This is a genomic window from Novosphingobium sp. 9U (assembly GCF_902506425.1).
In the GTDB taxonomy this organism is placed as follows: domain Bacteria; phylum Pseudomonadota; class Alphaproteobacteria; order Sphingomonadales; family Sphingomonadaceae; genus Novosphingobium.
Map to the genome: position 1 here is coordinate 2,068,062 of NZ_LR732469.1, position 54,418 is coordinate 2,122,479.

Below are 54,418 nucleotides of genomic sequence, written 5' to 3' on the forward strand. Positions count from 1 at the left end.
GGGTGATGCCGCCGACCACCACGATGGCCAGCACCAGCGCGGCGACAATGAGCAACCAGCGAACCATAGGGAGGATATCGTCGCTGGTGCCGATGATCGGCTTTGCAGGGGGTAGTCTCATGAGGGCCGTCCCTGCGCTTGGGGGCGCCGCAGTGCAAGGGGCTGCAATCTTGCAAAAACATCGCGCCGCGCAGGAACACAATTTCATCCGCCGGGTTGCAACATGTTACAACGTCACATATCTGGATCTCCATGCCCCGCGCCCTTTCCTCGATTCGCGACCGCTTGGACAGCGCCGGCGTCCTGCTCTCCGGGCTGTGCGCGGTGCATTGCATCCTGGGCGTCGTGCTCGTCGGCGTGCTGGGCCTGGGCGGCCAGGTGCTGCTGGCGCCGGAGATCCACCGCATCGGGCTGGGATTTGCCGTCGTGATCGGCTTCGTGTCGCTCGGCTTCGGCGTGCGGCGGCATGGCCGGATCGAGCCGCTGGTGCTCGGCGCCGCTGGCTTGTCGCTGATGACCGCGGGGCTGTTCGTCGGCCACGGCGTGCCCGAGGCGGTGCTGACCATCGGCGGCGTCACGCTGGTGGCGCTTGCCCATATCCGGAACTTGCACAAGCCATCCTGAGCGCTATGCGCTGAGCGCATGACCGCTCAACTGCAGCTCCCCCCGCTCAACCTCGTCGTCAATGGCGAGCCGCGCCGCATCGCGCCAGGTGCCTCGATCGCCGACCTCGTCGCCAGCCTCGATCTCGATCCCAGGAAAGTCGCCGTCGAGCGCAATGCGGTGATCGTGCCCCGCTCGACGCTGGCCGAAGTGACGCTGGCCGACGGCGACACGCTGGAAATCGTTCACTTCGTCGGCGGCGGAGATGCTGTCGCAGCGCCCGAAGACACCTGGTCCGTGGCGGGCCGCACCTTCCGCTCACGGCTGATCGTCGGCACCGGCAAGTACAAGGACTTTGCCCAGAACGCTGCCGCGCTGGAAGCGAGCGGGGCCGAGATCGTCACGGTCGCGGTGCGCCGGGTCAACGTGTCGGACCCGAAGGCGCCGATGCTGACCGACTTCATCGACCCCAAGAAGGTCACCTACCTGCCCAATACCGCCGGCTGCTTCAACGCCGAGGACGCCATCCGCACCTTGCGCCTGGCGCGTGAGGCGGGCGGTTGGGACCTGGTAAAACTGGAAGTGCTGGGCGAGGCGCGCACGCTCTATCCGAACATGCGCGAGACGCTGGCCGCCACGGAAGTGCTGGCCAAGGACGGCTTCCTGCCAATGGTGTACTGCGTCGACGATCCGATCGCCGCCAAGCAGCTGGAGGACGCGGGTGCCGTTGCCGTCATGCCCTTGGGCGCGCCGATCGGCTCGGGACTCGGAATCCAGAACCGGGTGACGATCCGCCTGATCGTCGAAGGTGCCAAGGTTCCGGTGCTGGTCGACGCTGGCGTCGGTACTGCGTCCGACGCGGCCGTGGCGATGGAGCTGGGTTGCGACGGCGTGTTGATGAACACCGCGATCGCCGAGGCCAAGGACCCGATTCGCATGGCGCGCGCCATGCGCCTGGCAGTGGAGGGCGGGCGCGAAGCCTACCGTGCGGGCCGGATGGCGACTCGCAAGTACGCCGATCCCTCCAGTCCGCTCGCCGGCCTGATCTGACCGGGCGGGCCTTCAGACCGGAAGGCCCGCTTTAGCGCATCACGTGACGTTCCTCGTCACGACGGATATCCTCGCGCACTTGGCGGGCGCTGTCTTGCGAGAGCTGGTCGAGGTGCCTGCCGCGCTTGCGGTACTGAAGCGTGGCGTAAAGGATCGCCAGACCCAGGATGATCGGACCGCCGATCACCACGAATGCCCAAAGTAATTCCATGTTCTCTCTCCACTTACGGGTGGCGGTTCACAAAGGAGAACTCTTGCGTGGACTGAAGCGTTCCGGGCGTCATCGGCCCCCAAGTGCATGGTTAACGCAATCGCAAGCCTGTTGTGGTGATCTTTGGACGACGGGAAAGGACAGGCAGGTCCTTCCTCGTCAGCAACACCCGACAGGGGGAACCAGCGACATGAGCCGAACCGGAACCGCGAGCCTGACCATCAGCGAACTGCGCGAGTTCGCCGAGTTCACCCCTTGCGAGCAGCGCTACATCAAGCGCAGCCTCGACGTCGGGCTTGGCCGTCGGGACGCGTTCAAGCTGTGGGCGCGCAGCGATGACGAGGCTGCTTCGATCCGCCGCCAGTACATCGCCTACCAGGACCTGAGGCCCATGCGCGCGATGCTGCATGACGGCGACGGACTCGACGGATCGGGCGATTTCTTCGCCAAGCTGGTGCGGGTGACGACCTTCGACTTGGCGCAGGGACGGCTTGCGAGCTTTCCCGCCTATCGGTTCCTCTACGAACGGCTGCTCGGTGCGTGGTCGCGGCCCTGGCTTCCGGGTGCATTCTGCGGCGCCGCGGCGCTGCCCCAGATTGCGCCACCACGGCGCAAGCTGCTGCTGCACTCGATCAGCGAAGCCGCTGCGACCGCCCCAGGCTGGTCCGACCGCGAGCCGAGCTTTTATCCCGAGTGGATCGAGAAGGAAGCCGCCTGAGCGCCACGCCGTCTTCCCATCGTCACGATTGCGCGCGACACTCCCAGTAAAGCGAGGCTTCGCCCTCGCGCGATGAGGGAAGGCAGGCCGTATGTTCCGTTCCATCCTGATGCTCGCTGCTGCGGGTATGTCGCTCCTTTCAGGCAGCCTATCGGCGCGCGAGATCGTGCTGACCAACGACGATGGCCTGACCAGCAACGTCGTCGCCGTCTACAAGGCTCTGAAGGCCGCCGGGCACGACGTCGTCGTCGCGGTGCCCTGCACCAACCAGAGCGGCATGAGCGCGGCGATCCGCTTCTCGCGCCCGATTGGGGCCTTGACCGCCGATTGCCGCAACGGCGCCGCCAAGGCTGGCGCTCCCGGAGCGGGCGCGATGACCCGCGAAGGTCTGGGCCCAGACTTCTTCTATGTCGACGGCACGCCGGCAATGGCCATGCTCTACGGCGTCGACGTCGTCGGCGCGCGGCGCTGGGGGCATGATCCCGACCTCGTGCTGTCCGGGCCAAACGAAGGACAGAACCTGGGCGCGATTGTGATCGCCTCCGGCACCGTCGGTAACGCCGAGACCGCGGTGCTGCGCGGCATCCCCGCCGTAGCGCTGAGCGCCGGGGCGGGTACCACCGGCACGCCCACGGACCCGCTGGGCAACCCGGCTTCCGCGCCGATCGGCGCGCTGACCGCCAAGCTCGTCGCCGCGCTAGATGCGAGCGCCAAAGGTAGGCCGCTGCTGCCGGCCGGGCTCGCCCTCAACGTCAACTATCCCGATAAGCCTGAGGGCGCTCGCTGGCGGCTGACACGCGTCGGCACCTGGAATGCGCACAAGGTGCGCTTTGTCGAGAGCCTGTCCAAGGATGCGACGCCGCTGATGCGCCAGGCGGCGCAGGCACGCGGGGTGAGCTTGCCCGATCAGCCAGGCGTTGCGTTGTCGGCCAACGAGGTGGCACCGACGCCGGAGCAGCGGGACGACGAGGCGGTCGCGAACAAGTCCGATATCACCGTGAGCCCGCTACAGGCAGGGTATGGCGCGGCAGACGGTCAGCAGGTGGCGGCAAGGTTGGCGGGCTTGTTCAAGAAGTGAGCCGAGAGGGCCGCGGGTGGCCTTCGACAGACTCAGGCCGGGCGATGTCGGGGTACACGGCGCCGACACAGTCGAAGGCGTTTTACTTCCACACCGCCTGGGCTGAGCTTGTCGTACGTCGCCAGCCTCTGGTGCGGCCAAGCCAGCCCCGCTCACCGATACAGCGCATCCAGCCGCTCGCCATAGCGTGCCTTGATCTTGTGACGGCGGATCTTCAGGCTCGGCGTCATTTCTTCGTTCTCGATCCCGAACGCCTCGTCGGCAAAGGCGAAGCGGCGGACCTTCTCGATCACCGAGAGGTCGGTGTTCACCCGGTCCACTGCAGCGCGCACGGCGGCGGCGAATGCGGGGTTGTCCTGGACGGTCGCAAGATCGGCACCGTGCTCCTTCGCCCAGCCCTCGGCCCATTCGCGATCGGGCACGATCAGGCCGACGACGTAGGGGCGCTGGTCGCCCGTCACCATGGCCTGGCCGATCTCGGGCTGGAGCGTCAGCATCGATTCGACCTTCTGGGGCGAGACGTTGTCGCCCTTGTCGTTGACGATCATGTCCTTCTTGCGGTCGGTGATGCGGATGCGGCCCTTGGCATCGAACTCGCCGATGTCGCCGGTGTGCAGCCAGCCGTCGTGCAGCACCGCTTCGCTCGCGCCGGGGTTGTCCCAGTAGCCGTGCATGACCAATTCGCCGCCCACCAGGATCTCGCCATCTTCGGCAATGCGCACCTGGACGCCGGGCAACGGCGGACCGACGGTGTCCATGGCGATGCCGGCGGCGGGCCGGTTGCAGCTGATCACCGGCCCCGATTCGGTCTGGCCATACCCCTGCAGCAGCATGACGCCGATCGTCTCGAAGAAGGTGCCGATCTCGGGATTGAGCGGAGCGCCGCCGGAGACCAGCGCCTTCAACCGCCCGCCGAACTTGGCGCGGATCTTGGGCCGCAGCGTCGGTGCGAGCAGCAGGTCCATCGCCCGGTCGCCCAGCCCGCTCTTGCCCGTGGCGGAGCGGCTGGCGATGCCCACCGCCTTGCCCATCAGCCACGCCGCGGCGCCACCCTGCTTCTCCGCCTGCTTGATGATGCGCATCCGGAGAACCTCGAACAGGCGAGGCACCACGACCATCAGCGTGGGGCGCGTCTCCTCGATATTGGCGGCGAGCTTCTCCAGGCTTTCGGCGTAGAAGATCTGGCCACCCAGGCCGATCGGGACGAACTGGCCGGCGGTATGCTCGTAGGCATGGCTGAGCGGCAGGAACGAGAGCATCGCCTCGTCGTCGCTCCAACCGAAATCCTCGTCGATCACCTGCGCGACGCCGCACAAGTTGGTCAGGATCATGCCATGGTGCTGGCGCACCCCACGCGGTGCGCCGCCGGTGCCGCTGGTGTAGATGATGCAGGCGAGGTCTTCGCGGTGGACCCCAGCCATCCGCGCCTCGACTGCTGCGAGGGCGGCCGTGGCGTCGCCCTGAACGAGCGCGGACCAGTCATGAACGGCGAACCGCCCCTGCCCTGCACGCAGTGGCTCGAGCCCGATCACGTGGTCGCAGCAGTCGCTCTTGATCACCGCCGGCAGGAGCGGGCCAGCCAGCTTGGCGCTGGATACGATCACCGCGCGCGCACCCGAGTTCTGCAGGACGTGCAGGTGATCGCGCGTGGTGTTGGTGGTGTAAGCTGGCACGGTGACGCAGCCCGCCGCCATGATCGCCAGATCCGCGATGCACCACTCGGGGCGGTTCTCCGAGACGATCGCCACGCGCTCGCCGGGCTTGAGGCCCAGGGCCAGCAGGTGCTCCGCCACCAGGCAGACACGGCGGGCGGTCTCCTCCCAGCTGATAGCCTGCCACACACCGTCGCGCTTCGTGCGCAGGAACGGCTTGGGGCCAAGCGCGTCGGCGCGGCGCAGGAACAGGCTGACGAGGTTGCGCGCCTCGGCGAAGTCGCTCAGCTGCATGCCGGCCGGCATTGGCACTCCTCTCGATCTTATTCGTGGGCGCCGTTCAGTTCGTTGACGCGCCGGTTGATTACCGTGACGTGGCCGCCCGTGTCCATCGCCACGCCTTCGCTGCGTGGATCGGCGGCACCGACCCAGCGCCCGTCGACGTACTCGATCGCGTTCGCCTTGAGGCCGAGCGGCGCCACCTTCAGCGTCTCGCCAAGCGCTGCAAGCTGCGGCAGCATGGCGGCAAGCTCAGTCCCTTCCTCGATCACGCCGCCCTTGCTGCCGGGCGCGAAGACCAGGCCCATGGCGATCGCGTCCTGCGCGCTCATGTTCCAGTCGAGGACGCCGATCAGCGCCTTGGCGACCTGGCAGATGATCGTCGACCCGCCCGCCGCGCCGATCGCGAGGCGGACCTTGCCGTCGGGGCCATAGACGATCGTCGGCGCCATCGAGCTGCGCGGGCGCTTGCCGCGCTCGACCCGGTTGGCGACCAGATAGCCGTCCTTCGCTGGCGCCGCATCGAAGTCCGGCAGCTCGTTGTTGAGCATGTACCCGTCGACGGCGATGCCCGAGCCGAAGTAGCCGTTGATCGTGGTCGTGACCGTCACGACCTCCCCCCGGGCGTCCGCGACGCTGAGGTGCGTGGTGCCGGGATCGTCCTTGAAGGCTACTCGCTTGCGCTCCAGCGCGCCCTGAGGCTTGCCAGGTTCGATATTCGCCAGGCTGTGGCCTTCGCTGATCAGCGCGGAACGGCTCGCCAGGTAGGTCGGGTCGAGCAGGCCCGATACGGGGACCTGCACGAAGTCGGGATCGCCGATGTACATGTCGCGATCGGCATAGGCGAGGCGCTCCGACTCGGCGAGCAGGTGCCAGGCGACCGGCGAATTGCGCCCGAGCTTGGCCATGTCGAAGCGTTCGAGCTGCTTCAGGATCATCAGCACGGTAATCCCCCCGGACGAGGGCGGGCCCATGCCGCAGATCTTGTAGACGCGGTACATGGCGCAGATCGGCGCGCGATCCCTGGCGCGGTAGCTGCCCACATCCTGCGCAGTGATCGGCGAGGGACGTGGCGTAGTGCCGGAGAGCGCGCCGGCAATCCTGGCGGCCGAGTCGCCGCGATAGAACGGCTCCGCGCCTTCCTTGGCGATCCGCTCCAGCGTTTGCGCGAACAGGGGCACGCGCATCGTGCTGCCCGCTGCCACGGGTTGCGCGCCATTGGGGAAGTAGGTCTGTCGGGCCCAACCGGTGACGTGCCGGCCGTACAGGTCCAATCCGTTGTGCATCCGCGCCGACACCGCGAAGCCGTCGCGAGCCAGGCGGATGGCAGGCGCAAACAAGTCCGCCCAAGGCAACTTGCCGAAACGAACATGCGCACTCGCCATCGTCGCCAGAGCGCCGGGCACGCCCGCGCTGCGTGCGCCCGTCTGCAACTCGCGCGAGGGCAGCGGCTTGCCGTCTGGTCCCAGGAACCAGTCGGGCGTGGCCGCCGCGGGCGCAGCCTCGCGACCGTCCAGCGTGGTGAGTGCTCCCGACGCATCGGTCCGCACGTAGAACATGCCGCCGCCGATGCCCGAGTTCTGCGGCTCGACCACGTTCAGCACCAGCATCGTCGCGATCGCCGCATCGGTAGCGCTGCCGCCCTTGCGCAGGATCTCGACGCCGGCCGCCGCCGCCCGCGGATCGGCAGCGCTGACGATGCCCTCGCCAGGGCGCGAGGGCGCCTCGACGCCGACACGCGACGGAGCGGTCGTGGCACAGGCAGGTAGCAGGAGCGCGCCGGCAAGGGCGAGCAGGCGGTGCGATAAAGGTGTCGGAGCCATCGCGCCCGACGCTATTCGCATCCCACCGCCTCGGCAATGGAGCCGAACCCGTCGCGCCGCATAAGCCGCTCCAATCCCTCGCAGATGCGCCGGGCGATGCCGGGCCCTTCGTAGACCATGGCGGAGTAGAGCTGCACCAGGCTGGCGCCGGCGAGGATGCGCTGCCAGGCGTCCTCGGCCGTGGCGATGCCGCCGACACCGACGAGCGGGACCGCGCCGCCGGTCGCCTTGCGGAAATCGCGCAATCGTTGCAGTGCCGTGGCCTTCAGCGGCGCTCCCGAGAGCCCCCCAGCCTCACCGGCATGGACCGACCGGAGCGGTGGACGCGCGATCGTCGTGTTGGACACGATCAGCGCGTCCAGCTGCCGGTCGAGCGCAACGCCCGCGATGTCGTCGATGTCGGCCGCTTCCAGATCAGGCGCGACCTTCAAGAACACCGGCACATTGCAGCCAGGCTCCGAGCGTTCGGCGAGGACGGCGTCGAGCAGCGCTTCGAGCGCGCCCTTGTCCTGCAGCGCCCGCAGCCCCGGAGTGTTGGGCGAGGATATGTTGATCGTCACATAGTCCGCCAGCGGCGCCACCTGGCGGAACGCCGTGCGGTAGTCTGCGACACGGTCGTCCGAGTCCTTGTTGGCGCCGATGTTGATGCCGACGACGCCGGCCTTCCGGTCGCGCCCGGCCAGCCGATCCACCGCTGCGCCGACCCCGCCGTTGTTGAAGCCCATGCGATTGATAACGGCGCGATCCTCGACCAGCCGGAACAGCCGCGGCTTCGGATTGCCGGCTTGTGGCCGCGGCGTCAGCGTGCCGACCTCCACCGAGCCGAACCCCAGCCGCAGCAGCGCGGCCGCAGCAACCGCGTCCTTGTCGAAGCCCGCGGCCATCCCCACCGGATTGGAGAAGTGCAGGCCGGCCACACGCATCGCCAGTCTGCCGGGCGCTGCGGGAATGGCGCGCTGCGGCATGAACGAGAGCGAACGCAACGCAAGTCCATGCGCACGTTCCGGATCGAGTTGGAACAGCAGCGGGCGCAGGACGGAATAGGACATATCAGCCGCTTACCCGCAAAGCGCGCTCCGGCTCAATGGTGTGGCTTGGGGAACACTGTTCCACCCATGCTTTCAGGGGATTGATCCAAAAAGGACCGCATGTCCCCATTTCGTGCCGAAATGTCGCGTTTCTACAATTAATGGCCTGAACCGGCGCATAGAGAGAGCCCGCGACCCGAAGGGCTCGTAGCGCATGGCGTTCGAGTTCTTTCATACTTAGCGGTTCCCCGCCACGCGCGGGGAACCGCTTTTTTGTGCGCCTGCAACAAAAGGTTCGTGTGCGGAGCGACTTCGCCCGCTCAGCCCCATTGAAACCGCGGTCACCTTGCACTAGGTGAAACCGGAGAAGATCGCTCCGATTTACGAGAGCGCTCATCGGGTAGCTTTCACATGCGCTTGTCCAGCATGGCCGACTATGCCGTCGTCGTGATGGCCGCCGCCGCGCGGCATTGCGGTGGTGCGCGCGTTTCAGCGGTGCAGCTGGCCCAAGAGACGGGCCTGCCCGCGCCCACGGTGCAGAAGCTGGTGAGCTGCCTCGCCAACGCGGGCCTGCTGCGCTCCTCGCGTGGCGTGGGCGGCGGGTTGAAGCTGGCGCGTCCGGCCGCCGCGATTACCGTCGCCGACATCGTCGAAGCCGTCGAAGGCCCGATCGCCCTTACGGCCTGCGTCGAGAAGGGCAAGCACGAGTGCACGCTCGAAGGCGCCTGCACCGTGCGCCCGCATTGGCCTTTGGTGAACGAGGCGCTGCGCGGGGCTCTGGCCGGCGTCTCGCTGATCCAGTTGGCGCAAGTGGCGCCGGCTCCGTCCCTGGCGCCCCAACTCCTCTCGTCCGAGTACGCTGCATGAACGATCAGGCCCTCCAGAACCCCGAGCTTCGCGATCAGGCTGCGCACGACGCGGCGGCTCGCGTTGCCGACTACGAGCACGGCTGGTCGAGCGAGATCGAGCAGGAGTTCGCGCCTAAGGGGCTGTCCGAGGACACCGTCCGCTTCATTTCGGCCAAGAAGAACGAGCCGGAGTGGATGTTGGAGTGGCGCTTGAAGGCCTACGCCCGCTGGCTGGAGATGACCCCGCCGGACTGGGCGAAGCTCAACGTGCCGCCGATCGACTACCAGGACGCCTACTACTACGCCGCGCCCAAGAAGAAGGAGCTGCTGGGCTCCTTGGACGAGGTCGATCCTGAGATCCTGCGCGTCTACGAGAAGCTGGGCATTCCCATCGAGGAGCAGAAGATGCTCGCCGGGGTAGAAGGCGCGCGCAAGGTCGCAGTCGACGCGGTGTTCGATTCGGTCTCGGTCGCCACGACCTTCCGCGCCGAGCTTGAGGCGGCTGGCGTGATCTTCCGCTCGATCTCCGAAGCCATTCGGGAATACCCCGAGATGGTGCGGAAGTGGCTCGGCCGCGTGGTGCCGGTGCAGGACAACTACTTCGCCGCACTGAACTGCGCGGTCTTCTCCGACGGCACCTTCGTCTACATTCCCGAGGGCGTGCGGTGCCCAATGGAGCTGTCGACCTATTTTCGCATCAATGCCGAGAACACCGGACAGTTCGAGCGCACGCTAATCGTCGCCGACAAGGGCTCTTACGTCTCGTACCTGGAAGGCTGCACTGCCCCCCAGCGCGACGAGAACCAGCTCCATGCCGCAGTGGTCGAGCTGGTCGCGCTGGAAGATGCAGAGATCAAGTACTCGACAGTGCAGAACTGGTACCCCGGCAATGCCGAGGGCAAGGGCGGCATCTACAACTTCGTGACCAAGCGTGGCCTGTGCCAGGGCGCGCGCAGCAAGATCAGCTGGACCCAGGTCGAGACCGGCAGCGCGATCACCTGGAAGTATCCATCTTGCGTGCTGAACGGCGAAGACTCGGTCGGCGAGTTCTACTCGGTTGCCGTGACCAACAACTTCCAGCAGGCCGACACCGGCACCAAGATGATCCACAATGGCAAGGGCAGCCGCTCGACGATCATCTCCAAAGGCATTTCTGCCGGCAAGTCGAACAACACGTACCGGGGGCTGGTGCGCGTGGGTGCCAATGCCGACAACGTGCGCAACTTCACCCAGTGCGATTCGCTGCTGCTGGGCAAGGAGTGCGGCGCGCACACCGTGCCCTACATCGAGGTGCGCAATCCCACCGCGCAGATCGAGCACGAGGCGACGACCAGCAAGATCAGCGACGACCAGCTGTTCTACGCCCAGCAGCGCGGCCTCGACACCGAGGCTGCCGTGGCGCTGATCGTCAACGGCTTCGCCAAGGAAGTGCTGCAGCAGCTGCCGATGGAGTTCGCGGTCGAGGCGCAGAAGCTGCTGGGGATCAGCCTCGAGGGGAGCGTGGGCTGATGACGGCGGAACGCAAGACCCTCGGCATCAGCGCCGCCACTTCTACCAGGCCGGCCAAGGCGAACTTCGCGCTCACTGGCGCGCGGCTGGAAAAGTTGAAGGAGCGCGCGCGTGACCAGCGGCGCAGTCCGACACTGGCACAGGCCGCGCTCTGGGCACAGCTCTCGGGCTCGAAGCTGGGCGGTGTGAAGTTCACGCGCCAGTTCGTGCTCGGCTCGGTGCTGGTCGATTTCGCCTGTCCATCGCGCTGGATCGCGGTGCTGATCTCACCCGAAGGCGCGAACGCCGAAGTCGACGCGCTGCAGGACAAGAAGCTGACCGATGTCGGTGTGCGCGTGCTGCGCTTTGCCGAAGAGCAGGTGCTGAACGCCATCGGCACCGTCGTGAAGGCGATCACGGTCGAGGTGAACAAGCCCTTCGACAAGCGCACTGCGCGCCGCAACGCTGGTCAGCTGTTCGCCAATGACGAGGACGGCGGGGAGCGATGATCGCAGCGCTGCTTCTCGCCGTCGCCACCTTGCCGTCGACTCCCGCCGACATCGCGGCTTGGGACGGCGTGCCGGTGCCTGACGAGGCCGCAACGCCTTACGTCAAGTACATGGGTTGCGTCAGCGATCCCGTGCTCGACGGCATGGAGGCTGGCCATCAACAGACTGTCGCCGAGCGCAAGGCGATGATGACCCGGACACTTGCCGCTTGCCGACCGCTGCGCGTCGCTACGGCCCGCGCCATGGATGCCACCCTCGCGCACAAGCCCGATTGGACCGATGCAGTGATCCGCCGTGCCAGGATCGAGCGCATTCTTGATGCCATGGAACAGCGCGTCGGGTTCACGGCGCACGATCCGGAAGGTTTTCAGGCCATGGTCGAGTCGTTGCGCCAGTGCATGAGCACTGGACGCAAGGACTGTGAACCCGCGCCTCCCACCCGATCCCAGTTGAATTGAGACCCATGCTCCACATCGAAAACCTTCAGGCGACCGTCGCCGACAAGCCGATCCTCAAGGGGCTCTCGCTGCAGATCAACGCGGGCGAGATCCATGCGATCATGGGACCGAACGGCGCGGGCAAGTCGACCACCGGCTATGTGCTGGGCGGTCGTCCGGGGTACGAGGTGACCGGCGGTTCGGTCGAGTTCCTGGGCCAGGACCTGCTCGAGCTGGAACCGCACGAGCGTGCGGCGGCGGGGCTGTTCCTGGGATTCCAGTACCCGGTTGAGATTCCCGGCGTATCGTTCGTCCAGTTCCTGCGCGAATCGGCCAACGCCCAGCGCATGAGCCGTGGCGAGGAGCCCTTGTCGGGCGGCGAGTTCCTGAAGCTTGCACGCGAGAAGGCAGGGCTGCTGCGCATGGACATGGACATGCTGAAGCGGCCGGTGAACGTCGGCTTCTCGGGCGGCGAGAAGAAGCGCGCCGAGATGGTGCAGATGGGCATCCTCGACCCCAAGCTGGCGATCCTCGACGAGACCGACTCGGGCCTCGACATCGATGCGCTGCGCATCTGCGGCGAGGGCATCAACGCGATCATGCGCAAGCCCGACAAGGCGGTGCTGCTGATCACCCACTACCAGCGCCTGCTCGATTACGTGAAGCCGGACTTCGTGCACGTGCTCGCGGGTGGCCGCATCGTGCGCTCGGGCGGTCCGGAGCTGGCGCTGCAGCTGGAAAGCGAAGGCTACGAGGCGGTGGCGGCGTGACCACGCTCGAACTTCCGACCCGGAGGCACGAGGCTTACCGCTATTCCGACATCGACGCGCTGGTTGGCGTTTGGCCGGTCGCGCGCGAGGAGATCGTGGTCGCGGCGGGTGAGAGCGGTTCGCTCGATGTCGTCGAGACCGGCAGCGGCACGGTCGCGCGGCACTTGGTCGTGACGCTCGAGGCTGGCGCGCAGTTCGACTTGCGCGTGCTGCTGTCCGGGCCGAGCTTCGGCCGCATCGCCGTCGACGTGCGGCTGGGTGAGAAGGCGGACTTCACGCTGGGCGCCGCACAGCTGGCGACGGGCACCGAGACGGTGGAGATCGTCACCGAAGTCACCCATGCGGAGCCCGACGCCACTTCGGCGCAGATCGTGCGCACGGTGCTGGCAGGCCAGGCGACGGGCACGTACCTGGGCCGTATCGCGGTGGAGCGCGGCGCCGACGGCACCGATGCCGAGCAGTCGGTCCGCGCCATGCTGCTTGACCGCAGTGCAACGGCGAATGCCCGTCCCGAGCTGGAAATCTACGCCGACGACGTCAAGGCGGCGCACGGCTGCGCGGTCGGAGAGCTCGATGCGAACGGCTTGTTCTACCTCATGTCGCGCGGCCTGCCCCCGTCGCAAGCCAAGCAGCTGATGCTGCAGGCGTTCATCGCCGAGGCCTTTGCCGGCGCGGCAAACGAGCCGACACTCAGCGAAGCTGCGCTCGCCCGGCTGGAGACGATCCTGTGAGCGACACGCAGGACCGCATCGTCGGCGACGCCATGCTGGACGAGGCCCTCCGCCCAGCCCAGCCCGGTCAGGACTTGCGCGTGCAATTCCCCGGCATGTGGAACCTCGACGGCTCGCCTTGGCGCTATCTGGACACGGCCGCGACGGCGCAGAAGCCGCAGGCGGTGATCGACGCCACCGTGCAGGCGATGGGTGTGAACTACGCCACCGTCCACCGCGGCGTCTACGCCCGTTCCGCCGAGATGACGCTCGGCTTCGAGGCGGCGCGGCGGCGGGTCGCGGCCTTCATCGGCGGAAGCGAGGATGAGGTGGTGTTCACCCGCGGCGCGACCGAGGCGATCAACCTCGTCGCCAGCACCTGGGGCGAGGCGAACCTGCGTGCGGGCGACCGCATCCTGATCTCGATGCTCGAGCACCACTCCAACATCGTGCCCTGGCAGCTCCTGCGCGAGCGGACCGGCGTGGCAATCGACGTATGCCCGCTGACGCAGGACGGGCGCATCGACCTCGATGCCGCGGCCGCCATGCTGACGCCTGCGCACAAGCTCGTCGCCCTGGCCCATGTCTCCAACGTGCTGGGCTCGGTGCTCGACGTGCGCCGCGCGGCCGACCTGGCGCACGGCGTGGGGGCCAAGCTGCTGATCGACGGATGCCAGGCGGCGCCCCGCATCAAGCTCGACATGGCCGCGCTCGATTGCGACTTCTACGTCTTCTCCGCGCACAAGCTCTATGGCCCCACCGGGATCGGCGCGCTGTGGGCGCGGGCCGAGATCCTCGACGCCATGCCGCCGTGGCACGGCGGCGGCGCGATGATCGACACCGTCACCTTCGAGAAGACCACCTTCGCCTCTGCACCGCAGCGGTTCGAGGCGGGCACGCCGATGATCATCGAGGCGATCGGGCTGGCGGCTGCGATCGAGTGGCTCGAAGCAATCGGTCTCGACGTCGCCTACGAGCACGAGCGCAGCCTTGCGGCCAAGCTGCGCGACGCCTTGGGCGAGCGCAACGATGTGACGCTGTTCGGGCCAGCCGACGCAATCGGCATCACCAGTTTCGCGCTGGACGGGGTGCATCCGCACGACCTCGGCACTATCTTGGACGAGGAAGGCGTGGCGATCCGCGCCGGGCATCATTGCGCTCAACCCTTGATGGAGCACCTGGGGGTGCCGGCGACGGCACGGGCCAGCTTCGGGCTCTACAACGACGAGACGGACATCGAGGCGCTCCTGAAAGGGTTCGAGCGCACGCGGAGGATTTTCGCCCAATGACTGAAGATACTCGTGACGACACCCGCAAATTCGCGGTCGAGGAAGTCGCGGCAGGGAGCCCGCCACCGCGCGCCCGTGTCGAGGACGCGCCGATGGACGAAGCCGGTGTCGAGGCGCCGCATGGCGACGAGACGCCGAGCCAGAAGCTCGCCCGCAAGCGCGACTACCTGGAAGGGTTCCTGGCCCAGCAGCCCGAGGGTGAAGATCCTGCGGCTCCCGGCGGCGCGATCTACGAGGGCGTGATCGCCGCACTCAAGGAGATCTACGACCCCGAGATTCCGGTGAACATCTACGAGCTGGGGCTGATCTACGGCGTCGATGTCTCGCCCGAGGGCGGCGTTGCCGTCACCATGACCCTGACGACGCCGCATTGCCCCGTCGCGGAATCGATGCCGGGCGAGATCGAGCTGCGCGTCGCCGCAGTGCCCGGCGTACGCGACTGCGAGGTCAATCTCGTCTGGGATCCGCCGTGGGACATGGCCAAGATGAGCGATGAGGCCAAGCTCGAGCTGGGGATGCTGTGAAGCAGGCCGCGACCCTCGACCTGGCGCTGACGATCGATCCGGTCGGCTTCCGCAACCCGGATGATGCTGCGGCGCTGGTGCACGTGCTCGATGGCTATGCGCGCGATCCGATGGGTGGCGGCGAGCCACTGGCGGATGATGTGCGCGAGCGCTTGCCAGCCGGGCTCGCCGGCACTCCTGGGGCCTTCGCCTTCCTCGCACGGCTTGGCGGCAGGCCGGTCGGCGTGGCGGTATGCTTCACCGGATTTTCCACCTTCGCGGCCGCGCCGCTGGTCAACATCCATGACGTCTGCGTGCTCGCCCCGCACCGCGGTCACGGCATCGCCAGTGCCTTGTTCCAGCGGATCGAGAGCGAGGCGCGTGCGCGCAACGCCTGCAAGATCACGCTTGAAGTGCTGAGCGGCAACCACAACGCTAAGCGGCTCTACAAGTCGCTGGGCTATGGCGACTACACGCTCGATCCCGAGGCCGGACACGCGCTGTTCTGGCAGAAGAGGCTGACATGACCACCGAAATGACTGGCACCAAAGTCCGCGCCCGCCCCGCCGCCGTCGTGCTGACGCCGGGCGCCGAAGCCCGCATTGCCGAACTGATGAGCAAGGCTCCTGACGATGCGATCGGCGTCAAGCTCTCCACCCCGCGGCGCGGTTGCTCGGGCCTGGCGTACTCGGTCGATTACGTGGGCGAGGCGAATGCCTTCGACGAGCGCATCGAGACGCCGGGCGGCCTGTTCTTCATCGATGGTGGCTCGGTGCTCTACCTGGTTGGCAGCACCATGGACTGGGTGGAGGACGATTTCTCGGCCGGGTTCGTCTTCAACAACCCCAACGCCAAGGGCTCGTGCGGTTGCGGTGAGAGCTTCACGGTCTGAAGCGAGGGGCCGCCAACGCCCGAACCTACCGCCCCTTCAGCGCCGCTACGCACGCAGCCCGGTCGACATCCTGCCCATCCGATGATCGCCGCGCATCGACGTAGGAGGCCAGCGGCTCCTTCGATTGGGCCGTGGGATAGAGGAACACGTCGAGCACGCAGGCCTTGCCGGTGAACTGCAGCTTGCGCGCGTCGCCTTCCCACACGTTCAGCCGCGCGGCGCCGAACTGGCGCACCAGCTGGCTTTCGCTCGCGCCGATCACGCCCTGAAGACCTGGGATCGTCTGGAAGGTGGGATCGCGGGGCGTTGCACGCACGGGCTCGCGAATGGTGGCGCCTTTGCCGGGGCGCGGAGTGCTGGCCGGTCCGGTTGAGGCACAGGCCGCCAGGAACGGCACCAGCAAGGCCAAGCCGGCGAGAGCGCGAACCCGGGCCAGGCCGGCTGCTGATGGGCTGGAATGTAATCGCGCTATGGACATGGTCGCTGCCCGCATCGCGCGCGCCTTGCCTGGTGTCAACGCCGCGCACGGTTGCCGCGGGTCGACCCGCAGGCTACTCGCGGCATGAGGCCGATTGGCGGCACCTGTGAATATGCCAGAGGAATGTCAGCAAGCATGAGCGATACCCAGCCCGAACTGCGATACGACGTAATCGCGATCGGCAACGCCCTGGTCGACGTGCTGGCGCACAGCTCGGACAAGGTGATCGAGGACCTTGGCCTGACCCGCGGCGGCATGACGCTGATCGATACCGCGCGCGCCGAGGAACTCTACGCGCACATGGGCCCGACGGCGCAGATCTCCGGCGGCTCGGCGGCGAACACCTTGGCCGGCATGGCTGCGCTCGGCGCGCGTTGCGCCTTCATCGGCCAGGTTGCCGACGATCAGCTGGGCGAGGTCTTCGCGCATGATATCCGCGCGGCGGATATCGCCTTCGGCACGCCTGCGCGCGCGGGCGATCCGCCGACGGGGCGCTGCCTGATCTTCGTGACCTCGGACGCGCAGCGCACGATGAACACATTCCTCGGCGCCTCGCAGTTCCTGCCGGCCGAGGCGCTGGACCTCGATGCGATCGCGGCATCGGCAGTGCTCTATCTCGAAGGATACTTGTGGGATCCTGCCGAACCGCGCGCTGCCATGCGCAAGGCGATCGACACCGCCAAGGCGGCAGGACGCAAGGTCGCCTTCACCATGTCCGACGCCTTCGTCATCGATCGACATGGCGGTGACTTCCGCGAACTGATCGCGCAAGGGCAGATCGATATCCTGTTTGCCAATGCAACGGAGCTTGCGGCGCTGACGGGCCTTGAAGACTTCGACGCCGGCCTCGCATCCCTGGTCGACCATGTCCCCGTCATCGTCGTGACGCGCGGCGAGCACGGTGCCGTGGCCATCAGCGGCGGTGAGCGGGTGGAAGTGCCTGCCGAGCCGATCGCGCGCGTGGTCGACACCACCGGCGCCGGCGACTTGTTCGCAGCCGGGTTCCTGTTCGGCCATGTCCGCGAGCGTCCGGCCGCCGAGTGCCTGCGGCTCGGCGCGATCTGCGCAAGCGAGGTCATTTCGCACTTCGGCGCCAGGCCGGAAGTCAACCTGGCCGAACTCGTCGCCGAGCGAGTGGGCTGAGGCGATGCGCAGCCGCCGGGGAGGAACGCGATGACCTGCCCGGCGCTGATCGATTTCGAAGCGAGCTGCCTGCCAGAATACGGCCACTCCTACCCGATCGAAGTGGCGATCGCGAAAGTGGACGGATCCAGCCGCACCTGGCTCATCCACCCTGCGGAAGCCTGGCGGTTCTGGGACTGGTCGCCCGAGGCCGAAGCGTTGCACGGGATCAGCCGCGAGCTGATCCAGCGTGAGGGCCTCCCGTGCGACCAGGTCCTGGACGAGATGACGGCGTTCGCAGGCGATTGCCCGGTCTACGCCGATGCCGACCTCGACGCCTACTGGCTGGAGATCCTGGCGCACGCCGCCGGAGCGAAGCCGCCGTTCGCCGTGCACTTCCTGGGCGAGTACTTCGTGGAGCGCGGCTACACCCGCCCGCAAGTGGTCGAAGCGCTCGCCGCAGCGCGCCAGCGGCTGCCGACGGAGCACATCGCCCGCGACGATGCGAGCCGGTTGGCGCTCACCGTCAAGCTCCTGATGGATGGCGAGACGGCCTGACGGACATGCGCTTTATCCTCTCTCCTTCAGGGGAGAGGATAATCCAGAAGACATGTGCGCCGACCTAACCGGCTGCAGCGCCCCAAGTCTCGCCATCATCCGGGACCGCACCACCCTGCATCTCGCCCAGGCACTGCGAGCGAGCCGCATCGCGATCCGACACCAGGCGGTTGCTGATCGACAAAGGCAATGCGCAGCCATGCTCGGGTTCGACCGGGTACTTGCGCGCGCAGCCCTCGCGCGTGCTGAACAGGTCGTCGGCACAATCCTCATAGGCCGCCTCCTGCCGGTCGTGCTGCGCCCGGCACGCTGCCGTCCAGCGCGCGCTGTAAGTCGTCTGCGCGGCACCGACACAGGCTTGGTAGCGCTCGCGAGCGGCCTCGCGCTGTTGCTGCTCGGCCCGGCGCGCACGTTCGATGTCGGCGGAGCGGTCGATCGCCGCTGCCTGGCGCTGCGTTCCGCTTTCGACTGTTTCATGGATCGCCTGCGCCGGCAGGAACACGCCGAAGTAGTAGCCGACGCCTCCGCCTGCCAGCAATGCGCCGGCCGCAAGGCTGAGCTTCAGGACGGTGTCGACCGACGCCGCCATGGCGCTCAGGCCTGCTCGCGCGCGACTTCGCGCCAGCCGATGTCGCGGCGGCAGAAGCCGGTCGGGAACGAGATGGCGTCGACCGCAGCGTAAGCCTTCTCCTGCGCATCCCCGACACTCGAGCCTGTGGCAGTGACGTTGAGCACACGCCCGCCGGTCGCGGTCAGCACGCCGTCGATGCCAAGGGCCGTGCCCGCGTGGAAGACCTTGGCGCCACCCGCCTGGGCTGCCGGGATGCCGTCGATGCGGCCGCCCTTCTCGGGCGTGCCCGGATAGCCGTTCGCGGCCATGACCACGGTCAGCGCGGCCTGCGAGGAGAAGCGCGGCGGCTCGATCGCTCCCAGCCGGTTCTGCGCACAGGCGAGCAGCAGTTCGACCAGGTCGCTCTCCAGCCGCATCATCAGCACCTGGCATTCGGGATCGCCGAAGCGGCAGTTGTACTCGATCAGCTTGGGCCCTTCGCGCGTCAGCATCAGCCCGGCGTAGAGCACGCCGGAGTAGGGCGAGCCTTCATTCGCCATCGCGCGCACCGTCGGTGTCAGGATGCGGGCCATAGCCTCGCCCTCCAGCGCAGCGGTGAGCACCGGCGCCGGGCTGTAGGCGCCCATGCCGCCGGTGTTGGGGCCGGTGTCTCCCTCGCCAACCCGCTTGTGATCCTGTGCCGAGCCGAACGGCACGATGGTGCTGCCGTCGGTCAGCGCGAAGAAGCTTGCCTCCTCGCCGGTCAGGAACTCCTCAATCACCGCCTCGGCGCCCGCTTCGCCGAAGCGGCCCGAGAAGATCTCGCGCACGGCCTCCTGCGCTTCTTCCATCGACATGGCCACGGTGACGCCCTTGCCCGCGGCGAGGCCATCGGCCTTGATGACGACGGGAGCGCCGAAACCATCGAGCGCTGACAATCCATCTGCCTCGTTCGACACGCGCACATAGGCGGCCGTTGGAATGCCGGCGCGCTCGCACAAGTCCTTGGTGAAGCCCTTGGAGCCTTCCAGCCTCGCTGCGCCGCGGCTGGGACCGAAGACGGACAGACCAGCGCCGCGCAGCGAATCAGCCAAGCCATCGACCAAAGGCGCTTCCGGCCCGATCACCACCAACCCGATCGCCTGCGCCTCGCAGAACGCGATGACGGCGGGGTGATCCGTAGCGTCGAGCGCGACGCAGGTCGCATGCTCGCCAATGCCGGGATTGCCGGGCGCGGCGTAGAGCGTGCCGCAAAGCGGGGATTGCGCCAGCTTCCAGGCGAGCGCATGCTCACGGCCCCCCGATCCCAGCAACAGGATGTTCATGGCTCTGCCTTTCGATGACGACGATTATGGAGACGAACGGAAAGCGCCGCTCGTAGCCAAGGCGATGCCCGGCGACAACGCCGAGCCGCTGTCGATCAGCGAACTTTCCGCACGGCTCAAGCGAACGGTGGAGGATCGCTTCGGCTTCGTGCGCCTGCGCGGCGAATTGTCGGGCGTGAAGCGCGCCGCTTCGGGCCACCTCTACTGCTGCCTCAAGGACGACAAGGCGGTGATCGATGGCGTGATGTGGAAGGGCGGCGCGCAGCGGCTCGCGTTCCGCCCGGAGGACGGCGTCGAGGTGATCGCCACCGGCAAGCTGACCACCTATCCCGGACGCTCCAAGTACCAGATCGTCGTCGAGAGCATGGAGATCGCCGGCGAAGGCGCGTTGCTGGCGCTGCTGGAAAAGCTGCGGACGCGGCTGGCAGCCGAGGGTCTATTCTCCGAAGCCAACAAGAAGCCGCTGCCGTTCCTGCCCGCAACCATCGGCGTGGTGACCTCGCCTACGGGCGCGGTGATCCGCGATATCCTGCACCGACTGGCCGATCGCTTCCCCAGCCGCGTGCTGGTCTGGCCGGTGCTGGTGCAAGGCGACGGCGCCGCGAGCCAGGTGGCCGCCGCCGTGCGCGGTTTCTCCGCCATGCCTGCGGATGGAGCGGTGCCGCGGCCTGACCTGGTCATCGTCGCCCGCGGTGGCGGTTCGATCGAGGACTTGTGGTCGTTCAACGAAGAAATCGTCGTGCGCGCGGTGGCCGAGTGCACGATCCCGACCATTTCCGCCGTCGGGCACGAAACCGACACCACCTTGTGCGACTATGCCGCCGACCGGCGCGCTCCCACGCCGACCGCTGCAGCCGAGATGGCCGTGCCGGTGCGCGCAGAACTGGGCTCGCAACTGGCCGAACTGGCACTGCGCAAGCGCCGCTGCGCACTTCGTCCGGTCGCGCTCGGCCGGGAGCGGTTAGAGGCACGCGCGCGCCACTTGCCCCGGCCCGAGGCACTGCTGGCAGTCAAGGCACAGCGCCTCGACGAGGCGAGCGAGCGCCTGCGTCGCGCCTTGCGTGAGCGTGCTGCCGGCGCCGGTGCCCGCCTCGATGCGCAAGGCGCGCGGCTATCGCTTCCGCTGCTGCGCCATCGGGTCGAGCGTGCGGAGGAACGCTTGGCTCGTGCCGGCCTGACGCCGGCCCTGCTGCAGCGGCAATTCGATATCGCTTGCAAGCACTTCGCGCCCGTCGCGCGAGTCTTACCTCAACTAAACCCAGACAAGCCGCTGGCCCGCGGTTTCGCGCGCGTGATCGACGCTTCTGGTCACACCCTAACCGATAAGACTCAGGCTGAGCGCGAGCCGACACTGACGTTGAGGTTCCGCGATGGCGACCTCACCGTGGTACCCAATGCCACACCCCGCCGCGCGGCCCGCCCGAAAGAGCCGGGCGTCCAGCAGGGCGATTTGTTCTGACCGAGACCATCTGCTAGATCGATGCCCATGTTGATGTCTTCTGCCGACCGTCCTGCCACCTTGCGCTATGGCCCCAACGGCTTTCGCGTGCTGAGCCCGGGCAACCACGTCCTGTGCGCCGTCTCGGGCGAGAAGATCCCGCTCGAAGTGCTCCGCTACTGGAGCGCGGAGCGGCAGGAGCCTTACGCGACGGCCGAGATCGCGACCCGGCGGCTGCTCGGAGCGGCGTGAGGAGCAGTCGCGTGGCCGAGAGAGTGCCTGCCGTTTCGGCCCCTGCGTGGGTTAGCGCGATCTGTGTGGCAGCCAGCATCGCGCTGCTCGCCGGCTGCGCGCCATCGCCTGTGCCGCAAATGCCCCAGGGTGCGGTTGCTGGCGATGCTCCGCCGCCGGTCACCTTCGTGCCCGCGCGTCCGTCGACCTTCGCCTTTGCCGGAGAGCTAACGCAGGGCGGCTGGATCAAGGGCACCGTGCCCGCAGGTACGCGCACTCTAGCGCTGGCCGGTCAGCCGATCGCCTTTGCGCCCGACGGCAGCTTCTTCGCCGCCTTCGATCGCGACGCGCCGGCGACATCCGCTCTGGTCGCGACGCTGCGCTCCGGTGAGCAGGTCGTGCGCCAGCTCTCCATTGCGCCGCGCGCATGGCAGATCGAGCGCGTCAACATCGCGCGCCGTGAGAATGGGCCGACCGAGGCGTTCCTTGCGCTGCGCCGCCCCGAACTCGCGCGGATCGAGGCGGCTCGCACCCGCGTGACCGATGCTGCAGGCTGGCGGCAGGACTTCGTCTATCCGGTAAAGGCACGCATCTCCGGCCGCTTCGGCTCACAGCGCGTCTATCGGGGCGAGCCGGGTGCCTACCACTCGGGCCTCGACCTTGCAGGCGGCGCGGGCACGACCTTCGTGGCGCCCGCCGACGGTGTGGTCGTGCTGGCCGCACAGTCGCCCTTCACGCTGGAGGGCAACTTGCTGATGATCGACCACGGCATGGGCCTCAACAGCGCGTTCCTGCATTGCTCGCAGATCCTGGTGCGCGAGGGCGAGCATGTGCGCCAGGGTCAGCCGATCGGGCGGATCGGCGCGACCGGACGCGCCACGGGCCCGCATCTGCACTGGTCGGTGAAGTGGAACGACGCCCGCATCGACCCGATCCTGCTCACCGGTCCGATGAAGTAAGGGGAGCGCGCCCTCTCCGGGTTGCGCAGCGCAGCCACAAGCCTATCAGGCCATTGTGCGGCGCAACATCGCTCTTGTCCTGCTGATCGTCGGCGTCGCGCTGACCACCTGGCTGCGTTCCGAGCGCTGGCTAGTGGTGCCCAACGACACCCTGCATTTCACCGCCCTCAAGCTGCCGCCCCGGGCGGTCCTGAAAGCGCATCTGGGCGCCTTCGAACTCGAGGGCGCCTGGCACATGACCTTGGGCAACTACAAATTCGGCGGCTACTCGGCGTTGCTGGCGCTGCCCGATGGACGGCTGCTGGCGATATCGGACTTCGGCCGCTTTCTGGCTTTCACCCCGCCAGGGGGCCGCCAGCGTCCGGCCCGCCACGGAAACCTTATCAGCGATCCGCGCAACGACAAGCGCAAGGTCGACAGCGAATCGGCCACGCGCGATCCTCGCAACGGCCAGATCTGGCTGGGTTTGGAATTCCTGAACGGCTTCGTGCGCCTGGGGCCGAACTGGGCCGAGAACGGACGCGCGCAGCCTGCGAGCATGGCCTCTTGGGGCGAAAACTCTGGGCCAGAGGCCATGATCCGCCTGGCTGACGGGCGCTTCGTGGCGATGTCCGAAGGCGCGCGCGAGTGGCTCTGGCCCCGCCATCACGACGGCGTGGTCTTCCCCGGCGACCCCGTCGTGCTTCCGGATGCGGGCAAGCACTTCACCTTCGATGGCCCCTCCGCCTTCGATCCCGTCGACATGGCGCAGATGCCCGACGGCCGCGTGCTGGTGCTGATGCGGACGCTGATCTGGCCCTTGCCGGAGCGATTCGCCGGCCGCATCGCGATCGGCGATCCCTCCCGGATCCGCGCAGGGGCCACCTGGCACGTCACCGAAGTCGCGCGGCTTGCCTCGACGCTGCCGGTCGACAACTTCGAGGGCATGGCCGTGGTGCCGCGTGCGGACGGCAAGGTGATCGTGTGGCTGATCTCAGACGACAACCAGACCCGCATCCAGCGCACGCTGTTGTGGAAGCTGGTCGTCGATCCTGCCAAGCTGCCTCGGTAGAGGCGCCCCTCTTCCCGGACGGGGAGAGCGCAGGAACGGGAGAAGCTCGGGCCAGCTATTGCAGCCCGCTAGTCGCCCTAGGGCTTCCCACACGCAAAAAGGCGCGCGGATCGCTCCGCACGCCCCATGTTCGAATCGAAGCGCCCCGCGTTAGCGGAGCGGCTCGATCAGGCTGCCTGCTTCTTCTTCAGCTCGCGCTTCACCTTCAGGGCGCGCGTGCTGAGCTTCTCGTCCGAAGCCTTGAGCAGCCAGCTATCCAGGCCGCCGTTGTGCTCGACCGAGCGCAGGCCGTGGGTCGAGACGCGGAACTTGAAGCTGCGGTCCAGACCGTCCGACAGCAGCGTCACGTTCTGCAGGTTGGGCAGGTAGACGCGCTTGGTCTTGTTGTTGGCGTGGCTGACGTTGTGGCCGACTTGGCGGCTCTTGCCGGTCAGTTCGCAAATACGGGACATGGGTCTTCTCGCTAGATGGATGCTGTGCCGTTTAAACGGGAAGGCGCGCCCTTAGCGAGTCACCCCGCCAAGGTCAAGTTGTGCACAGGCCTGTCGCACGGTAGCGGTGCGTGCATGACCCGCTGGCCCCTGCCCCGACCAATGACGCTCGCTCTGGAGCAAGCCCGGCTGGCGGCAGCCGAAGGCGAGGTGCCGATCGGCGCAGTGCTGGTCAAGGACGGCGTGGTGATCGCTACCGGACGCAACGCGCCACGCGCACGCCACGACCCTACCTCGCATGCCGAGATCGAGGCGATTCGCGCAGGTGCCCAGGTGCTGGCGAACGAGCGGCTGGACGGGTGCGAGCTGTGGGTGACGCTGGAACCTTGCGCCATGTGCGCCGGCGCCATCGTCCATGCGCGGATCGCCAGGCTATACTACGGCGCTTCCGATCCCAAGGGCGGCGCGGTGGAGCATGGCGCGCGGGTGTTCGAGCAGCCGCAGTGCCTGCATCGACCGGAGGTTTACGCCGGCATCGGCGAATCGCAAGCGGCCGAGCTGTTGCGAGGCTTTTTCCGAGAGCGGCGTTGAGAGTCACGTCGTCCTAAGCCCGATCCGCAGCCAGCTTCGTCAGCAATGACCTCGAGTGTGGGCGCAGCTACAAACTACAGCCCGCGCCAGATCTTCAGCGGTGCCGCATCCGATGCACCCGTGTGCCGCCGGTCGCACTTTGCTGGGAGGAAGCGCCTCGAGTAACACAGCTGCACCTCGCGTAGCCAACCGGTCCGGCTCAGCTGCACGCCGACTTGCTCGGGCTTCCAGGCCGGATTGAGCCGCACGAAAGCAGCACGCAAGTCGCCTGCGGTCAGCGCATCCTGTCGCGACAAGCGGTCGGCATCGGGCCAGCGGATTGACCGCCACAGGATGGCCGCGACTCGGAAGTACTGCGCCGGAGTCTTCGCCATGCAGGTGCCGTGCTTGGCCCACTCGTGCGCCAGCAACCGGGCCGACGGAGTCATGCACAGATTGCCGCGCAGCTCCTGCGGGGAAGGAGCCGGCCCTGTGCGGCACCATTGCGGAGACAGGCCGCGCCTGGCCTCGGGCCAGAGCCCGTGGAGGACAAAACCGAAACGTCCATTTCGCCCTGAACATTGCATCGAGCCGGTATCGCCGCTGGTCTTGCAATAGTCCGGCGACCAGCTCGCCGCGAGCGTGTAGCCCGCCACTGCCGTTCGCCGCGGCGGACCGTCGGGTGCAACCGAACCGACAGGATCGATGCGAGTCGGCGGCGTGCACTGATAGGCCTGCGCGAGAGCCGGCGCAGGCAGCAACGCGAGCAGCAGTGCCAGCCGCCTCACAGCGGCGTGAAGTCCAGCCCGATGTCCGCCGCAGGCGCGCTCTGGGTCAGGCGGCCGACTGAGACGTAGGTCACGCCGGTGGCCGCGATCGCGCCGATGGTCGAGAGGTTCACGCCCCCCGACGCCTCGGTCGGGACACGTCCGGCGACCAGGCCGACCGCCTCGCGCAAGGTCGGCGGGTCCATGTTGTCGAGCAGGAGGTGGTCGGCTCCGGCAGCCAGGGCCGGCTCGATCTGGTCCAGGTTGTCGACCTCGCAGATGACCTGCGCGACACCCGCCGCCTTTGCGCGCGCCACGGCAGGGCCGACACCGCCCGCCACGAGGACGTGGTTGTCCTTGATCATCGCGGCATCCCACAGCCCCATGCGGTGGTTCTGCGCGCCGCCCATGCGGGTCGCGTACTTCTCGATGTGACGCAGGCCGGGAATCGTCTTGCGGGTATCCAGCAAAGTCGCATGGCCCTGCATCGCCGCCACGTACTGCGCCGTCATGGTGGCGATGCCTGACAAGTGCTGCACTGTGTTGAGTGCCGAACGCTCTGCCGTCAGCATCGCGCGCGCCTTGCCGGACAGCCGCATGAGCTGAGAGCCGGGTTCCACTTGCGCGCCCTCCTCGACCAGGATCTCGACCTGCATGTCTGGGTCAAGCCTGCGAAAGAAGGCCGCGGCGATAGGCAGGCCGGCGACGGTGATCGCATCGCGCGAGTCCATCACGCCCGAGAATCGTGCATCGGCGTCGATCACGCTCTCGGAGGTGACATCGTGGCCGCCACCGGGAAGGCCGACGCCAAGATCCTCGTCGAGCGTGGCGGTGACGAATGCGTCGAGGTCGAAGCCGTTGATGGAGAAGCTCATGGCCGCGTCTTTCGCCCGTGCGGAACATTCGCGCAAGCGCCAGCATGATGCTAGCACCGTGACATGATCCCCGCGCCTCCTGACGCCGCTGCCCCGACCTCGATCCACGGCCCGGGCCGCTGGTACACGCTGACTTACGTCCAGGTCCTGATCGCCATCGCGCTCGGCGCAACGCTGGGGTACCTGGCGCCGCAGACGGGCGAGGCGATGAAGCCACTGGGCGATGCCTTCATCGCGCTGGTCAAGATGATCATCTCTCCGGTGATCTTCCTGACGATCGTCACCGGCATCGCCGGCATGCGCGATCTGGCATCCGTCGGCCGAGTAGCGGCCAAGGCGTTCGCCTATTTCCTGTTCTTCTCGACCTTGGCGCTGTTCGTTGGATTGATCATCGCCAACGTGGTGCAGCCGGGCGCCGGGCTGAACATCGATCCGGCCTCGCTCGACGCCGGCAAGGTCGCGCAATATGCCGCCAAGGCGCACGAGAACAGCCTGACCGGCTTCCTGCTCGGCATGATCCCGACCAGCCTGGTTTCGCCACTGGTGGGTGAGAACATCCTGCAGACGCTGCTGGTCGCAATCCTGTTCGGAGTGGCGCTTCCGCTGGTCGGACCACGCGGCGAACGCATCCTCTCGGTGCTGGAGGATGTCGCGCTGGTGGTGTTCAAGATCGTCGGCATCCTGATGAAGGCCGCGCCGATCGGGGCGTTCGGCGCGATGGCCTTCACCATCGGCAGCTACGGCATCGGCGCGCTGGCCAAGCTCGCGTTCCTGGTGGGCACGTTCTACGCGACCTCGATCCTGTTCGTCGTCGTGGTGCTGGGCGCGGTGGGTCTGTGGGCGGGGTTCTCGATCCTGCGGCTGATCGCCTACCTCAAGGCCGAGCTGCTGCTGGTGCTGGGGACTTCCTCGTCCGAGAGCGCGCTGCCCTTGCTGATCGAGAAGATGGAGCATGCCGGCTGCCCGCGCGAGGTGGTGGGGCTGGTTGTGCCGACCGGCTACTCGTTCAACCTCGACGGCACCAACATCTACATGACGCTTGCCGCGCTGTTCATCGCCCAGGCTTGCAACGTGCATTTGCCGCTGTCCGAGCAGTTGCTGCTGCTGGGCGTCGCGATGATCTCGTCCAAGGGTGCGGCCGGGGTGACCGGGGCCGGGTTCGTGACGCTGGCGGCGACGCTCCAGGTGGTGCCGGCGGTGCCGCTGGCGGGCATGACGCTGATCCTGGGGGTCGACCGCTTCATGTCGGAATGCCGCAGCCTGACGAACTTCGTCGGCAACGCGGTGGCGGCGATCGTGGTGTCGAAGTGGGAGGGTGGCCTCGATCACGCCAAGCTCGACGCGACACTGAAGGGCTAGGCCGCGCCTATCCTCTCCCCGGCGGGGAGAGGAGTTAAGCGGTTAGTGTACGAAGCGGGCGATCACGTCACGGTAGGACCGGCTGACCTTCACCTGCGCGCCGGAGTCGAGCACCAGGAAGCACTCGCCATTGGTGTGCGGCTTCACCTGACGCACCTGGTTCAGGTTGACGATGGTCGAGCGGTGGACGCGCTGGAACACGCGCGGGTCGAGACGGCGTTCCAGGTCCTTCATCGTCTCGCGCAGGATCAGCGAGTTGTCGGCCGTGCGAATGCACATGTAGTCGCCCGCCGCCTCGATATGCTCGATCGAATCGACATCGATGCGGAAGATCTGCCCGCGATCCTTGATGTTGATCAGCTTTTCGAAGCGGTCTGCGCTGTGCTCGGCATCCTCGGGTATGGCGTCGATCGCATCGGGCGCCACTTCGGCCAGCACCGTCTTGAGCTTCTCCGCCTCCTCGGCCGAGCGCTTCTCGGCCAGACGGGTGCGGACGCGGGCGAGGGTATCGGCCAGCTTGTCGTCCTCGACCGGCTTCATCAGGTAATTGACGGCATTGGCCTCGAACGCCTTGACCGCATGCTCCTGGTAGGCGGTGACAAAGACGAAAAGCGGCGGCTCGATCTCCATCACACCCTTGACGACCGAGAAGCCGTCGAACCCCGGCATCTGGATGTCGAGGAAGACCAGATCGGGCTTTTCCGTCTTGATCTTGCGGATGGCCTCGCGCCCGTTCGAGCAGGTGTCGATGATCTCGACATCGGGATACTTCTCCAGCCGTAGCTGGAGGCCCTGGATGGCGAGCTTTTCGTCATCGACGAGGATGGTGCGGATAGTCATGCGGTGAAATCTCCGGCGCTCGAACGCGCGGCCTCCATCAAGGTTTCAGCTTGAACGGTGGATGACCGGGTCCGGCGAGTGCATGCGGCAATGTATCAGCGAGATGACGCGGCGGCGAGTCGGGGCGCTTGCGTGGGCTCTTCGGCAGCCTGCGCACGCTCGAAGGGCAGTTCGATGACCACGGCGAAGCCACCCTCGGGTGGTTCGATCGTCTCGAAACGGTGGTCTTCGCCATAAGCCTGCGAAAGGCGATCACGAATGTTCGACAATCCCACGCCGGTCGAAACCGGCTCCCCACCATCGTAAGTCATGCCTGAGAGCCTGTTGTCGGTGGTGGTGGTTTGCAAGCCCGGGCCGGTATCCGAGACGACGATGCGAAGCGTCGAACCGATGAGTTGCGTGGTGATCGTGATCTCCGCGCCGGACTCCTGCTGGCTGACCGCATACTTGATCGCGTTCTCGACCAGGGGCTGGAGCAGGAGTGAGGGAAGGAGACCCTGCTCGGTATCAGGCGCGATATCGAAGGTCGTGCGCAGCCGCTCCTCGAAGCGCATGCGCTCGATGTCGAGATAGAGCTTCAGCGTCTCCACCTCCAGCGCAACCGTCACCTTGGCGGAGGGCTTGTTCACCAGTGTGTAGCGCAGGAAGCTCGACAGGCGGCTGAGCATCGCGTTCGCCGGCTCGGTCTGCTTGAGCAGCACCAGGGTGGAGATCGAGTTCAGTGTGTTGAACAGGAAGTGCGGGTTCAACTGATAGCGCAGCATGGCCAACTGCGCCTGCGTCGCCTGGTTCTCAAGCCTGAGCAGCTGGTCGTTCTGCTCCTCCACCGTCAGGTAGAAGTTGATCGCGTAGTACAGTGCGGACCAAGCGCCCAGCAGGGTAGCGTCGTAGTAGAAGTAGCCGATGAACAGCTGCGCGAAGCTCGCCTCGGTTTCGGCGCGGTAGAGCCAGATCACCCAAGCATCGACAAAGGCGTAGAGGCCCACCGCGACCGGGATCGCCAGAACCGTCACGCCCCAGGTCAGCAATGGCTGTCGGCCGATCAGCTGGCGGAAGATCACGGCCAGCACCAGCGAGATCGAGAAGCCGGTGACGGTGCCGATCAGGACGATGACGAGGAACGTCAGCGCCTGGTCGTTGGCGATCGCGGACATCGCACGCAACAACATGGCGCCTGCCCAGCCGACCGCCTGAAGCCGCCAGAACGCCTGGTTCTTGTTGGCGAAGAACGGGATAGGCTTGATCGGAAGCACGGCCATCGCAGCGATTCGTAGCGCAGAAGGACGGCGGTGGGAATCCTTGTGAATGCGTGCGAGTTGTCCATGGCCCGCAGTCAGTTGTCACCCTGATCTCGTTTCAGGGTTCATTTCGAGGTGTAGACCGAACAGCTTCACGCGCAGGTTGGGAGTGCGGCTTACGGCGGCAGAGGACTGAGATTGCGGCACAATGGACCCTGAAACAAGTTCAAGGTGACGAGGTTCTGCAAGCCGTCAGCTCTTGCGCGCGGCCTTAATCGCCTCGGCCAGCTTGTCGGTGCCGACCGCGCCCGAGATCAGTTCATCTCCGGCCACCCAGCTGGGCGTGCCGCCAAAGCCTAGCTTCTGAGCCAGTGCCATGTTGCGCTGGATCTCCTCCTCCACGGGCGCGCTGGCAGCGACCTTGCGCGCCCGCTCCATGTCGAGACCCGCAACACCGGCAGCCGCCTCGATCGAGACAGGATCGAGCTGGCCGGCAGAGAACATCGCGTCATGGAACTGCGGGTACTTGCCCTGTTCCGCCGCAGCGAGCGCCATCCGCGCGGCAGCTGCACTGTGCGGGCTGATGATCGGCAGCTCACGGATAACGATCTTCAGATCGGGGTTGGCCTTGGCGAGCGCGGCAATGTCACCAACGGACTTGCGGCAATAGCCGCAGGCGAAGTCGGTGAACTCGACCAGCGTCACCGACCCGCGGGGATTGCCCAGCACCGCCCCCGGAAACGGCGTGTGAACCGGCGTGCGCACTTGCGCGAGCTGGCCGCGCCCCTGGTTGCGTTGCAGGTTGTCCATCGCCTCGGGCAGGATCTCGGGATGCTCGAGGATATAGGATCGCACGATCTGCTCGACCGCGGCGCGGTCCGACGCGGGCGCGAACTGCCTATGCGCGAACCAGCCACCGAGCGCGGCAAGCGCGATCACGCCCACCACGAGCGCCGTGCGTCTGCCCGAGCCGGCTGACTTGTCCTGGGTCGATGTCATCGCTGGGGCCTACTTGCGTTTGCGGGTGCGTTCAACTTCGGCGCGGGCCTGGAACTCGATATCCTGCGCGCGCAGCCAGTCGGGCGAGCCTTCGGGCAGGCCCAGTTGCGCGGCTCGAGCGCTCGCCAGCGCTTCCTCCATCCGGCCGCTGAGCACTTGCTGCTCCGCGCTGGCCAACCGCGCGCGGGGCATGTCGCCCTGGTTGGCGTAGATGACGCCCAGCTGGTACCAGGCGAACGGGTTCTCCCGATCGCGGGCAACGGCCGCACGCAGCACGGTCTGCGCTTCGGCGAAGTTCTTGCGGTCCTCGGTAGCGATCAGGGCATGGCCGAACAGCGTCGCGATCAGCGGCTGGTTGGCGGTGAGTTCGGTAGCACGGCGCAAAGGCGCCAGGGCCTCGGTCGGCTTGCCGGCTTCCAGCAGGATCTGGCCCTTGAGCTCCAGGAAGTACGGATCGTCGGGCGCGGTCTGCAACAGCGCGTCGGCCTCGGCCGTCGCGCGGTCGAGCTGCGAATCCTTGTGATAGGCGTAAGCGCGAGCATAGTGCGCGGGCACCGAGTTGTCGGTGGGCGGGTAGACCCGCAGCGTATCACGGGGCTCGGCCAGAAAGCCGAACAGCTTGGCCTTCACCCGAGTAAAGCGCGCCTCGATCTTGGGATCGCTTGGGCGGTTCCACGCCGGATCGTCCTGATATGTGTCAGTCAGCGTGGCGATGCGGTCGCCGGTCATCGGGTGGGTCGAGTAGAACTCGTCACCATCGGCCGGACGGTAGCCATGGCGGAACTCCAGGTTCTGCAGCTTCTTGAAGAACTCTAGCGATCCCTTGCCGGTGATCCCTGCCTTGGAGAGGTACGAGGCGCCGGCCGCATCGGCGCTGGCTTCCTGCGCGCGGTTGTAGGACAGGAACTTGCCCATGGCCGCCTGCTGCCCGGCCATCAGCACGCCCATCGCCGCCTCACCGCCGCCGGCAGCCGCCGCTGCAGCCCCGAGCAGGAGCGAAAGCAGACTGATGTTGGTCGCACCCTTGGCACCCTGGTTGAGCACCGCATGCCCGCCAACCACGTGCCCGAGTTCGTGCGCGACCACGCCCTGCACCTCGTTGGCGTTGTCCGCCTCGTTGATCAGGCCCGAGTTCACGTAGACCGCCTGCCCGCCGACCACGAAGGCGTTCACGCTGGGATCGTTGACCAGCACGACGTCGACGTTCTTGGGATCGAGCCCCGTCTGCGCGATGATCGGGCGCGACATGTCGCGGAACAGCGCCTCTGTCTCCGCATCGCGCAGGATCGACTGCGCCGCCGCCGGCACCGAAGCCAGCAGCGCGAGCGGAGCAAGCAGAAGAGCGGAAAGCCGCGGCATGTGCATCGCGCGCAGCCTAGCCGCCCGAGGCGTGAACCGATGCTGAAGGGCAGAGTGCGTCACAGCCGCGGTCATGCCTTGGCGCAGGCAGTGCGTCGACCCGGATCTGCTCCGCTACGCGCCGATCAGCCCACGCGCCGCACGCTCGACCAGCGTGGACTTGTGCGGCACTTCGCCCAGCACGATGACCTGTCCGTCCGGCCCCCGCCGGGCGAGCAGGACCGTGAACTCCTCGCCTTGCGCTGGCAGGCTGGCGAGCGGCACTTCGGGCAGAGCACGCAAACCTTCGTGCAAGTCGCGCAGCGGTTGCGCCTCGGCCCCCGCGTCCGGGCCGTTCGCCCAATCCGCCAGGCCCTCGGGTTCGAGCCGCAAGCGGCGCAGCGGCTCGTAGGATTCGGCGATCTCTCGCTGCAACGCGTTGACGACGCGCGCGTCGAGCACTTCCTTCCAGTTGATCACGCACAGCACGTGGTCGATCTCGGCATCGTCGCGCGAGAAAGGCAGCAGGATGCCGCGGTAGAGGATCGTCGCGCCGCGCCAGTTGACGAACTCGGCCTCGAACCCGACCGGTGCGTCGCTGGCGAAGACCTGGCGATAGTGGTCGGTGATGCACGAGAGGAGCGACCCTTGCGGAGCCTCGCTCAAATGCGTGAGCGCCTCGGCCACACCGCATTCCTGCGCCAACGCCATGCCGACGTGGCCCAGCCTCGGAGCTTCGCGATCGTCGCTGACGTCCAGCAGCACGCAGTAGCCGGCAAAGTCCGCCAAGCGTTGAAGATCGAGCGCGTCGCTGGCCGGAAACCGGCGCTCGCCCAAGAGCGCCGCCCAGAAGTTGTAAGCCCGGACCTGCAGGCGCCGCTCGGCATGCCCAATCGCCATGGGAAGCGGCTCGCGTCCGGTGTCCTCGTCCTCCGGCGCATGATGCCCGGCGAGAGGATGGTGCAACTCCTTATATTCGCCGCGCAAGCTATCCATGACGTGTCCCTAGGTCCGATGCGGACAACGCGTTCTCAAGCCTCGTGGTGAATAAGCCGTAAACGAGGGCCTAGAGCTCGACTCAGTCGCGCACCACGCCCTCGCCGGGCTTCGGCAGCGGCGCGACGAAACGAAGCAGCAGGAACGACGCGATCAGGAACACCGAACCGGCATGCAGCGCAAAAGGCAGCCCGCGCCAGTCTGCGACCGCGCCCCAGGCCCAGGATCCCAAAGCCATGCCGCCGAACGTGACGGCCTGGTAGATCGACAGGCACCGGCCCAGGATCGCGTCGGGCGAGCGCAGTTGTACGGCGGTGTTGATGCTCGTCAGGATCATCACCCAGCCCACGCCCCCCACGAAAGCAGCGGGCAGCGCGAACCACACGACCTGCACTTCGGCCAGGAGCGACAGGACGAAGACGAACATAACCGAGCCCAGCAGCAGGATGCCCTCCAGATGCAGCTTGCGCCGCAGCGGCCCGACGAAGGGTGCGGCCATGATCGAGCCGATGCCGAACAGGCCCAGCATCAGGCCGAACTGGAACTCGTCGCCGTGAAGCTGGTCGCTGACGATGGTGGGCAGCAGCGCCTGATAGGCCGCCAGGCTGAAGCCCAGGCTCAACCCGCGCACGAGGATGCGCCGCAGTGGCTGCGAGCCGGCGCAGTAGCGGATGCCCGCTCCCACGGCCGGGATGATCGGCCGCCGCTCGATCGCACGGGCTTCGGGCTTCCACCAGAGCAGCACGCCGATCAGGCCGATGTAGCTCACCGCGTTGATCAGGAAGGCGAACGAGGTGCCCCAGATCGAGATCAGTACGCCGCCCATGGCCGGGCCGATGCTGCGCGCGATATTGAACGAGATCGAGTTGAGCGCGATCGCTTGCGGTAGCTGCTTGCTGTCCACCTGCTGGCGAACCGAGGCCTGCCACGCCGGCGAGTTCAGCGCCGTGCCGATGCCGACCGCCAGCGTAAAGACGAGCAACAGCACCGGGCTGAGGATGTCGAGATAGGCGAGCACGGCCAGGACGCCGGAGAACACCAGCATGCCGATCTGCGCCCAGAGCATGACTTGGCGTCGGTCGTAGTTGTCCGCGATGGCTCCGGCGAACACGCCGAACAGCATGATCGGGACCGTGGCCGAGGACTGCACCAGCGCCACCAGCTGGTGCGAGGTGGTCAGCTCGGTCATCATCCAGGCCGCGGCGATCGACTGGATCGTGCCGCCCAGGTTGGAGAACAGGTTGGCGATCCAGATCGCGCGGAACACCGGATAGCGGAACGGCGAGAACGTGCCGGTGCCGGGATCGGGGTGCCCGATTGGCTCCAGCGCCTTGCTGGTCAGGGATGGTTTCGCGTCTGGCACCCGATTCGGGTAAGGCGCAGAAGCGCGGCCCGCAAGTTCAGAACAGGTAGCGCATCTTGATGTTGAGATGCTCGCCGAAGCCGTTGACGGGGAAAGCGGCGCTGTCGAAGCGGGGCGGCCCCATCATCACCGGCGCGTCCTGCGAAAAGCCGAAACCCTCGCGCGGGATCATCAGTCGCTTGTCGAGCTTGCCGTTCGCGTTCTCGTCATGGATCAGCGCGATAGCGTAGCGGCCAGCGCCGACCTTGCCGAAGTCCAGCGACGGTGCGGCCGCCGGCACGATCAGGCGCTTGGCCGCGGGATCGTTCTGGCAGTTGGGGAACTTGTCTGGCCGCATCGTCAGGCAGGCGAGGATCTGCCCCTTGGCGGAGCGCAAGCCGGTGACGGAGGCACTGACGTCGGTACTCGGCTGCACCGCGCCCACCAGAGCGGGCGCGGCCGCAACGACGATCAGGGCGCCGAGAGCCCGCGATCGGTCGCGCAAAGGTGATCCCAGAACCGGAAGTAGAGGCCGTAGTTGCATTTGTACTGCTCGTGATGGCGCTGATGGTGGCTGGCCGTTATCAGCCAGTGTCCCAACGACGAATTAATGAGCCAACGCGGGAACATCTCCCACCCCATGTGGTTGGTTATGCCCATTACCGTCATCACGAGCAAGACAATGCCGAGCACGGCGACGTGGATCGGCACGAAAAACACCAGCGCGGGCACCACCACGGCGCCGGTGATCGCCTCCAGAGGATGAAAGCTCATCGCTGCCCAGGCTGTCGGCGGCCGGCTGGCGTGGTGCACGGCATGGGCCGCCGCGAACACCTTGGGCCGGTGCATCCAGCGATGGGTCCAGTAGAACCAGGTGTCGTGCAGGAACAGGTAGACGAATAGCGAGCCCGGCAGCCACCACAGCGGGTAGGCATGCACATCGGTGTAGATGCGTGTCCACCCTCGCGACTGCCAGCCCCAGGCCGCCACGCCGGCAGGCACGCCGTAGATGGCGGCGGAGAGCAGCGACCAGCGCAGTTCGCTGCCGATCTGCTTGTTCATGCCCCGGTAGAGGCCGGGCCGCACGCGCGAGGTGATCCAGGCGAACAGGCCGCTGGTCAGCAGATAACGCACGCCGACGATCGCGGTCATGGCGAGCGCGGAAAGCGTTACGGCGATTAGGGCTTGAGCCATGCGCGGCTTATGCCCTCTGTTACATGTAAGGCATAGCGCGTTCTAGAACGCAGCCGTCGCAAGCCCCTCCACCGCCGCCGCAGGCAGTGGTGGAGGGGCTTGACCTCTTCACTCGATCAACCAGCGCGGCGAACGCTGCCCTTGTGCGCGCCGACGGTCTTGGGTCCACGCGGACGGAAGCTGCGCTTCTGCCCGTCGCCCTGTGCGCGATCACCAACAGGACGCTCACCCTGCGGACGGTCCGAGCGCGGACGATCGTCGCGGCGCTTCTCGCCTTCAGGACGCGGGCCCTGCGGACGACCGCCACGCTGGCCACCCTGGCGCTCACCCGAGCGGCCACCGCCCTGGCCACCACGGGCATGCGGGTTGCGCTGCTCGGTCTCGGTGGTCTTGCGCGAGGGTGCGGGCAGGCGCGCGGCCTGGCGCTGGAAGTCCTCGGGCAGCGGCAGCGGCATCAACTTGACGCGAGTCAGCTTCTCGATGTCGCGCAGGTAAGCCTTTTCGTCCGGTGCGACGTAGCTAACGGCAATGCCGTCGGCACCGTTGCGCGCGGTGCGGCCGATGCGGTGGACGTACTGCTCGGCGACGTTGGGCAGCTCGAAGTTGTAGACGTGGCTGACGCCCGAAACGTCGATGCCGCGCGCCGCAATGTCGGTGGCGACCAGCACGCGGACGGTGCCCTGGCGGAACCCGCCGAGCGCCGCGGTGCGCTGCGCCTGGCTCTTGTTGCCGTGGATCGCGGCGGCGGGGATGCCGGCCGTCATCAGGTGGCGCACGATGCGGTCGGCCCCGTGCTTGGTGCGGCTGAACACCAGCGCGCGGTCGATCTTGCTGACGCCGTCCTCATCCTTGGCGAGGCCATCGCGCAAGTTGATGGTGAGCAGCGCCTGCTTCTCGGCCTGGTTGATGTAGACGCCGAACTGCTCGACGCGCTCTGCCGTGGTCGACTGCGGTGCGACTTCAACCTTGACCGGATTGTTGATGAATTGGCGGCCCAGGTCGGCGATCGCCTGCGGCATGGTCGCCGAGAAGAACAGGCTCTGGCGCTCCTTGGGCAGCATCGCAGCCACACGCTTCAGGGCGTGGATGAAGCCGAGGTCCATCATCTGGTCGGCTTCGTCGAGCACGAAGATCTCGACATGGCGCAGCGTCAGCGCGCGCTGGTCGATCAAATCGAGCAGGCGGCCGGGGGTGGCGACCAGCACGTCGGTGCCGCGCTCCAGGGCACGCGCCTGCTTGCCGACGGGCACGCCGCCAAACACGCACTGCACGTTGAGCGCCAGGTACTTGGCATAGCCGCGCATGTTCTCGGCGATCTGCGCCGCCAGCTCACGCGTGGGGCTGAGGATCAGCATGCGGCATCCGGCGTTCTGGCGCGGGCGGGCGTCGGCGGCCAGGCGGTGAAGCGAGGGCAGCGAGAAGGCCGCGGTCTTGCCGGTGCCGGTCTGCGCAATGCCGAGCAGATCTCGCCCTTCCATCAGCGCGGGGATCGCCTGGCGCTGAATGGGGGTGGGATCGGCATAGCCCTTGGTTTCGAGCGCACGAAGAATGGGCTCGGCCAAGCCGAGATCGGAAAAATAGGACATGGAAGTCTTTCGCGTATTCGCGTGGCGCGCGAAGATCACGCGCACATCGCAAGGGTTCGTTCGATGCGACCCTGCGTGAAAAGGAAGCTGGTTGGGCAACCGCTCATCCGGGCCGGTCTTCGGCTTGGGCCGGGACCTCACGCTGCCAACGGATTGCGGCGCACCTCGAAGGTCACGCTCGCCGATTGCCCCGGCCATGTAGGTGATATTGCGAGCAAGCGCAAGATAATTGCGGAGCTAGCCGGCGCTGCCGCTAGCCCTCGTCTGAATGGAAGGCAACGATCAGGCCGCCACTGCCTCCTTGGCGTCCTTCTTCTTGCCGCCCTTCTTGTCCTTGGCCTCTTTCTGCTCCGGACCGTCGACCAGCGTCTGCACCGCCTTGGATGTCGCCACGGTGCCAAGCTCGGTTAGGGCGAAGTGGTTGGCCTCGATCTCGGCCAAGTCATAGACGTAGTTTACCATCACGCCGTGCGCCTGGCGCTGCCCATTCTCCGACAAGTCGGCATTGGCGTGGATCGCCTCCAGCCGCGCGCCGTTGCCGAGATGAAAACGCGCCACCGGGTCGAGCGGCTGGCCGCCCTTGCCCTTGGCGGTGACGAGGTACTTGGCCCCCAGGCTGCGCAAGTCGGCAGCGCCCGGGACGCGTTCGGCGGCTTCGGGCTCCTTGGCGAGCCACTTGGCGAAACCGGGCACCGGCGACAGGGTTGCGAACGTGTTCAACTGCGGCATTTCCTGCTGCAGCAGGCCAACCACCCGCTTGATCAGGTAATTGCCGAAGGGAATGCCCTTGAGCCCCGTGCGGCAGTTGTTGATGGAGTAGAAGATCGCGCAGCTCGCATCGCTGGGATCGACCGTCTCGCGCTCTTCGGCGATGATCTGGTGGATGGCGCTGGGCAGTTCCCTGGTCAGCGCGACTTCGACGAAGATCAACGGATCATCCATCATCTGCGGGTGGAAGAAGCCATAGCAGCGCCGGTCGATGGGCTCGACCCGGCGGCGCAAGTCGTCCCAGCCGCGAATTTGGTGCACTGCCTCGTAGCGGATGATGCGCTCCAGCAAGCAGGCAGGCGAGTCCCATGAGATGCGGCGCAGTTCCAGGAAGCCGGCGTTGAACCAGTTGGTGAACGCACCTTCCAGGTCGCGATCGAACGCCGCCAGACTTGCGCTCTTGGGCGCGGCGAGCAGATCCTCACGCATGCCGATGAGCCGTTCGGTCCCTTGCGGCGCCAGGTTGAGCACCCGGATCAGCTTCTGGCTGGGCGATTCGGTTGCCTCGTGCAGCGCCCGCGCGCTAGCCTCGTCGTGCAGCTGTGCCCACTTGGCGATCGCCTTTTCGATAGCCTCGGCATCCGCCGGATGAGCATCGTGGATCTTGCCGAGGAACTCCTGCCGAGCCGCGATATCGCTGGCTTCGTAGAGGTCGAAGAAGGCCGAAGCCAGCGCCGGACCGGACGCGCGGCCGCGCAGCGAGAGCAGCGCATCGGCCAGGTCGAGCAGGCTTTCCCCCTCGTTCTCAGGGCGCGGCGCCACGCCGATGCCGCGCAGCATCTTGCCCAGGCCCGAGGCCATCAGGAGGTCGAGCGCGCTGCGCTTGCGTGCCGGGCTATCTACCTTGGTGCGGGTTCGGGCCGTGTTCATGGTGCGAGCACCCCTTCTTGCAAGCGGACCGGCCGCAGCCCGTCCCTGAGTCGACGAAGGCTATCATGAGGGTTCCGACAGCTGTGTGACAAGCCCAGCACCTCCAGCTTCGCCGGGGCGAAGACGAGCGCTGCCGGGAACAACGTCATAGCGGCGTTGCGAGGGTTCGGACGGGAAGTTCGCCCTCGCCGCTGTCGTCAGGCCTCTCTATCGCTCTGGGGCAGACCCGGCAGGATCGCCCAGACGCCATCGACGTTGCGCGCCACCGTGAAGATGAACTCGCCGTCGCGGATCACGCGCGCGGCGTTCCACCCATAGCCATAGACCTGATTCAACAAGTCGCGCGGGCCATCGGCGACCAGCTCTTCGGGTTCGTAGTCGTGCTCATCTGGGATGAGAGTGTAAGTCGGCATGCTCGCCCTCTTGCCCCGGCGCATGCCGATCCAACCCGCTACGGCCTGTCGAGTTCCAGATCGCTCGTCATCGGCGGCGCGGCTCAAGCGCGGCTGCGGCGCACCGTCTGCTGGTAGAGCAGGCCGGTCAGCACCGCGAAGACCAGCGTCCCGCCGATCAGCGCGATGCTGGGCGCAAGCCCCGTCGTCAACGCGAGCGGGCTGTCGGAGCCAGTCACCGCCACGATGCCGGCGAAGGCGACGCCCCACAGGCTTTCGCCCACGATCATCCCGGTTGCGGTCAGCACGCCCATGCGCAGCCCGCTCTCGGGCTTGCGGCTGCGCTGCGCCCAGCGGTCGTAGAACCAGCCGAGGATCGAGCCGATCACCACCGGCAGGATCACCGCCATCGGCAGGTAGATGCCGATGCCGACGGCCAGCGGAGGGAAGCGCAGCAGCCGCGCCTTGCCCATCAGCTCGTCGAAGATCACGAAAGCAACGCCCGCAAGAGCGCCGTACTCGATCATCGGCCAGTTGAGATCGCCGCCGAGCACGCCTTGTGCCAGCGCCGAGATCAGCCCGGCCTGCGGAGCGGACAGTGCATTCGGCCCTGCTCCGGGCGCGCCAACGAAGCCGAAGGCGGTGTTCAGCAGATCGAGGACGGGAGGGATGACGAGGCTGCCGAACACCACGCCGATGATCAGCGCGACCTGCTGCTTCCACGGCGTGGCCCCGACCAGCTGGCCGGTCTTGAGGTCCTGCAGATTGTCGTTGGAGATCGTCGAGACACCGAATACCACGCCGGTCACGATCAGAGCGTAGGCGATGAGCGCGCGGGTGGTCTCGGGCGGGCTCTCGCGCCCGAACAGGGCGGCCAGCAGCAGCGCGGCGGCGAGCACGGCGAGGATGCCGATGGCCGAGACGGGCGAGTTCGACGCCCCGATCAGTCCCGCCATGTAGCCGCACACCGCCGCCACCAGCATGCCGAGCACCAGCACGAACAGGAGCGAACCCGCGACCAGCAGCAGCGTCGATCCTGCGAGCGGCCCCGCCTGCAGGGTCGACCACAGCAGCCACGCGATCGGCACGAGCAGCGCGAGTACTCCGCCGATCACGGTCGCGATCGGCAGGTCCCGCTCTTCCAAAGCCAAGGCCTCGCCGCCATGGCGCGCGCGGCTGGCCTGGAAGGCGGAGCGTACGCCGCCGATCACCGGCGCGGCGATCTTGATCAGCGTCCAGATCGCCGCCACGCCTATGACCCCGGCTCCGAAGAACCGCACATCCGCGCGGAACACGGTGTTGGCCCAAGTCTCCACGTCGCCGGGGAGCGGATGGTGCCCGGTGAGGATCGGCAGCAGCACCCACCAGCCAGTCACCAGCCCCAGCAGCTGCGCCATGCCGACCGACAGGCCGACGAGGTGGCCCACACCGAGCAGTGCGAACGAAAGCCCGCCGGCGATGCCGGTCGCGCCGGCGCCGGCGCGGAACCAGGCCGCAGCCTCGGCAACGACGAGCCTGGTCTGCGTCAGGATGGCGAAGCCGGCCGAAGCCACGCTTCCCGCGACGAGCAACCACAGCCCGTTCGCGCTCTCCTCCGCGCCCATGTCGCTCGCCGCGCCGACCTTGAGCACTTCGGCAGCGGCGCGGCCTTCGGGGTAGGGTAGGTCGGTGTCGATGACCAAGGCGCGGCGGAGCGGGACCGAGAACATGACGCCCAGGATGCCGCCCAGACCGGTGATCGCCGCGGTGGTCACATAGGGGAAGCCCTGCCACCAGCCGATCATCACCAGGCCGGGGAGCACGAAGATGATTGCGGCCAGGGTGCCCGCAGCGCTGGCGATGGTCTGGACGATGTTGTTTTCCAGGATGCTGCTGCCGGGCAAGTATCGCAGCACCGCCATCGAGATTACCGCCGCCGGGATCGAGGTCGCGAAAGTCAGGCCGACCTTGAGGCCCAGATAGACGTTCGCCGCGGTGAACAGCAGCGTGATGATCCCGCCCAGGACAACGCCGCGGATCGTCAGTTCGGCAAGCGGTTTGGCGTGTGGCGCGCTCAAGTCGGTTCTCTCAGGCATGGCTGTTCGCGCAACCTGTCGCACAGACGCTGCGCAGTTACGAGTGCACTCCTTGCGATGCGCTCAGGCCTTCTCCTTCACTCGGGATGGCGAAGCGGCGGCGGTATTCGGCGAAGGTGGCCGTTACCACATCGTGGTCGAGCCCGTATTCGGCAAGGCTGTAGTCGTTGCGGCCGCGCGCGTTCTTGGGATTGGCGGCGTGCCAGCCCTGCACGGCAGTGGCGACACCCTCCGGCGTGTCGATGCCGAGGCCGGCATGGATCCGCCGCATCTCACCAACCGGGTCGGCTATGAGCGCGTAGTAGTCGACATGCACCACGCGGCCTCCCGCAGGACCGGCGTCGAAGGCCATGATACGTTCGACGTGCCGTGCGATGAAGGCGAGCATGTCCTGCCCGACCTCGCGCTTGTCCACCGGTGCGGCGGCGCGCTGGCTGCGCAGGTTCCACGTCATCTTTGCGATTGAGGCGACGACTTGCGCCGGATCGCGATGCGTCATCACGAAGCGCGCGTCAGGATGGACCTGCAGGATCTGATCCATCGCCAGCACATGGTTGGGGTACTTGAGCGCCCATGGCCGCGGTTCCGACCGCCACTGCAGGCATTGCAGCTGGCGCTTGTGGATGCGGTAGGTCTCGACCAGGTCTAGGCCGCTCAGCATCCACTCGAAGTAGGCCGGCACGCGGTAGAGGTTGTGGAGCCCGGCGGCGCCATAGCTCTGTTCCAGGAAAGCGTGGCATTCGTCGGAGCCATCCTCGTCATAGAGGTGCAGCGCCTCGAAGCCGTCGAAGTGCGCGCGTGCCTTCTGGATCTCCACCCAGGCGGCGCGGCGGCGTGTCACCGATGCCGGATCGAAGCCGGGCGGCGGCGCGGGCATGATCGACTCCCAGGTCCTGATCAGGCGAAATCGCGGGTCGCGATCGAAGAGGTACTGGAAGTACGTGGTGCCGGAGCGCGGCAGGCCCATGAGGAAGACCGGGGCGACGATCGGCTCCTCGGCGATCTCGGGGTATTGCTGCACCCACTTGGCGCTTTCGAGGCGGTTGATGCTGTCCGTCACCAGCATGCGCCGCGCCTGCGCCTCTCCTGCCGCCGACATGGGGAAAGTCTCGGCCAGCGAGGCGGTGAGGCGCGCCAGGTTCTCCGCGACGCCTGGGTCGGGATCGGCGATCCCGACGTGCGCCTCGGCCTCGGCGATGATCGCGGCAGCGTCCAGCATGTGTCCTCCCCTCTCCGCTCGTGCGGACGATGGCTGCATGGAGGCTAGGCGTCCACGGCGTCACCGTCCACGAGAGCTTGCAGCGTCCGCGCGGCCCAGCGCTCGGATGGCGCAGAGATCGCGCCCTCGGCGAGCCCGTGCACTTGGAAGGTCAGCCCGGACATGAGCCCGAACAGCATCGCCGCGCGTCCATGCGCATCGGGCGGGCCGAGCCATTCGACCAGCGGCGCGATCATGTGCTCCTCCCACACCCGCACGGCCACCTCGCGGGACTCAGGATCGGCGAGCGCCAGCATCAGAGTGGCGGTGATGGTCACGTTGCTGCGCTCGCGGATGAGGCGCGTCATCGTCTTGCCGAAGTCTTGCTTGCGCCAGGTGAAGACCGAGTTGGCGCGCAGGATCTCGATCAGCGCGGCCTCGAACAGCGCCGCCTTGGTCCCGAAGTATCGGACCGGCAGGGAAGAGGCGACGCCGGCACGCGCGGAAATGTCACGCAGGCCGGCTTGCGAGTAGCCGAACTCGGTGAAGACCTCGACCGCGGCGGCGAGGATGCGCGCCTTGGTGGCAACGGAATCGCGGCGCCGAACGTCCGGCCTGATCACAGCAGCGGTCATCCCCAAGCGATAACGGCCCGACGGATCGCCCGCAAGTAAACAGCTGCTCACTTGTGTTGAGCAATGGTTCACTTGTGCTATGCCGTGCAGCAACAACGAACGCGGGAACGGGAGAGAATCATGGGCCAGGTCGTGCGCAGCCACTGCCGCATCTGCACCAACCAGTGCGGCATCGCCGTCACGGTCGAAGGCGACCAGATCGTGCGGGTGAAGGGCGACTTCGATCACCCGCTCAGCAAGGGGTATACTTGCCCCAAAGGCCGCGCCGTGGGTCGCTTGCACCATCACGACCAGGCCATCCTGCGCCCTTCTCTCGTACGGGAAGGCGTGCGCGTCGAGGCGGACTGGGACACGGTGCTCGACGATCTGGCCCAGCGGCTTCGCGCCGTGGTCGACGAACATGGGCCCGGGAGCGTCGGCTTCTACTTCGGCAGCGGCCTCGGCATGGACGCAGCCGGCTTTCGCATGGGCGAGGCCTTGTACAACGCGCTCGGCCATCCACCCAAGTTCTCGCCGCTGACGATCGACGGTACGGCCAAAGTGCTGGTCAGCAGCCTTGTTGGCGGTTTCCCCGGCCTGTCGGGCAAGACCGATAACGAGAACGTGGACCTGCTGCTCTACGTCGGCGTCAATCCGATGGTGAGCCATGGCCATAATACCGGCATGTTCTCGCCGCCCACCTGGATCCGCGCCATCGCCGAGCGCGGCGAGGTCTGGACGATCGACCCGCTGCGCACCGAGACGGCCGCCTTCTCCACCCGCCACATCGCGCCGCTGCCCGGCAAGGACTACGCCATACTCGCCTGGCTGGTGCGCGAGGTGATCGACGGCGGGCCGCTGGCACCCGCCCAGCCGGTGCAGGGCCTCGACGCCTTGCGCACCGCGCTCGACGGCTACGACCGCGTCACCGCCGCACGGGTCGCTGGCGTGCGCGAGGACGAGCTGGCAGACTTGCTGGACTCTGTACGCAGGTTAGGCGGGGTCACCGTCGAAACCGGCACCGGCGTCACCATGTCCGAAGGTGCCAATGTGACGCAATGGTTCGCCTGGCTGCTCAACATCCTGACCGGCCGCATGAACCGCGTGGGCGGAGTGTGGTTCCACCCCGGCTTCATCACACAGTTCGACAGCTTCGAGCTGCCGCGCATGGACAATCCCTTTACCCCCGGCGCACCGACCATGCCGGAGGTCAACGGGATCATCGGCGACTGGCCCTGCGCGGCACTGCCCGGAGAGATCGAGGCTGGCAACATCCGCGCGCTGGTCAACCTGGGTGGCAGCCTGGTGCGCTCGTTCCCCGATGCCAACGTGCTGGTGCCGGCGCTGCGCAAGCTGGACACCTTTGCGACCTTCGAGGTGGTCGAGAACGAAACGACCGCGCTCTCCACTCACGTGCTGCCGACCAAGGATCAGGCGGAGCGGCCGGACATCTCGTTCTGGGATACGCTGTGCGGCAGCCTGTCCATGCTCTACTCGCCCGCGGTGGTGCCGCCGCTCGGGGAGCGTCGCTCGGCCTGGTGGATCCTGTCGCAGCTGATGGGGCGCATGGGCCTGCCCGTCCCGGAGGACCTGCCCGAGAGCGACCAGGTTCCTGGCGCCGACGATGCCATGCTGGCGCGCCAGATGGCGGGCGCACGCTGCAGCTTCGAGGAGCTGAAGGCGGCGGGCACCGTCACGCGCGAGATGCAGTTCCCGGGCGAGTGGGTCGATCGCCACATCGAGCGGATCGGCGGCTGGATCCTCGCGCCGCAACCGCTGCTCGATCTCTGGGCCGCAACGCGCACCGCCGACGCGGCTCGAGGTGGGCCGCCGCAGCTCAGCTTCATCCCGCGTCGCCAGCGGCGCAAGCTGAATGCCTCGCTTTCGTTCCTGGGCAGTCCGGCCGACGTGATCCTCAATCCGCAGGATGCCGCCGCGTATGGCATCGCGCACGGCGACCGCGTGCAGGTGACCACGGCCAGCGGCGAGATCACTCTGATCGCCAACGTCAGCGACGCGATCCGACCGGGTGTGGCCTCGATCCCGCACGGACACGAGACGGCGAACGTCAACCTGCTGACGAGCGTGCAGTCGATCGACGCGATGACCGGCATGGTGCTCTACTCGGGCATTCCGATCAGCCTCACCCGTGTGGAGGAGTCCGAAACGCAGCTCGCAGCTGAAACTGCGTAGACACGCAGCGCCGCACAGCACGTCGGCGGCTACTCACAACAAGGTACCTTGCTCCACCTCTGAACAAACTCATGCAAGGTATCTTGCGTTGAATAGTACCAGGCGATATACACTCCTCATCCGCAGGAGGTGATTCGTGCCTGACACCATCGAAATTCAGTTGAAGAAGGGAGTGCTCGGCCTGTGCGTGCTCGCCCTTCTGTCGCGTGGCGACAGCTACGCTTATGAGATCGCCAGCCGAATGGCCGACGCCGTCGACATGGGCGAGGGCACGATCTACCCGCTCATGCGCCGCATGCAGTCTGACGGGCTGGTCGCGACCTACCTCGAGGAGTCGCCCTCGGGTCCGCCGCGTAAGTACTATCGCATCACCGAGATCGGTCGTGACCGCCTCGACGCACAAGTCGCCGAATGGCGCGCGTTCGTCGGTGCCGTCGAAGGCCTGATCGTTCCCACCACCTCTGACGCCACGGAGGCTCGCCATGACGCGTAAGGAATTCATCCGCCGCCTTCGAGACGGCTTGAAGGGCCTGGAGCCCGCCACCGTCGCCGATATCGTCGCTGACTACGAGGACCACTTCGAGGCCGCTGCTGCCGAGGGCCGCTCTGAAGCCGAAGTCGCAGAGGCTCTGGGCAATCCGAGCCGCCTCGCCCGCGAGTTGCGGCTCGAAGCGGGCATCCGCAACTGGCAGACCGAGCGCAGCCCCTCGTCCGCATGGGCGGCGGTGCTGGCCTTCATGGGCTTGGCCACGATCGACATCCTGATCCTGCTGCCGATCGTCCTGCCCATCCTGGGCGTGCTGTTCGGCCTGTTCGTGGCCGTGTTCGCGCTGTTCATCGCCGGCGGCTTCGTGCTGATCGCCGGACCGTTCAGCGGCTTTCCCGGCGGCGTGCTCGTCGCGATCTTCGGCGGGCTCGGCATGATGGCCGGCGCCGTCGCGGTGGGAGCGTTGCTTGCCATCGTCAGCATCTGGATCATCAACGCCCTCATGTGGTTCGGCCGCCTGCACTACAAGGTGATCGAGCCCGCCATTCACGCCGACCCTGCCTGATCGGCCCTGAGAAGAAGGAGACAGACCATGCTCCGCAAGCTGCTTATCGTATTCGCCAGCGGCCTCGTCATTGCCATCGTCGCGCTCAGCGCAGCGTGGATGGCAGGGGGCAGAGAACTGCGCGACCAGGTCGCCAGCGGCGATGTCGACTGGACCATCGGCGGCGAACGCCTCGGCGGGCCGCGCGTCACCCGCCAGTTTGCCCTCGCCTCCGGCGCGCGGCTGATCATGGCCTTGCCGGTGGACCTGGAGTTCCGCCGCGGCGACCAGGCCGGTATGACCGTGGAAGGCCCCAAGCAGGCGGTCGACCGCCTGGTCTGGGAAGATGGCCGCCTCTCGCTTCCCGGCCGCAGCCATGTGCGTGACTCGATCAAGGTCACGATCGTCGCCCCCGAGATCGGCGACCTCGACCTGAATGCACCCGCCGATGTCGAACTGCGCGGGCTGAACCAGGAACAGCTGCGCCTGACCGCGCGCGGTGCGGTCGACCTCGACGCCACCGGCCGCGTGCGCAAGCTATGGGTCACCTCCGAAGGCGCCGCCGACATCGACGTGTCCGAGCTCGAGAACGAAGATGCGGTGATCCGCGTGCATGGCGTCGGCGATGTCGAGGCTGCCCCCGTCAACCTTGCCGACATCGAAGTGAACGGCGCCGGCAACATCACGCTGAAGAAGCGTGCGCGCACCGAACGTGCGCAAGTGCACGGCGTCGGCTCCGTCGAGCACGTGTATTGATGGAAGTCCTCCCCGACACGGGGAGGTGGCGCGCGCGTAGCGCGTGACGGAGGGGACTCACAACCCAGCGCAGCGCGCGCGGCGAGTCCCCTCCACCATCCTGCGGATGGCCCCCTCCCCGTGCAGGGGAGGACAACAAGCCGCTCAGATTTGCATCGCCCCAGCGATACGCCTATGGGGTCCGCCCGCGCCGCTCCACCGGCGGCAAGAGGCATGGCGTCGCAGGACATGAGCTGGATCACCAAAGTACGCAATTCGCTCGGCTCGCTGGGCAAGCGCGACACGCCGGACAACTTGTGGATCAAGTGTCCGAGCTGCCAGGAGATGGTCTTCACCCAGGCTTGGGAAGACAACCTCTCGGTCTGCCCGCGCTGCGAGTACCACGGCCGCATCGGCGCGCAGGCTCGCTTCGCCCAAGTGCTCGACGCAGGTTACGCAGTGCTGCCGGCACCCAGTGTACCCGAGAACCCGCTGAATTTCCGCGACAGCAAGAAGTACTCCGATCGCCTGAAGGCCGCGCGCGCCGCCAACCCCTATCCTGATGCGCTGACGGCCGCAGAAGGCGCCATCAACGGTCAGCCTGCGGTTGTCGCCGTGCAGGACTTCGCCTTCATGGGCGGGTCGATGGGCATGGCGGTAGGCGAGGCCTTCGTCCGCGCCGTCGAGCGGGCGATCGAGCGGCGCTGCGGCTTTGTGATGTTCACCGCCGCGGGCGGCGCGCGCATGCAGGAGGGCATCCTCTCACTCATGCAAATGCCCAAGACCACGGTGGCGCTGCGCCGCCTCAGCCGTGCGGGCCTGCCCTATCTCGTCGTGCTGACCGATCCCACCACGGGCGGCGTCACCGCCAGCTACGCCATGCTGGGCGACGTCCAAATCGCCGAGCCGGGCGCCCTTATCGGCTTTGCCGGCCAACGCGTGATCCGCGACACCATCCGCGAGAAGCTGCCCGAAGGCTTCCAGCGCGCCGAATACTTGCGCGAACACGGCATGGTCGACCTTGTCGTCGACCGCCACGAGTTGAAGGCGACATGCGCGCGCTTGCTCGACTATCTGAACCGAAAGGACGTAGCGTGAACATCGACAGCGCCCTGGTGCGCGAGCTGGCCGAGCTGCTGGCGGCGACCGGCCTCACCGAGATCGAAGTGGAAGACGGCGAACGCAAGATCCGCGTCGTGCGCCAGCTCGCGCCCGTGGTGGCGAGCGTGGCCGCTCCGGCTGCGGCTGCGGCTCCCGCGCCGGTTGCGGCCGCCGCCACTCCGGCCGAGGCTCCTGCCGCCGCCGCGGTTTCGGCCGATGCCGTGAAGTCGCCGATGGTCGGCACCGTCTACTTGGCCGCCGAGCCGAGCGCGCCGAACTTCGTCAGTGTCGGCCAGCAGGTGAAAGCCGGCGACGTGCTGCTGATCGTTGAAGCGATGAAGGTCATGAACCAGATCACCGCGCCCAAGTCCGGCACGGTCTCGGCGATCATGGTCGAGAACGGCCAGCCCGTCGAATACGACCAGCCCTTGGTGGTGATCGGCTAAGACATGGCCATAAAGCGCCTCCTGATCGCCAACCGCGGCGAGATCGCGCTGCGCATCCACCGCGCCGCGCACGAGATGGGGATCGAGACGGTGGCGGTGCACTCCACCGCCGACGCCGACGCCATGCACGTGCGCCTGGCCGACCATGCGGTCTGCATCGGGCCGCCAGCCGCCAAGGACAGCTACCTCAACGTCGCCGCGATCATCTCGGCCGCCGAGATCACCCAGGCCGACGCGATCCACCCCGGCTACGGCTTCCTGTCCGAGAACGCGCAGTTCGCCGAGATCGTCGAGGCGCACGGGCTGATCTGGGTCGGGCCCAAGCCCGAGCACATCCGCACCATGGGCGACAAGGTGGAAGCCAAGCGCACTGCGGGCGCACTAGGCCTGCCGCTCGTTCCCGGCTCGGACGGCGCGATCGAGGATGTCGCCGAAGCCAAGGCGCTGGCCGAGGAGATCGGCTATCCGGTGCTGATCAAGGCGGCTTCGGGTGGCGGCGGGCGCGGCATGAAGGTCGTCCAGCACGCCGACGAGCTGGAAAGCCAGATGGGGCAGGCGCGCTCCGAGGCGAAGGCGGCGTTCGGCGATGCCACCGTCTACATGGAAAAGTACCTCGGCAATCCGCGGCACATCGAATTCCAGATCTTCGGCGACGGCAAGGGCGAGGCGATCCACCTGGGCGAGCGCGACTGCTCGCTCCAGCGCCGCCACCAGAAGGTGCTGGAAGAAGCGCCTTCCCCGGTCATCACGCCCGAGGAGCGCGAGCGCATGGGCGGGATCGTCGCGAAGGCCATGGCCGACATGGCCTATCGCGGCGCGGGCACCATCGAGTTCCTGTGGGAAGCGGGCGAATTCTACTTCATCGAGATGAACACCCGCCTGCAGGTGGAGCATCCGGTCACCGAGGCGATCACCGGCATCGACCTGGTGCGCGAGCAAATCCGCGTCGCCGAGGGTCATCCCCTCACCTTCCGCCAGGAGGACGTGCAATTCCGCGGCCACTCGATCGAGTGCCGCATCAACGCCGAGGACCCCTGGACCTTCGCGCCCTCGCCCGGCCTGGTGCAGCACTACCACGCGGCCGGCGGCCTCAACGTGCGCGTCGATTCTGGGCTCTACGCTGGCTACCGGGTGCCGCCGTATTACGATTCGATGATCGCCAAGCTGATCGTCTCGGGCCGCACGCGTGAAGGCTGCATCATGCGCCTCAAACGTGCGCTGGAGGAAATGGTGATCGACGGGGTGAAGACCTCGATCCCCTTGCATCAGGCGCTGCTCGAGCAGCCCGACTTTCGCTCGGGCGATTACACCATCAAGTGGCTGGAAGAGTGGCTGGCGGAGCGCGCCGCGTGATCACCTTCCTCGACTTCGAGAAGCCCATCGCCGAGTTGGAAGCGCGCATCGCCGAGCTGCGCGCCACCGCCGAGACCGGCCAGCTCGACCTTGCCAGCGAGATCGACAAGCTGGAAAAGAAAAGCGCCGCGCTGCTGAAGGGTACGTACGGCAAGCTGACGCCCTGGCAGAAGACGCAAGTCGCCCGCCATCCGCAACGGCCGCACTTCTTCGACTACGTGCGGCTGATGTTCGACGAGTTCATGCCGCTCGGCGGCGATCGCCGCTTCGGTGAGGACGAGGCGATCCTGGGCGGGCCGGCGCGTCTGAACGGTCGCAAGGTCATGCTAATCGGCCACGAGAAGGGCCACGACACCGCGAGCCGGCTGAAGCACAACTTCGGAATGGGCAAGCCGGAAGGGTATCGCAAGGCGGTCCGGTTGATGGAGATGGCGGGCAAGTTCGGCCTGCCGGTGGTCACGCTGGTGGACACTGCCGGCGCCTTCCCCGGCGTCGAAGCGGAAGAGCGCGGCCAGTCCGAGGCGATCGCCCGCGCCACCGAGGCGTGCCTCTCACTGCCGGTGCCCATGGTCGCCGCGATCGTCGGCGAGGGCGGGTCTGGCGGTGCGGTCGCCATCGCCAGCGCCGAGCGGGTGCTGATGCTGGAGCACGCGGTCTATTCGGTGATCTCGCCCGAAGGTGCCTCCTCAATCCTGTGGCGCACGCCGGAGAAGGCTGCGGATGCGGCTGAGGCGATGAAAGTCACCGCCCAGGACCTGCTGGGGCTAGGCGTGATCGACCGGATCGTGCCCGAGCCGCTCGGCGGCGCGCACCGCGATGCGGCGGCGACGGCTGCGGCTTTGAGCGCGGCGATCGGCGAGGAGCTGGACGGACTGTCAGGGTTCTCGGGCGATCAGCTGACCGAGCGGCGCGAAGAGCGGTTCCTGCGCATCGGGCGCCTTTGAACTGGAGTCGGGCGTCGACTCGGGCTTGACCCGGGTCGATGCAGACCTTCCAGGTCAATGCACCGGCGGATCCACCGGCGGCACCGCAGCCACTGGTGACACGGGTTCCTCCGGCTTCCTGGGCGGCAGCGCATTGGGCGGCACGTCGTCGATCTGCATGTCGCGCGTCGCCACCTTCTCCAGGTTGCGCGCCTCGACGACAACCTTGGTGCCGTCGATTGTAATCTGGTTGAAGCTGGGTGGCGTGGAGCGCAGGCGCTTGGACAACGTACCCGCACCGATCATTCGCACGGGTCCAGCCGACGTCTGCTCGATCATGTCGAACGGATCGTGGACGTGACCGGTAAGAATGCCCAGCACCTTGCGCTTGGCCAGCTCCTCCAGTGCCTGTGACCCCCGTTTGGTCAGCACGTTGCCGCGCGAATTCACCTCCACCAGCGGATGATGCGCGGTGACCAGCACCGGAGTGCCTTCGGGCAGCGCATCGATGATCGCCAGCGTCTTCTTCAGCGCCGGACGCGTGATCCAGCCGCGCGACCAGTTGGTGCGCCACTGCGCGCGCGCCGTGGTCTTGAGCGGCACGATCGCAAGTCCACCCAAGTCCAGCTCACGCTCGAGCACCGCCTCGATGCCGCGGAACCGCTTGTAGGGGTCCAGGAACCGCTCGATTGGATTGAAATACGGCATGTCGTGGTTGCCGATCTCCACCGTCACCGGCACGTCGAGCGAGCTGATCCACTTGCACGCGGCGATGAATTCCTTGTGCCGCGCACGCATGGTGAGATCGCCGGTGATGGCGATCGCATCCGGCCGCCCTGCGCCGATGCAATCCTCGACCCACGCCAGCGCTGCCGGATCTTCAAGCCCGAAGTGGATGTCCGAGATGTGGAACAGCTTGATCGGACCTGCCTTGGCTGCCTTGCGCATATCGCCCGCCTTACCGTGCATCGGCCGTGGCCCAGAAGTCGACATGGCTGGCGCCCAATTCGAATTCCTCCTCGGCATCGCCATCGTAGGACTCGCCGTCGATCAGCAGTCCCATCGGCTCCTTGTTGGAGCTGGCGATGCGCAGTTTCCGATGCCGTCCCAGCGACTCGTTGGGACCGCTACGGAAGTCACGTTGCAACAGCGCGACACCATGGCGAGCATAGTCAGCCAGTGACGCGGTATAGTAGCCCGCGCCTTCGATCCCGTCGTCGCGCGGGGTCAGCGTGATCGCGGTGTAGCCCTCCTCGCGTCCGCAATCGGCATCCAGGCACACGACCTTGGCCCCACCGGTCGATGAGGAGATCGCCTCGCTCGCGGTGCTGACCAGTTCCTTGAGATTGGGATCGCGCATCGCCTCTCGCACGTCGGCCCAGGCGGTGCCGGGACCGGCAAGCGCTCCGGTCAGGCCGACGGCATGGCGGCTCTGCAGGACAGTGGGCCGCACGCGCTGGACGATCCCGTCCTTGAGACGCGCCACCACCTCGGGCGCGGTCGCATCGCCATGGAGACGGCGCGCAAGCATGTTCATCGTGCCGCCCGGCAGCGGCAGGACTGCGCCCTGCCAACCGCCGAGCCCTGCCACGACCGAGCTGATCGTCCCGTCGCCGGCGAAGATGGCGACCGTGTCGGCACCCGCTCCGTCGAGATCGGCGGGGCTGGGCGCATCGTCACGCGGAAAACAGCTGTCGCCCACGAGGCTCAGCCCCGCGGTGCCGAAGGCATCGCGCAAGGCTTCAAGCGCATCGTCGTCGTTGCTCCCGCTCGACTTGTTGTGGACGAGCCAGACCTTCGCAGCCTTGGCTTCGAGTTCCGGGTTTGCGACGGGTGCGGTGGGGTCGGTCATGCCGCAGCAAACCGGAGGGAGGCGCTCCGGTTCCCCATCAGGCGCGACCGGACAGAATAAGCCAGGCAGCAAGCCCGTTCATCGCGCTGTAGCACAAGTATGCGGTCGCCCAACCGGTCGAGCCCACGGCCACCATCCACAGTGCACCCAGCAGCAGCGCGAACTCGACGACGAAGCTCATGCGCCCGCCGAGCAGGCGGAACGCGCGCGGCATGACGTCGATCAGCGGATGCCCGCTTTCGAGCACCGCGCGGTGCGCAGCGAAGTTGGCGATGCCGAGGAGGAAGACGATCACGATGGCCATCTGCGGCACCGATGTAGTGCCTGCGCGCGCTGCTGGCCAGCGCTCCCTCGCGATTCGCAGCACCGAGCACGCCACAGCACCGAGCACGACTATGCATTTCGTCGGTGCAAGACGGCCGCTCGTCCGCTCTCCCCAGCGCTCGTCGACGCCTGCAGCGCCGCAGTCGAGCACGCGGTGCATGCCGGGGCGCCCTTGTGCACAACACACTCATCGAGCCGGTCACCACCCCCGCAGCCGGCTCCACCGCAAGGGAGACATACCATGATCAAGACTGCTCTGTTCGCCGCTGCCGCCGCTCTCGCCACGGCTGCCACCGCCGCCCCCGTCCTCGCCAAGGATGTCGTCGTGTCCTACGGCGACCTCGACCTCGCCAGCCCCCAAGGTCAGCACGATTTCGCCCGCCGCATCGACCGCGCCGCGCGCAAGGCCTGCGAGTTCGAAGCCAACGGCCGCCTGCCCAGCCACTCGGCGATGACCTGCTACCGCCAGGCCCGCGTCAAGGCGAAGGTTGAGATGGCCTCCATCGTCGAGAACACCCGCCTTGGCGGCTGATTGCTCCGACATCGATGCAAGAGTACCCAGGCGGACCCTAGCGGTCCGCCTTTTTGTTTGTTCACTGCCCGTGGCGACCGATGCCTCGTTGTCTCGCAAGCCCCGAAGCGGTTCGTCGATCCGCCAAGTCGCTCGTCGCCGCCCATGCATCCCGTCGAGCGCCGCCACACGATCGTCGAGCACGAAGTGCATCGGACTGCCGCCACCGCCAAAAGGGTTGCAACGAGCCGCCAAGCGCATCTTCCGGCTCGATCAACAGAGGACCAGACCCATGATCAAGATCGCCCTTGCCGCCGCTACCCTCACCGCTGCCGCCCTGAGCATCGCGGCCCCCGCTTTCGCCAACGACGTCACGGTCAACTATAAGGATCTCGATCTCTCGACCGCCAAGGGCCAGAGCACACTCGCGCGCCGGCTCGACAACGCCGCCAAGAACGCCTGTGGCCTAGGCGGCTCGACCACCGGATCGCGCCTCGGCTCGCCTTCGGCGAAGGCCTGCTACAAGGACGCCAAGACCCGTTCGCAAGCGACGCTCGCCACCATCATCGGCGAGGCGCAGAACGGCGGCTGAGTGCCGTGGGGCTCACGCCCTTCCATTTCACGAGGTCCCTTAGAACAGAAACCGGATACAGACTGGCGGGCCCGCAAGGGTCCGCCATTTTTCCGTAGCTTCAGCGCCCCGCCATTTTCTTGACGTTGGGCAGGTAGGTGCGGCCGATACGCAGCACCTGACCATCGGCGGTCTCCGCCGACCAGACGCCCAGCCCTTCGTGCCGCAGTCCGGTGATGCGATCGCGCCGCAAGATGCAGCTGCGGTGGATGCGGATGAACTGCTCTGGGTCGAGCCGCTCCTCGAGGCTGGTGATGGTTTGGAGC

At 67.0% G+C, this 54,418-nt stretch carries 61 protein-coding genes (2 of these 61 only partly in view); 32 read left to right on the forward strand and 29 right to left on the reverse strand.

Translation table 11 applies throughout. The features are described 5' to 3' along the window. Nucleotides 1–121: the 5' end (the start) of a COX15/CtaA family protein gene (locus GV044_RS09615; RefSeq protein WP_159868712.1), read on the reverse strand. 944 nt of this gene lie to the left of the window's left edge; only the first 121 of its 1,065 coding nucleotides appear in the window; it begins with the start codon at nt 119–121; its stop codon lies beyond the left edge, outside the window. A gap of 131 nt (nt 122–252) precedes the next feature. Between GV044_RS09615 and GV044_RS09620 the strand changes: the two genes are divergently transcribed. Together GV044_RS09620 and thiS are read left to right on the forward strand one after the other, a co-directional pair. Continuing rightward, on the forward strand, nt 253–624 hold the full coding sequence (locus GV044_RS09620; protein ID WP_159868715.1) for a MerC domain-containing protein: 372 nt from the start codon (nt 253–255) through the stop codon (nt 622–624). An 18-nt stretch (nt 625–642) separates the two neighbouring features. Further along, nucleotides 643–1,653: a sulfur carrier protein ThiS gene (gene thiS / locus GV044_RS09625; RefSeq protein WP_159868718.1), complete on the forward strand. Its 1,011-nt coding sequence runs from the start codon at nt 643–645 to the stop codon at nt 1,651–1,653. Nucleotides 1,654–1,684: 31 nt separating this feature from the next. On the opposite strand, the gene GV044_RS09630 is transcribed toward thiS, so the two are convergent. Further along, nucleotides 1,685–1,864: a hypothetical protein gene (locus GV044_RS09630; protein WP_159868721.1), complete on the reverse strand. Its 180-nt coding sequence runs from the start codon at nt 1,862–1,864 to the stop codon at nt 1,685–1,687. A gap of 190 nt (nt 1,865–2,054) precedes the next feature. Between GV044_RS09630 and GV044_RS09635 the strand changes: the two genes are divergently transcribed. Both GV044_RS09635 and GV044_RS09640 read left to right on the forward strand, forming a co-directional pair. Further along, nucleotides 2,055–2,582, forward strand: coding sequence for a hypothetical protein (locus GV044_RS09635; protein ID WP_159868724.1), 528 nt, complete (start codon nt 2,055–2,057; stop codon nt 2,580–2,582). A gap of 91 nt (nt 2,583–2,673) precedes the next feature. Further along, nucleotides 2,674–3,660: a 5'/3'-nucleotidase SurE gene (locus GV044_RS09640; protein WP_236554831.1), complete on the forward strand. Its 987-nt coding sequence runs from the start codon at nt 2,674–2,676 to the stop codon at nt 3,658–3,660. 152 nt (nt 3,661–3,812) lie between these two features. Here GV044_RS09640 and GV044_RS09645 read toward each other — a convergent pair whose 3' ends face one another. The 3 genes from GV044_RS09645 to GV044_RS09655 are packed head-to-tail and all read right to left on the reverse strand — an operon-like array spanning nt 3,813 to nt 8,463. Then, nucleotides 3,813–5,606, reverse strand: coding sequence for a long-chain fatty acid--CoA ligase (locus tag GV044_RS09645; RefSeq protein WP_159871179.1), 1,794 nt, complete (start codon nt 5,604–5,606; stop codon nt 3,813–3,815). Between the two features lie 29 nt (nt 5,607–5,635). Beyond that, nucleotides 5,636–7,414, reverse strand: coding sequence for a gamma-glutamyltransferase (ggt, locus tag GV044_RS09650; protein ID WP_159868727.1), 1,779 nt, complete (start codon nt 7,412–7,414; stop codon nt 5,636–5,638). An 11-nt stretch (nt 7,415–7,425) separates the two neighbouring features. Beyond that, nucleotides 7,426–8,463 carry a quinone-dependent dihydroorotate dehydrogenase gene (locus GV044_RS09655; RefSeq protein ID WP_159868730.1) on the reverse strand — a complete coding sequence of 346 codons (1,038 nt, stop codon included), beginning with the start codon at nt 8,461–8,463 and terminating at the stop codon, nt 7,426–7,428. Nucleotides 8,464–8,853: 390 nt separating this feature from the next. On the opposite strand from GV044_RS09655, the gene GV044_RS09660 reads away from it, so the two are divergent. Genes GV044_RS09660 through GV044_RS09705 form a run of 10 tightly spaced genes read left to right on the forward strand, consistent with a single transcriptional unit; the run spans nt 8,854 to nt 15,888 of the window. Further along, a complete protein-coding gene (locus GV044_RS09660; RefSeq protein WP_159868733.1) occupies nt 8,854–9,309 on the forward strand; it encodes an SUF system Fe-S cluster assembly regulator in 456 nt (151 codons plus the stop codon). Next, a complete protein-coding gene (sufB, locus tag GV044_RS09665) occupies nt 9,306–10,799 on the forward strand; it encodes a Fe-S cluster assembly protein SufB (protein WP_159868736.1) in 1,494 nt (497 codons plus the stop codon). Before GV044_RS09660 ends, sufB begins: the two co-directional genes overlap by 4 nt. Further along, nucleotides 10,799–11,287 (forward strand): endonuclease domain-containing protein, encoded by a 489-nt coding sequence (locus GV044_RS09670; protein WP_159868739.1) that lies wholly within the window; start codon nt 10,799–10,801, stop codon nt 11,285–11,287. The genes sufB and GV044_RS09670 overlap by 1 nt, the downstream gene beginning before the upstream one ends. Beyond that, complete coding sequence (locus GV044_RS09675) at nt 11,284–11,745, forward strand: hypothetical protein (RefSeq protein WP_159868742.1); 462 nt, start codon at nt 11,284–11,286, stop codon at nt 11,743–11,745. The genes GV044_RS09670 and GV044_RS09675 overlap by 4 nt, the downstream gene beginning before the upstream one ends. 5 nt (nt 11,746–11,750) lie before the next feature. Beyond that, the gene (gene sufC, locus GV044_RS09680; protein WP_159868745.1) at nt 11,751–12,494 is read left to right on the forward strand and encodes a Fe-S cluster assembly ATPase SufC; all 744 of its coding nucleotides are present in this window, start codon (nt 11,751–11,753) and stop codon (nt 12,492–12,494) included. After that, complete coding sequence (locus tag GV044_RS09685; protein WP_159868748.1) at nt 12,491–13,225, forward strand: SufD family Fe-S cluster assembly protein; 735 nt, start codon at nt 12,491–12,493, stop codon at nt 13,223–13,225. Before sufC ends, GV044_RS09685 begins: the two co-directional genes overlap by 4 nt. Before the next feature lie 32 nt (nt 13,226–13,257). Next, entirely contained in the window at nt 13,258–14,493 is a 1,236-nt protein-coding gene (locus GV044_RS09690) for a cysteine desulfurase (RefSeq protein WP_159871182.1), read from the forward strand. Further along, nucleotides 14,490–15,017 (forward strand): SUF system Fe-S cluster assembly protein, encoded by a 528-nt coding sequence (locus GV044_RS09695; protein WP_159868751.1) that lies wholly within the window; start codon nt 14,490–14,492, stop codon nt 15,015–15,017. Before GV044_RS09690 ends, GV044_RS09695 begins: the two co-directional genes overlap by 4 nt. After that, nucleotides 15,014–15,523, forward strand: coding sequence for a GNAT family N-acetyltransferase (locus GV044_RS09700; protein ID WP_201299043.1), 510 nt, complete (start codon nt 15,014–15,016; stop codon nt 15,521–15,523). The genes GV044_RS09695 and GV044_RS09700 overlap by 4 nt, the downstream gene beginning before the upstream one ends. Beyond that, nucleotides 15,520–15,888 (forward strand): iron-sulfur cluster assembly accessory protein, encoded by a 369-nt coding sequence (locus GV044_RS09705; protein ID WP_159868754.1) that lies wholly within the window; start codon nt 15,520–15,522, stop codon nt 15,886–15,888. The genes GV044_RS09700 and GV044_RS09705 overlap by 4 nt, the downstream gene beginning before the upstream one ends. Before the next feature lie 25 nt (nt 15,889–15,913). Here GV044_RS09705 and GV044_RS09710 read toward each other — a convergent pair whose 3' ends face one another. Beyond that, nucleotides 15,914–16,381, reverse strand: a complete 468-nt coding sequence (locus tag GV044_RS09710; protein WP_236554832.1) for a hypothetical protein — start codon at nt 16,379–16,381, stop codon at nt 15,914–15,916. Nucleotides 16,382–16,501: 120 nt separating this feature from the next. Between GV044_RS09710 and GV044_RS09715 the strand changes: the two genes are divergently transcribed. Continuing rightward, nucleotides 16,502–17,509, forward strand: coding sequence for an adenosine kinase (locus tag GV044_RS09715; protein WP_159868757.1), 1,008 nt, complete (start codon nt 16,502–16,504; stop codon nt 17,507–17,509). Nucleotides 17,510–17,539: 30 nt separating this feature from the next. Next, on the forward strand, nt 17,540–18,046 hold the full coding sequence (locus GV044_RS09720) for a hypothetical protein (protein ID WP_159868760.1): 507 nt from the start codon (nt 17,540–17,542) through the stop codon (nt 18,044–18,046). Nucleotides 18,047–18,110: 64 nt separating this feature from the next. On the opposite strand, the gene GV044_RS09725 is transcribed toward GV044_RS09720, so the two are convergent. Together GV044_RS09725 and purD are read right to left on the reverse strand one after the other, a co-directional pair. Further along, a complete protein-coding gene (locus GV044_RS09725; protein WP_159868763.1) occupies nt 18,111–18,635 on the reverse strand; it encodes a hypothetical protein in 525 nt (174 codons plus the stop codon). Between the two features lie 5 nt (nt 18,636–18,640). After that, nucleotides 18,641–19,921 carry a phosphoribosylamine--glycine ligase gene (purD, locus tag GV044_RS09730; RefSeq protein WP_159868766.1) on the reverse strand — a complete coding sequence of 427 codons (1,281 nt, stop codon included), beginning with the start codon at nt 19,919–19,921 and terminating at the stop codon, nt 18,641–18,643. Here purD and xseA point away from each other — a divergent pair. From xseA to GV044_RS09750, 4 genes are all read left to right on the forward strand, one after another. Further along, nucleotides 19,920–21,380, forward strand: coding sequence for an exodeoxyribonuclease VII large subunit (gene xseA, locus GV044_RS09735; protein ID WP_371741585.1), 1,461 nt, complete (start codon nt 19,920–19,922; stop codon nt 21,378–21,380). The two genes, purD and xseA, sit on opposite strands and share 2 nt — an antisense overlap. 27 nt (nt 21,381–21,407) lie before the next feature. Further along, complete coding sequence (locus tag GV044_RS09740) at nt 21,408–21,611, forward strand: DUF2093 domain-containing protein (RefSeq protein ID WP_159868772.1); 204 nt, start codon at nt 21,408–21,410, stop codon at nt 21,609–21,611. Nucleotides 21,612–21,730: 119 nt separating this feature from the next. Further along, nucleotides 21,731–22,549: a M23 family metallopeptidase gene (locus tag GV044_RS09745; RefSeq protein ID WP_159871191.1), complete on the forward strand. Its 819-nt coding sequence runs from the start codon at nt 21,731–21,733 to the stop codon at nt 22,547–22,549. Between the two features lie 55 nt (nt 22,550–22,604). Beyond that, on the forward strand, nt 22,605–23,600 hold the full coding sequence (locus tag GV044_RS09750) for an esterase-like activity of phytase family protein (RefSeq protein ID WP_159868775.1): 996 nt from the start codon (nt 22,605–22,607) through the stop codon (nt 23,598–23,600). A gap of 167 nt (nt 23,601–23,767) precedes the next feature. Here GV044_RS09750 and rpmB read toward each other — a convergent pair whose 3' ends face one another. Continuing rightward, nucleotides 23,768–24,052 carry a 50S ribosomal protein L28 gene (gene rpmB, locus GV044_RS09755; protein WP_159868778.1) on the reverse strand — a complete coding sequence of 95 codons (285 nt, stop codon included), beginning with the start codon at nt 24,050–24,052 and terminating at the stop codon, nt 23,768–23,770. Nucleotides 24,053–24,166: 114 nt separating this feature from the next. Between rpmB and GV044_RS09760 the strand changes: the two genes are divergently transcribed. Further along, nucleotides 24,167–24,622, forward strand: coding sequence for a nucleoside deaminase (locus GV044_RS09760; RefSeq protein WP_159868781.1), 456 nt, complete (start codon nt 24,167–24,169; stop codon nt 24,620–24,622). A 74-nt stretch (nt 24,623–24,696) separates the two neighbouring features. Here GV044_RS09760 and GV044_RS09765 read toward each other — a convergent pair whose 3' ends face one another. Then, the gene (locus GV044_RS09765; protein WP_236554833.1) at nt 24,697–25,389 is read right to left on the reverse strand and encodes a ribonuclease T; all 693 of its coding nucleotides are present in this window, start codon (nt 25,387–25,389) and stop codon (nt 24,697–24,699) included. After that, nucleotides 25,386–26,243 carry a carboxylating nicotinate-nucleotide diphosphorylase gene (gene nadC, locus GV044_RS09770; protein WP_159868784.1) on the reverse strand — a complete coding sequence of 286 codons (858 nt, stop codon included), beginning with the start codon at nt 26,241–26,243 and terminating at the stop codon, nt 25,386–25,388. Before nadC ends, GV044_RS09765 begins: the two co-directional genes overlap by 4 nt. A 63-nt stretch (nt 26,244–26,306) precedes the next feature. On the opposite strand from nadC, the gene dctA reads away from it, so the two are divergent. Further along, nucleotides 26,307–27,602 (forward strand): C4-dicarboxylate transporter DctA, encoded by a 1,296-nt coding sequence (dctA, locus tag GV044_RS09775; protein ID WP_159868787.1) that lies wholly within the window; start codon nt 26,307–26,309, stop codon nt 27,600–27,602. A gap of 42 nt (nt 27,603–27,644) precedes the next feature. Here the strand turns inward: dctA and GV044_RS09780 are convergent, their stop codons facing one another. The 14 genes from GV044_RS09780 to GV044_RS09845 form a co-directional block, all read right to left on the reverse strand. After that, the gene (locus tag GV044_RS09780) at nt 27,645–28,442 is read right to left on the reverse strand and encodes a LytTR family DNA-binding domain-containing protein (RefSeq protein ID WP_159868790.1); all 798 of its coding nucleotides are present in this window, start codon (nt 28,440–28,442) and stop codon (nt 27,645–27,647) included. Between the two features lie 95 nt (nt 28,443–28,537). Beyond that, the gene (locus GV044_RS09785; RefSeq protein WP_159868793.1) at nt 28,538–29,701 is read right to left on the reverse strand and encodes a sensor histidine kinase; all 1,164 of its coding nucleotides are present in this window, start codon (nt 29,699–29,701) and stop codon (nt 28,538–28,540) included. Between the two features lie 231 nt (nt 29,702–29,932). Continuing rightward, nucleotides 29,933–30,679, reverse strand: coding sequence for a DsbA family protein (locus tag GV044_RS09790; RefSeq protein WP_159868796.1), 747 nt, complete (start codon nt 30,677–30,679; stop codon nt 29,933–29,935). A 9-nt stretch (nt 30,680–30,688) separates the two neighbouring features. Further along, nucleotides 30,689–32,038: a M48 family metalloprotease gene (locus tag GV044_RS09795; RefSeq protein ID WP_159868799.1), complete on the reverse strand. Its 1,350-nt coding sequence runs from the start codon at nt 32,036–32,038 to the stop codon at nt 30,689–30,691. A 114-nt stretch (nt 32,039–32,152) separates the two neighbouring features. Continuing rightward, nucleotides 32,153–33,013: a hypothetical protein gene (locus tag GV044_RS09800; protein WP_159868802.1), complete on the reverse strand. Its 861-nt coding sequence runs from the start codon at nt 33,011–33,013 to the stop codon at nt 32,153–32,155. 82 nt (nt 33,014–33,095) lie between these two features. Beyond that, nucleotides 33,096–34,376: an MFS transporter gene (locus tag GV044_RS09805; protein WP_201299044.1), complete on the reverse strand. Its 1,281-nt coding sequence runs from the start codon at nt 34,374–34,376 to the stop codon at nt 33,096–33,098. Between the two features lie 37 nt (nt 34,377–34,413). After that, on the reverse strand, nt 34,414–34,860 hold the full coding sequence (locus GV044_RS09810) for a DUF2141 domain-containing protein (protein ID WP_236554834.1): 447 nt from the start codon (nt 34,858–34,860) through the stop codon (nt 34,414–34,416). Then, entirely contained in the window at nt 34,827–35,549 is a 723-nt protein-coding gene (locus GV044_RS09815) for a sterol desaturase family protein (protein ID WP_236554835.1), read from the reverse strand. The genes GV044_RS09810 and GV044_RS09815 overlap by 34 nt, the downstream gene beginning before the upstream one ends. Nucleotides 35,550–35,665: 116 nt before the next feature. After that, nucleotides 35,666–37,135: a DEAD/DEAH box helicase gene (locus GV044_RS09820; protein WP_159868808.1), complete on the reverse strand. Its 1,470-nt coding sequence runs from the start codon at nt 37,133–37,135 to the stop codon at nt 35,666–35,668. Between the two features lie 282 nt (nt 37,136–37,417). Then, the gene (locus tag GV044_RS09825; RefSeq protein WP_159868811.1) at nt 37,418–38,773 is read right to left on the reverse strand and encodes a malonyl-CoA decarboxylase; all 1,356 of its coding nucleotides are present in this window, start codon (nt 38,771–38,773) and stop codon (nt 37,418–37,420) included. 197 nt (nt 38,774–38,970) lie between these two features. Beyond that, complete coding sequence (locus GV044_RS09830) at nt 38,971–39,186, reverse strand: hypothetical protein (RefSeq protein WP_159868814.1); 216 nt, start codon at nt 39,184–39,186, stop codon at nt 38,971–38,973. Nucleotides 39,187–39,269: 83 nt separating this feature from the next. After that, a complete protein-coding gene (locus GV044_RS09835; protein ID WP_159868817.1) occupies nt 39,270–41,240 on the reverse strand; it encodes an OPT family oligopeptide transporter in 1,971 nt (656 codons plus the stop codon). Nucleotides 41,241–41,277: 37 nt separating this feature from the next. Then, complete coding sequence (locus tag GV044_RS09840) at nt 41,278–42,459, reverse strand: sulfotransferase (protein ID WP_159868820.1); 1,182 nt, start codon at nt 42,457–42,459, stop codon at nt 41,278–41,280. Between the two features lie 44 nt (nt 42,460–42,503). Then, entirely contained in the window at nt 42,504–43,073 is a 570-nt protein-coding gene (locus GV044_RS09845; protein ID WP_159868822.1) for a TetR/AcrR family transcriptional regulator, read from the reverse strand. 120 nt (nt 43,074–43,193) lie between these two features. On the opposite strand from GV044_RS09845, the gene GV044_RS09850 reads away from it, so the two are divergent. The 8 genes from GV044_RS09850 (at nt 43,194) to GV044_RS09885 (ending at nt 50,855) form a co-directional block, all read left to right on the forward strand. Then, nucleotides 43,194–45,245 carry a molybdopterin-dependent oxidoreductase gene (locus GV044_RS09850; protein WP_159868825.1) on the forward strand — a complete coding sequence of 684 codons (2,052 nt, stop codon included), beginning with the start codon at nt 43,194–43,196 and terminating at the stop codon, nt 45,243–45,245. A gap of 136 nt (nt 45,246–45,381) precedes the next feature. After that, entirely contained in the window at nt 45,382–45,738 is a 357-nt protein-coding gene (locus tag GV044_RS09855) for a PadR family transcriptional regulator (RefSeq protein WP_159868828.1), read from the forward strand. Beyond that, entirely contained in the window at nt 45,728–46,297 is a 570-nt protein-coding gene (locus GV044_RS09860) for a DUF1700 domain-containing protein (RefSeq protein WP_159868831.1), read from the forward strand. The genes GV044_RS09855 and GV044_RS09860 overlap by 11 nt, the downstream gene beginning before the upstream one ends. 27 nt (nt 46,298–46,324) lie before the next feature. Further along, nucleotides 46,325–47,032, forward strand: a complete 708-nt coding sequence (locus GV044_RS09865; RefSeq protein WP_159868834.1) for a GIN domain-containing protein — start codon at nt 46,325–46,327, stop codon at nt 47,030–47,032. A 228-nt stretch (nt 47,033–47,260) separates the two neighbouring features. Further along, entirely contained in the window at nt 47,261–48,109 is an 849-nt protein-coding gene (gene accD, locus GV044_RS09870) for an acetyl-CoA carboxylase, carboxyltransferase subunit beta (RefSeq protein ID WP_159868837.1), read from the forward strand. Then, nucleotides 48,106–48,558 (forward strand): acetyl-CoA carboxylase biotin carboxyl carrier protein, encoded by a 453-nt coding sequence (gene accB / locus GV044_RS09875; RefSeq protein ID WP_236554837.1) that lies wholly within the window; start codon nt 48,106–48,108, stop codon nt 48,556–48,558. Before accD ends, accB begins: the two co-directional genes overlap by 4 nt. A gap of 3 nt (nt 48,559–48,561) precedes the next feature. Continuing rightward, on the forward strand, nt 48,562–49,911 hold the full coding sequence (gene accC, locus GV044_RS09880) for an acetyl-CoA carboxylase biotin carboxylase subunit (protein WP_159868843.1): 1,350 nt from the start codon (nt 48,562–48,564) through the stop codon (nt 49,909–49,911). Beyond that, on the forward strand, nt 49,908–50,855 hold the full coding sequence (locus tag GV044_RS09885; protein WP_159868846.1) for an acetyl-CoA carboxylase carboxyltransferase subunit alpha: 948 nt from the start codon (nt 49,908–49,910) through the stop codon (nt 50,853–50,855). Before accC ends, GV044_RS09885 begins: the two co-directional genes overlap by 4 nt. A gap of 54 nt (nt 50,856–50,909) precedes the next feature. On the opposite strand, the gene GV044_RS09890 is transcribed toward GV044_RS09885, so the two are convergent. Genes GV044_RS09890 through GV044_RS22115 form a run of 3 tightly spaced genes read right to left on the reverse strand, consistent with a single transcriptional unit; the run spans nt 50,910 to nt 53,170 of the window. Further along, complete coding sequence (locus GV044_RS09890) at nt 50,910–51,782, reverse strand: metallophosphoesterase (RefSeq protein ID WP_236554838.1); 873 nt, start codon at nt 51,780–51,782, stop codon at nt 50,910–50,912. A 10-nt stretch (nt 51,783–51,792) separates the two neighbouring features. Then, nucleotides 51,793–52,686, reverse strand: a complete 894-nt coding sequence (locus tag GV044_RS09895; protein WP_159868849.1) for a diacylglycerol kinase family protein — start codon at nt 52,684–52,686, stop codon at nt 51,793–51,795. Between the two features lie 37 nt (nt 52,687–52,723). Further along, on the reverse strand, nt 52,724–53,170 hold the full coding sequence (locus tag GV044_RS22115; RefSeq protein ID WP_236554839.1) for a hypothetical protein: 447 nt from the start codon (nt 53,168–53,170) through the stop codon (nt 52,724–52,726). Nucleotides 53,171–53,251: 81 nt separating this feature from the next. Between GV044_RS22115 and GV044_RS09905 the strand changes: the two genes are divergently transcribed. Both GV044_RS09905 and GV044_RS09910 read left to right on the forward strand, forming a co-directional pair. Next, on the forward strand, nt 53,252–53,542 hold the full coding sequence (locus GV044_RS09905; protein ID WP_159868852.1) for a UrcA family protein: 291 nt from the start codon (nt 53,252–53,254) through the stop codon (nt 53,540–53,542). Between the two features lie 271 nt (nt 53,543–53,813). Beyond that, complete coding sequence (locus GV044_RS09910) at nt 53,814–54,113, forward strand: UrcA family protein (protein ID WP_159868855.1); 300 nt, start codon at nt 53,814–53,816, stop codon at nt 54,111–54,113. 100 nt (nt 54,114–54,213) lie between these two features. Here the strand turns inward: GV044_RS09910 and GV044_RS09915 are convergent, their stop codons facing one another. Continuing rightward, a protein-coding gene (locus GV044_RS09915; protein ID WP_159868858.1) for a LytTR family DNA-binding domain-containing protein crosses the window boundary here: on the reverse strand, nt 54,214–54,418 show its final stretch. 539 nt of this gene lie beyond the right edge of the window; only the last 205 of its 744 coding nucleotides appear in the window; its start codon lies off the right edge, out of view; it ends in the stop codon at nt 54,214–54,216.

Coding starts and splice junctions, on each gene's coding strand:
- GV044_RS09620 (WP_159868715.1), top strand. CDS start 253: ATGCCCCGCGCCCTTTCCTCGATTCGCGACCGCTTGGACAGCGCCGGC.
- thiS (WP_159868718.1), top strand. CDS start 643: ATGACCGCTCAACTGCAGCTCCCCCCGCTCAACCTCGTCGTCAATGGC.
- GV044_RS09630 (WP_159868721.1), bottom strand. CDS start 1,864: ATGGAATTACTTTGGGCATTCGTGGTGATCGGCGGTCCGATCATCCTG.
- GV044_RS09635 (WP_159868724.1), top strand. CDS start 2,055: ATGAGCCGAACCGGAACCGCGAGCCTGACCATCAGCGAACTGCGCGAG.
- GV044_RS09640 (WP_236554831.1), top strand. CDS start 2,674: ATGTTCCGTTCCATCCTGATGCTCGCTGCTGCGGGTATGTCGCTCCTT.
- GV044_RS09645 (WP_159871179.1), bottom strand. CDS start 5,606: ATGCAGCTGAGCGACTTCGCCGAGGCGCGCAACCTCGTCAGCCTGTTC.
- ggt (WP_159868727.1), bottom strand. CDS start 7,414: ATGGCTCCGACACCTTTATCGCACCGCCTGCTCGCCCTTGCCGGCGCG.
- GV044_RS09655 (WP_159868730.1), bottom strand. CDS start 8,463: ATGTCCTATTCCGTCCTGCGCCCGCTGCTGTTCCAACTCGATCCGGAA.
- GV044_RS09660 (WP_159868733.1), top strand. CDS start 8,854: ATGCGCTTGTCCAGCATGGCCGACTATGCCGTCGTCGTGATGGCCGCC.
- sufB (WP_159868736.1), top strand. CDS start 9,306: ATGAACGATCAGGCCCTCCAGAACCCCGAGCTTCGCGATCAGGCTGCG.
- GV044_RS09670 (WP_159868739.1), top strand. CDS start 10,799: ATGACGGCGGAACGCAAGACCCTCGGCATCAGCGCCGCCACTTCTACC.
- GV044_RS09675 (WP_159868742.1), top strand. CDS start 11,284: ATGATCGCAGCGCTGCTTCTCGCCGTCGCCACCTTGCCGTCGACTCCC.
- sufC (WP_159868745.1), top strand. CDS start 11,751: ATGCTCCACATCGAAAACCTTCAGGCGACCGTCGCCGACAAGCCGATC.
- GV044_RS09690 (WP_159871182.1), top strand. CDS start 13,258: ATGCTGGACGAGGCCCTCCGCCCAGCCCAGCCCGGTCAGGACTTGCGC.
- GV044_RS09695 (WP_159868751.1), top strand. CDS start 14,490: ATGACTGAAGATACTCGTGACGACACCCGCAAATTCGCGGTCGAGGAA.
- GV044_RS09705 (WP_159868754.1), top strand. CDS start 15,520: ATGACCACCGAAATGACTGGCACCAAAGTCCGCGCCCGCCCCGCCGCC.
- GV044_RS09710 (WP_236554832.1), bottom strand. CDS start 16,381: ATGCGGGCAGCGACCATGTCCATAGCGCGATTACATTCCAGCCCATCA.
- GV044_RS09715 (WP_159868757.1), top strand. CDS start 16,502: ATGAGCGATACCCAGCCCGAACTGCGATACGACGTAATCGCGATCGGC.
- GV044_RS09720 (WP_159868760.1), top strand. CDS start 17,540: ATGACCTGCCCGGCGCTGATCGATTTCGAAGCGAGCTGCCTGCCAGAA.
- GV044_RS09725 (WP_159868763.1), bottom strand. CDS start 18,635: ATGGCGGCGTCGGTCGACACCGTCCTGAAGCTCAGCCTTGCGGCCGGC.
- xseA (WP_371741585.1), top strand. CDS start 19,920: ATGGCTCTGCCTTTCGATGACGACGATTATGGAGACGAACGGAAAGCG.
- purD (WP_159868766.1), bottom strand. CDS start 19,921: ATGAACATCCTGTTGCTGGGATCGGGGGGCCGTGAGCATGCGCTCGCC.
- GV044_RS09740 (WP_159868772.1), top strand. CDS start 21,408: ATGTTGATGTCTTCTGCCGACCGTCCTGCCACCTTGCGCTATGGCCCC.
- GV044_RS09745 (WP_159871191.1), top strand. CDS start 21,731: ATGCCCCAGGGTGCGGTTGCTGGCGATGCTCCGCCGCCGGTCACCTTC.
- rpmB (WP_159868778.1), bottom strand. CDS start 24,052: ATGTCCCGTATTTGCGAACTGACCGGCAAGAGCCGCCAAGTCGGCCAC.
- GV044_RS09760 (WP_159868781.1), top strand. CDS start 24,167: ATGACCCGCTGGCCCCTGCCCCGACCAATGACGCTCGCTCTGGAGCAA.
- nadC (WP_159868784.1), bottom strand. CDS start 26,243: ATGAGCTTCTCCATCAACGGCTTCGACCTCGACGCATTCGTCACCGCC.
- dctA (WP_159868787.1), top strand. CDS start 26,307: ATGATCCCCGCGCCTCCTGACGCCGCTGCCCCGACCTCGATCCACGGC.
- GV044_RS09780 (WP_159868790.1), bottom strand. CDS start 28,442: ATGACTATCCGCACCATCCTCGTCGATGACGAAAAGCTCGCCATCCAG.
- GV044_RS09785 (WP_159868793.1), bottom strand. CDS start 29,701: ATGGCCGTGCTTCCGATCAAGCCTATCCCGTTCTTCGCCAACAAGAAC.
- GV044_RS09790 (WP_159868796.1), bottom strand. CDS start 30,679: ATGACATCGACCCAGGACAAGTCAGCCGGCTCGGGCAGACGCACGGCG.
- GV044_RS09795 (WP_159868799.1), bottom strand. CDS start 32,038: ATGCCGCGGCTTTCCGCTCTTCTGCTTGCTCCGCTCGCGCTGCTGGCT.
- GV044_RS09800 (WP_159868802.1), bottom strand. CDS start 33,013: ATGGATAGCTTGCGCGGCGAATATAAGGAGTTGCACCATCCTCTCGCC.
- GV044_RS09815 (WP_236554835.1), bottom strand. CDS start 35,549: ATGGCTCAAGCCCTAATCGCCGTAACGCTTTCCGCGCTCGCCATGACC.
- GV044_RS09820 (WP_159868808.1), bottom strand. CDS start 37,135: ATGTCCTATTTTTCCGATCTCGGCTTGGCCGAGCCCATTCTTCGTGCG.
- GV044_RS09825 (WP_159868811.1), bottom strand. CDS start 38,773: ATGAACACGGCCCGAACCCGCACCAAGGTAGATAGCCCGGCACGCAAG.
- GV044_RS09830 (WP_159868814.1), bottom strand. CDS start 39,186: ATGCCGACTTACACTCTCATCCCAGATGAGCACGACTACGAACCCGAA.
- GV044_RS09835 (WP_159868817.1), bottom strand. CDS start 41,240: ATGCCTGAGAGAACCGACTTGAGCGCGCCACACGCCAAACCGCTTGCC.
- GV044_RS09840 (WP_159868820.1), bottom strand. CDS start 42,459: ATGCTGGACGCTGCCGCGATCATCGCCGAGGCCGAGGCGCACGTCGGG.
- GV044_RS09845 (WP_159868822.1), bottom strand. CDS start 43,073: ATGACCGCTGCTGTGATCAGGCCGGACGTTCGGCGCCGCGATTCCGTT.
- GV044_RS09850 (WP_159868825.1), top strand. CDS start 43,194: ATGGGCCAGGTCGTGCGCAGCCACTGCCGCATCTGCACCAACCAGTGC.
- GV044_RS09860 (WP_159868831.1), top strand. CDS start 45,728: ATGACGCGTAAGGAATTCATCCGCCGCCTTCGAGACGGCTTGAAGGGC.
- GV044_RS09865 (WP_159868834.1), top strand. CDS start 46,325: ATGCTCCGCAAGCTGCTTATCGTATTCGCCAGCGGCCTCGTCATTGCC.
- accD (WP_159868837.1), top strand. CDS start 47,261: ATGAGCTGGATCACCAAAGTACGCAATTCGCTCGGCTCGCTGGGCAAG.
- accC (WP_159868843.1), top strand. CDS start 48,562: ATGGCCATAAAGCGCCTCCTGATCGCCAACCGCGGCGAGATCGCGCTG.
- GV044_RS09890 (WP_236554838.1), bottom strand. CDS start 51,782: ATGCGCAAGGCAGCCAAGGCAGGTCCGATCAAGCTGTTCCACATCTCG.
- GV044_RS09895 (WP_159868849.1), bottom strand. CDS start 52,686: ATGACCGACCCCACCGCACCCGTCGCAAACCCGGAACTCGAAGCCAAG.
- GV044_RS22115 (WP_236554839.1), bottom strand. CDS start 53,170: ATGCACCGCGTGCTCGACTGCGGCGCTGCAGGCGTCGACGAGCGCTGG.
- GV044_RS09905 (WP_159868852.1), top strand. CDS start 53,252: ATGATCAAGACTGCTCTGTTCGCCGCTGCCGCCGCTCTCGCCACGGCT.
- GV044_RS09910 (WP_159868855.1), top strand. CDS start 53,814: ATGATCAAGATCGCCCTTGCCGCCGCTACCCTCACCGCTGCCGCCCTG.